We start from the raw sequence: 57,671 nt of genomic DNA, 5'->3' as shown, positions 1-57,671 counted from the left end.
ACCATCGTCGTCCACCGACAACTCGCGAATCTCCACGGACGGCGTCGGCGGCGGGAAGGGGCCACGGCGCACATGGTTGCCTTCTTCACGCCACAGGCCGCGGCGCAGGCATTCGGCCTTCATGTCATCCAGCGCTGAGGTCTTGTGCAAGGGCCAGTTGGTGTTGACCGCCGCATTGCGCTTGAAGTCAGACCAAAGTACGGCCTTGGTGTCCGCGCTGCCGAACAATCTGGCTTCGGCCCGCAAGCGAAATGCGTCGTCATCGATCTTGTGGGTGAACTTCTGCGCACCTTCCAGCGTCTGGCGAATGATGGCTTCGCCGCTACGATTGCCGGCAAAGGCGAGATCCACACCTGTTGCACGCAATGCGCTGCTGATGCTGGGGTAAACGATCTGGTCGAAGGCCTCTTTGAGTGCAGCGCTGAACTGCAGCGCGATACGGTCCCTCAGGCCATCGAGCGCACGCCACTGCGGGTCATCGGCTGGCGTCTGCTCCGAGCGCAAGTCGTCTTCGATGCTCTGCAGCGCACGGGTCTGCCGAGCCGCATCGATCACCTTCTGGAAAGTGTCACGCGAACCGGTGAGGAAGAGCACGCGGTTCTTGTACTGCTGCTGTCCCCACCACGCCTGCCAGTCCGAAGAGATAGGCAACTGATTGGCTTGCCCGCCCGGGCGAACGACCACGAGCGTGGTCTTCTCCTGCTCTACCTGCACTTCGTCCAGCGGCGGCAGCACCTTCACGACTTGATAGCAGTCGCGCAGGTTCGCGGTGAAGTGCTGGTCGAGGTGTTCACGCAGCATGCGATCGACCGTCTCGGCATGCAGTGACTGCGCCGTGGCACGCAGCTTGGCCGCCAGGTTCTGCTGGTTCTTGAAGTAGAGGCGACCATCGGCCGAGCTATGCAGGTACCAGGCCCGGGTGGCCAGCTTGTCCAGCACATTGGCCTTGAAGGTGGACAAGTCGCGACCCGGGCGCTGCAGGCAGTCCACCAGTTGGTATTCGCGCAGGCCATGGATGGCACCGGGTGTGGTGGAAAGTGATGCGATCAGCACCAGGCGAGCCGCTTCGGACGCGTCGGTGTTGCCGTTCGCAGCGTCGATCTGCTCCACCTCGGCATCTCCGGCGTGGGCGATGTCGTGCGCTATGGCTTCGCTGAGCGACGGGTTGATGGTGCGGATCTCGGAGGCAAGTTCATCAACGTTGAGATCGATGTCGTAGGGATGGATCAGGTCCGACTTCTTGGACTTGTCCGATTTCCACAGATCCGCCACCACCATCTGCATCAACCGGATGACGCCACGGGTCTGCTGGAAGCCCTCGTTTTCCTTGAACTTGCCGACGAGTTCGCGCAGGTCGGGGTGAAAGGGGTAGGCATCCAAGACACGCGAGTAGATGGTCTCTGGCGCAGTGGTGGTGAGGTTCATGCGCGAGGCCTCGCGCAAGGCGTCGCGGTAAGCCCCTGCCACACGCTCCACTTCAATTTGCGGTGCCACGGAGGCAAACAGGCGCTTGCGCAGGATGTGGTAAAGCTCGTCGCCGTTCGGGTTGACCGGCGTGATGGGCACGGCGATGCGCCTAGCCTCACTACCTATACCCTGAAGCGAACGGCTGAAGGCCGCTTGCAGATTGGCCTGACCGATGCTGAAGTTGGTGCCCGCCAAGTCCGAAAGCACGAGGCAAACGTTGTCCATCTCGGCCACGGCCACGAACAGATTGGCTAGCGCGGTGGTGGTGACGACACCCAGATCCGCATTGCCGACGGGTACCGCCACGGCATATTCAAGGTAGGGCGGTAGTTCGTCTAGGAACAGCACGAGCGGATCACCGCCGAGGAGCTGCTTCCAAGCTTCTGGTCCGGGCGCGCTGAGTAGCGGGGACACATAGCGGGCGAACTGGTCCGCCTTGCCTAACTGATCGGCGATGGAGCCCCAGATGCCGCCAGGGGCGTCGGTGCTGCGGCCATTGAAGCCGACGACGCGGCAACGACCGAGCTTGGGTGCGGGATCCTTGTCCCCCAGCACATGGCGGCGAAGTTCCGGATCCTTGGCCAGCAGGCCCAAGCCGATCATGCTGTGTGTCTTGCCGCCTCCCATTGCTTGGGAGAGCAAGAAGACCGACGACCCTGCGTTGCTGCCGGACAGATGTCGCAAAGCGCGGTCCACGAGCGTCAACATGCCCGTGGTGAAGTAGTTTTCGTCGAAGAAGTCCCTCCCGTGAACCTTCCCCTTGAGGAACGTGTCGAGGCTCAGAACCGTAGCTCTACGGTCGGCTGCAAACACTGACGGCCGAGGGTTGCAGTTGGCATGAAGGCTCATAAGAAGTGTGGATGGTTGCTCGCTCAGGTGACGTCACTCGCGACGTACCTGGGCCAATCAAGAGGGATGACCGCTGTCGCTCGGTCTCAAGGTAGATTGCGCGTCATGCGCGTGGTTGCGCAGCGCTCGGAGCGTGCGCTATGTGCTCAGGCGCTCGCTGAGAGACTGAAGTTGCGCTTTCCGGCACGAGGATGATGTCCTGAAATAGTAAAAAACCATGATACGACATGCGTTGGCGCATTTAGTTGCTTGAGCCAATCTGAAGTCGAGGTGGGCGCGGTAGTAGTACTCACTGGTTGATAACGGCTGGTTGCTGCCGTTTTGTCGCGCGGTGCTGAACCACTATCAGTGGTTCGACGGGTACTGACAGGCTACGCCTACCTACCTGACTCAATCAAGGCAACCGGCCTCCACGCGGTAATGCCAACTTGTTGACCGAGGCAGGATGATGCCGGTCGGCCTGCAAGAATTGCGGGCATGATGCACACCCCGAGGAAGTCACCTAGCGCCACAGACAAGCCGATCGCGTACGCGGTATTCCTTTCCCCTCTGAGGTGATCAGCGACGCGATTTGGCTGTACTTTCGCTTCCCGTTGAGCTGCGCATGGTCGAGGAGCTGCTGGCCGCGCGGGGCATCGAAGTGACCTACGAGACAGTTCGACGTCGGGCGTTGAAGTTCGGAACCGCTATTGGCCGGCGCATTCGCTCGAATGCGCCAGAGTGCAGCGCTGGCTGATCCGCCTGCTCCACCGACCCGCCGGCTGCCAGGTCTGCGGCCGGTCGCTGGCGCGCTGTGCCTACGACGGCCGACATCCGGAACTCTGACCTCGAAGAGCGCCAGGGCGGATCAGACCTCGCCGCGTGCAGACAGACCTTGTCTTGACACCCATGTCCTGAGCGCAGGGGCATTCTGGATTACGCTCGACGACCAAACTAAAAAATCCGCCCGCTGCCTGAACCCCCAGGCACCGCACGGCGCGGTCATGTCATGTTCGAGATCCCTCCTGCGGACCAGGGCTGCGCGCCGCCGGTCCAACCTGCTTCACCGGCGTCACCTGAACCCGCCTCGCCTGCCCCCACGGCCTCACCCGCACCGCTGTCAGGCCTGACCGTCCTGTGCGTCGACGTCGAGACCCTGCCGGCCGAGGACAACCGGATCTTCAAACTCGGCGCCCTGCGCAGCGACCACCCGAGCGACCACCCACAGAGGCTGCTCACCGACCTCCACCCCACCTCGATCCCTCAGACCGCCCAGGTCATCGATCAGCTCAACCAGCTCGCCCACGGCGTCGACGTCATCGCCGGTCACCACCTGCGCCGACATGACCTGCCCGCGCTAACGGCCCAGCTCGCCGGGCTGAACTGGCTGGACCGGCCGATCCTCGACACGCTGGAGCTGTCGACCCTGGTCTTCCCCCAGCAGTCCTCGCACCGCCTCTTCAAGGACTACAAGGTCGTCTCGGACACCCGCAACGACCCCTTGAGCGACGCGCGGGTGAGCCTGGACCTGCTTGCCGAGGAGATCGAGGCCTTGCGCCAGTTGAACCTCCAGCATCCGCGCTGGACCGGCGTGCTGCACTTCCTGCTGCAGGACGACCCCGGCATTCACCTGCTGATGACACGCCTGCGCTCGCGCCCGGCCCCGTCGCTCGACTTCGTGTCCACGGTGCTGCCCCGCCTGCTGGGGGACGTGTGCTGTACCACCCGCCTGATGCCCGTGGTGCAGGCGCTGCTCACCGCACCACTCGACCAGCGCTGGGCACTGGCGCAGACCCTGAGCTGGCTGCGGGTGGCCGCCGGCACCTCGGTCCTGCCCCACTGGGTGCGCGCCACCTGGCCCCAGGCCGGCGCCCTCATCCACGAGCTGCGGGCCCTCGACTGTGGTGACCACGGTCACTGTGGCCACTGCGCCCGGCACCACCACCCCGAAGCGTTGCTGCAACAGCATTTCGGGCTGCCCGGCTTCCGGGCCGTGCCCGCCAGCCCCCGGGGCGGATCGCTGCAGCGCGAGATCGTCGTCGCCGGCCTCGACAAGACCAGCCTGCTGGCCATCCTGCCCACCGGGGGCGGCAAGTCGATCTGCTACCAGGTGCCGGCACTGGCGCACTACGCGCGCACCGGCCAGCTCACCGTCATCGTCTCGCCGCTGCAGTCGCTGATGAAGGACCAGGTCGACAACCTCGTCAGGCAGGGTGTCCAGTGCACGGTCACCCTCAACGGCATGCTCACGCCGCCCGAGCGGCGCGCGGCCCTCGACAAGATTCGCCTGGGCGAAGCCGGCATCGTGCTGGTCTCCCCCGAACAGTTCCGCAACCGCGCCTTCGCCGAGGCCCTGCGCCTGCGACAGATCGCCACCTGGGTGTTCGACGAGGCGCACTGCCTGTCGCGCTGGGGTCAGGACTTCCGCACCGACTACCTCTACGTCGCGCGCTTCATCCGCGAGCACTTCCCCGGCGTGGCCGCCACAGTCGCCTGCTTCACCGCCACGGCCCGACAGGAGGTCATCAGCGACCTCACCCAGCACTTCCGGGAAGAACTCGGCATCGAGCTGCGCTGCTTTCTCGGCGGGCACGAACGCACCAACCTGAACTACCGCGTGATCACCGCCAGCCGGGCCGAGAAGGGCCAACACCTGGTCGAGCTGCTCACCCGGGGCCTGCGCGACGGGGGTGCCGCCGTGGTGTTCTGCGCCACCCGCAAGGCCACCCAGCTTCACGCTGAACTTCTCCGGCAGGCGGGCCTGCGCTGCGCCGCCTTCCACGGCGGCTTGCCCGTGAACGTCAAGAAGGACATCCAGCAGCAGTTCCTGGCCGGAGAGTTCCAGGTCATCACCGCCACCAACGCCTTCGGCATGGGCGTGGACAAGCCCGACATCCGGCTGGTCGTGCATGCCGACATCCCCGGATCGCTGGAAAACTACCTGCAGGAAGCCGGGCGTGCCGGCCGCGACGGCCAGCCGGCGAGCTGCGTGCTGCTGTTCGACGAACTCGACGTCGAGGCCCAGTTCCGCATGGCCGCCGGCGCTCGGCTGGACGGGCGAGATTTTCAGGGGCTGCTCAAGGCGATCCGCAGCCGGGCGGAGCGCTTCCACCGCCGCGAGGTGGTCGTCTCGGCCAAGGAGCTGCTGATCGAATCCGAGGGCGTCGACATCGAGGTCGATGCGCCCGACGCCAGCACCAAGGTCACCACGGCGGTGGCCTGGCTGGAGCGCCGGGACTTCGTGCGCCGCCACGACAACCGCAGCCAGGTGTTCCCGACCAGCCTGCGGGCGGCCTCGCTGGACGAGGCGCTGCGGGCGATCCGGCAAGCCGGTCTCAAGACCGTGCAGCGCGAACGCTACGAGGCGGTCACCCGCAGCCTGTTCCACGAGGTCTCTCCCCAGGGGATCAGCACCGACGAGCTGATGCTCGCCGCCGGCGTGTCGCCCGAGGAGTGCTTCCGGATCCTGCACGGGCTTGAACAACTCGGCGTGGTGGCCAACGACCTGGGCCTGACCGCGGCGGTGAGCAAGGGCGTGCGGGGCGCGTCCGACAGCACCTTCCTGCACCTGCAGCACCTGGAGGTCCAACTGCTCGGCCTGATGCAGGAGCTGGCCCCCGAGACCGGTCCCGACGACACGCTGACGCTGAACATGCGGCCGATGTGTACCGAGCTGCGCCGTCGCCTGAACCTGGCCGAGGGCGATGTGACCGTGAACCCCGACCGGCTGCTGCGCTGCCTGCGCTCGATGGCCGAGCGCTTCGGCCATGAGCCTGCGCAGCGCAGCATGCTGCAGGTCAAGCGCCTCGGGGGCGACAGCCTGGAGGTTCGGCTCAACCGGTCCTGGGTGCAGATCCGCACCCTGTGCATGCGCCGCCGCGCGGTGGCCCAGGTGGTGCTCGACACCCTGCTGGCCCGGGTGCCAGCCCACACCAAGGGTGCTCACCTGGTGGTCGAGTGCCAGGTCAAGGAACTGGTCGAGCGGATCGAAGCGGACCTGGTCCTGTTCAGCGAACTGCGGGACGTGGCCATGGCCCTGGAGCAGGCCTTGCTGTACCTGCACGAGACCGGCATCCTCCAGCTCGACAAGGGCCGGTCGGTGTTTCGTGCGGCCATGACGATCGAACTCCTCGGCGAGGCGGACAAACGGCGCTGGCGCAAGGAGGACCTGGAGAGCCTGCAGGCGCACTACCTGGAGCGCAACCTGCAGATCCATGTCATGCACGAGTACGCCCGACTCGGGGTGCAGGACATCGACGCCGCCCAGGACTTCGTGGCCGCCTACTTCTCCTGGCCACGCGGCAAGTTCCTGCGCAAGTACTTTGGCGGTCGCACGGAGCTGCTCAGGCAGGCCACCACGGATGATTCGTACCGCCGCATCATCCAGGCCCTCCAGCATCCCGGACAGGAAGCGCTGGTGACCAAGCCCGGTCCCGGCAACCGGCTCGTGCTGGCCGGACCGGGCTCAGGCAAGACCCGGGTGATCGTGCACCGCATTGCCGCCCTGCTGCGCGTGCACCGGGTGGCCGGCTCCCGCATCCTCGCGCTGGCTTTCAACCGCAGCGCGGCGATCGAGTTGCGGCGGCGTCTGCACGCCCTGGTCGGCGAGGACGCACGGTCGGTCACGGTGCTGACCTACCACGCGATGGCGCTGCGACTGACCGGCACCAGCCTGGCCGGCACGGGTGGGGTCACCGGCGCCAACAGCGGGCAGCTCGGTGAGCGGTACGGCGAGCGGCCTGCACAGGAAGTGGATTTCAGGAAACTGCTCAAGGACGCGGTGGACCTGCTGGAAGGCCGCAGCGAAGCCTTTGCCGACGCGGGCGAGGCGCGGGACCGGCTGCTGCAAGGCCACGAGTACATCTTCGTCGACGAGTACCAGGACATCAACGCGCAGCAGTACGCCCTGGTCAGTGCGCTGGCGGGACGGCGCTTGCCCGAAGCCGAAGGCCGGCTCAGCATCATGGCGGTCGGGGACGACGACCAGAACATCTACGGCTTCACGGGCGCGAACGTCGAGTTCATCCAGCACTTCCAGCAGGACTACGCGCCGGTCGAGGTGTCGTACCTGGTCGAGAACTTCCGCTCGACACCCCACATCCTCCAGGTCGCCCACCAGGTCATCAGCGGCGCCCAGCAGCGCATGAAGGCCGAGCACCCGATCCGCCCGGACGCGCGGCGCCGCGACAGCCGGCCCGGTGGTCGCTGGACCCGCCTGGATCCGGACAGCCAAGGCCGGGTGCGCCTGATCGTGGCCCCGACCGACGTGAACCAGCAGGCCCAGATGGTGTTCGAGGAGATCTCCCGGCTGCGGCGGCTGGACCCCCAGCTCGCGCTTGGCGACATCGCGGTGCTGGCCCGCACCCACCAGTGCCTGGTGCCGCTGCGGGTGCTGTGCGAGTTGGCCGACTGGCGCTACACGCTGGTCCTGCCGCGCGACGCACGCAGCACCCTGCTGACGGTGATGCACTCGCGCGAAGGCCAGCAGGTGCGCCGTGCGGTGATGAACAGCGGCCGGGCGCTGCGCTCGACGGCGGCGCTGGCGCGCTGGGTGAAAGCGCTCGGCCGGCAGCAGCCGACCAATCCGTACTGGCAGGACCTGCGCAGCATCACCGAAGACCTGGCGCTGTCCAGTCCGGGCGGCAAGTTGCCACCGCGCGAGATCATCGAGCTGCTCCACGAACACGCCGACGAGGTCGGCAGGGACGGCAGCCCCGAAGCATTGAGGCTGACGACGGTGCACGGGGCCAAGGGACTGGAGTTCCGCCATGTCCTCGTGATGGACGGCGGCGACTGGGGCGCCGGGCACGGCGATGACCGGCGGTTGCTCTATGTGGCGATCACCCGCGCGTGCGAGACCCTGGCGCTGTTTCGAGGGGAGCAAGGGGGCAACCGGTTGCTGCAGGGGCTGGACGGATTGGACGGGGTTCATGTTCAGGCGAGTCAGCCGGTGCCGGCGTGGCGACCGGAACTGCAGCGGCAGTACCTGTCACTGGGGCCGGCCGACGTCGATCTGGGCTTTGCGGGACGGGCCGGGCCTGCCGACGCGCTGCACCAGCGACTGGCCAAACTGGGCTGGGGCAGCCGGGTGCAGGTCGTCGATCGACAGATCCTGAACCAGCAGGGTGAACTGGTGGGCCGGCTCGCCCAGAGGACGCCCCCACCCGGGCGTCCGGGTCAGGTGCTGGAGGCCAAGGTCACTGGAATGATGGTGCGCCGACGCGAGCAGACCCACGTCGAGTACCTGGACAAGGTGCGTGTTGACCGTTGGGAGGTGCCGCTGGTCGAGGTGGTGTTGCCGGCAGAGATGCCGCAGGCCGCAGGGGTGTGACAGATCCACGGGCTGAACAAGATCAGCGCCCACCCGTCAACGGCAGCCTCGACGACGGACTCACACCGGCACGCTCCGCAGGTCAGCCGGGCAAGGCTCGTGTTCTGCAAAATTGCAGAAAATCCGCGATTTTGCAAAATCTCTGCAATATTGCAGAACTCCAAGCTCTACTTGATCAGACAAGCACAATCCATACCTTGCAAAATTGCAAAAAATTTGCAATTTTGCAGAGATTGCCGCGGTCCTGCACAGTCTCAAGCGCCGCAGGTCGGCTGAGCGAGGCTGATGTTCTGCAATTTTGCAAAAAATCTGCAAAATTGCAGAACTCCGGGCTCCACTTGGTCAGACAAGCACGATCCATACCTTGCAAAATTGCAGAAAATTTGCAATTTTGCAGAGATTGCCGCGGACTTGCACAGTCTCAAGCTCCGCAGGTCGGTTGAGCGAGGCTCATGTTCTGCAATTTTGCAAAAAATCTGCAAAATTGCAGAACTCACCAAGTCACCCGAGCAATGACTCTCGGGACCGATCCTTGAAGAAGTCAGGAATGTGCGGGCCTGATCAACTCGATCGCCGCAGGTGTCACGAAGGACACCCATGGTCGCCGCCATACGGCCGAGAATCATTTCATTCAGCCAGAATGACCCGCAGATTCACTTCGGACGCAAGACCTTATCCTCCCCGTCCTCCCCGTCCTCCCCGTCCTCTGCGTCCTCTGCGTCCTCTTCGGGTAGCAGAACCCCGCCAGCCGCTTCAAATGCCTTGCAGGCAAGCCGATAGGACTCGAAGGCAGCCGGCAGGGCTTTCGCATCCGCGCTCAGCGATGCCAGCACAGCAGGGTCTGAAGGCAAGCCCAGGCGCATCAGTAATTTTCGCTTGAAATCCAAGAATATCGGACGCCCCCGCTCGGGAACGCGCTGATACTGTGTCTCAATATCTGCCGGTGCTGGCAAGCGGACAATGATTGATCGAGCATGATCGCACTCGATCAAACGCAAGCGCGCCGCATCCATGGCTTTCTCAAGCTCGATCAGGTCAGGTTCGAACTCGACAGGCCCCCCCACGATCTGCAGCGCTTCGCGCGTACGCTCCACGGCTTCTGTCAGACCTTCAAGGCAACCCGCCACGTCATATGGTAATTCATTGCCTGCGGATTTGATGCCGGCGGCCAAGCGTTGGGCTTCCAGAAGCGCCAATTCCTCTTGCACAAGCTGCTGCTCGATGATGAGCCGGCGCTCTTCGAGCGACAGGCGCTTCAATTGACTGGTAGGAACGTGTGATTTTGGAATCCGCGCCAAGCCACGCCGTTCAAAACTTCGGTGGTCAAACCGATGTCGATGGAGAAATTTTTCAAGGTACTTGTTCAGGATTCTGCAGACCTTGGTCCGCACCGCTTCCACGTATGCTGACTTTTCGCTCCGGTTCATCGTCGCACGCACTTTTCGGCAGCCGCCTGAAGAAGGCGGTTTCCCCTTCGGGGCGGCTCGTCCAAAATATTGCTGAGGATCGCGCTGAACACGATCATCTGCACGTTCAGACCACATCAAGTGCATGCCCAAGTGGGCCTGACCTGTCAGGTCGCTCTGCTTGAAATGAAGCGCCCAGGTGTAGCCATGCTGCGTTCCGCAGATGCTTGAAGCAACCTCCTGTGCAACCAGGATGCACTGCGCAAATGAGAGTTCGTTCGGGAGATTTATTTCGACTTCACTATAGGGTGTGCCATTTTTCCGCTCAAACAAATCAGCACAATCCCAGAAAATTGTGAAGTCATGCCGTGCCCACACGGGCATGTTGCCGAATGCTGTGGCCACCAGCTTTTCCACGCGCAATCGGGACGCATAGCGGTCCAAGCGGGCGATATAGCGTGCATGTGCACCTGCATGACCGGTTTCCCCTGCTTTGTAGTGACAGTGAAACTCACCAGCCATGCTGCCACTCCTGGTTGTCTTGACAATAGCCTGGGGCGCGGTGATCGGCTGCATGCACACCTGTTTCTCCGGGCACCGGAGAAACAGACAAGTGGGCATTCACGTGCGCACACACCCGAGACCTCCTCCGATTGGTGTCCACCCTTTCTGCTGTCGGCCCCCCTCGTTGCCTGATACCTGCGCGCAAGACACCCGGTACCGCGACCAACGCGCACAGACAAGTCGATGCCACATCATGCGCACGCGAAAACGAACTTCTCAAGCAAAGTGTGATGAATTCCATGACTGAAAACCTGAAGTTTTAAAGCTCACTGAACGCCTGGTCATCAGTATACTTTGCCCATGACTGAAAAAACTGTTAAACCTAAGCCCTGCCTTGTCCAGTTCGAAGCACGTCACCTCCCCTTTGTTCGTGCACTGAAGAACCTGACCCCCAACCAATCCAGAATGATTGCACTGGCCTACGGACCGCGGCGCAGATCCGAAGACCTGGAATACTGGCAGTTGATAAGGATCGAAAATTTGTTGCATCGGGCAGGCAAGATTAATATCGGCATTCATACTCGGCAAGCAGGCCATCAAAAAGAGATGGCTAAAAATGAAGCGAAAGAGGCTGAGAAAATTCGGACGCACGATCTGGTCCAGTGGGGCCTTGCCATCAAAGCCTTGGAAATGGCTCCTTGGGTCACGCCTGACATTTTTTTGGGCTATATTAAAAAGCTGCATCAAAAGTCACCAGAGCCATGGCTATGGCTAACAAACAAGCCTGAGCTTGCCGAACAATTTGGGGAATTAGGTCGATCGATCAAGTCACCCAAAAAATCTCGGTGATCCTGTTTCTGAGAGAAGTGGCCGGAGCAAAAATGGTTCGATGGTTCTGGATGAATTCGCAAAATCATTTTTGCTTTGGCGCACGGAAGTCGTGACTTGGGTTTCACGCAAACCTGACAACGACGGTCATGCACTCCTGTTGCGGCCGCTCAGGATGGTGTCAATCCACGAGGATCACGCCAAATTTGGGCGACAATTGCCCTACATTCAGACCGCTTTTATCAATTCTGACGGACATACCCGTTGCTGATCAGGTCCGATCTACCCTGCGCTTCACCCATCTAGCCCCCGGCTTTCGGACGCGTCTCAGTCACTCCATCCGCTATTTGGCAGGACCGAACGTCGTGAAGTTGCGAATCGATCCAGAACATTGTTTTTAGAAAAAATCTTGGCTGACCTTCATAGCAGTTGGACTGAACCAAACCATCGCTGACCTTGGCCGGAGTCATTCTCTAATTCGAAAATCAGTGTGAAATACACTAACGCGCCATGAATAGAAGCTGAGTGTCTTCTGAATTCACGATTTAGAGAAGCAATCTCGAACGTTAGTATATTTATATACCCGGCACCCTGTAAGCACGCCCAACATGACGGCGCACCCATTCGGTCGCACCTCGATTTCGCACACCGACGACAGCGCCCCGGCCTTGATGCACCGCTGCGCGTCAGTCAACGTGCCCATGCATCAGGATCTGCCCTGCCCGCGTTCTCGCGCAGTTGCAACCCAGAACGCCATCCGCCTTGGTTCCGCCGGTCCGCGTGCGCCATCAGAGCCACACCCGAGGTCTTCTTCGCTTGGCTGTCCGCTCAGGTGCATCGGCAACGCGGTGGTGGCGTCATCAAGGTCGTCCGCCACGTAGGCTAAGCGCTCGTTCTATGCACATCAGACCTCTGGCCATCGTGACTCGATGTCGAATCCTGAACCAGTTGTCAGAAAATCATTTATATTTCCTGACATGACGGCTTCCCTCACCACCGCCGCGCAGATCCGCCAGCACATCGAACGCCTGCCGCTCGGTGAGCCGTTCACACCCGCCGTGCTTCTGGCGTGTGGCACCCGAGCGACCGTCGATCAGACGCTCTCTCGACTGGTGAAGTCTGGTTTCATCGCGAGGGTCGCCCGCGGTGTCTTCGTGCGCCCGGAGATGAACCGCTTCGTCGGCCGGGTAATGCCCGACCCGATGGCGGTTGCAGAGACCCTCGCCAAGACCACCGGAGCCACCCTGCAGATGCACGGTGCCGAGGCCGCACGCCGGCTTCAACTGACCACCCAGGTGCCGACACAACCGGTGTTCTCTACCTCGGGGCCGTCACGGCGCATCCGTGTCGGCTCCATGGAAATTCGCTTGCAGCATGTCAGCCAACGCAAGCTCGCGTTGGCGGGCCGCCCCGCCGGGATGGCACTGGCCGCGATGTGGTACCTCGGCCAGAAGGTGGTGACCCCCGCATTGATCGAGAAGATCCGGTGTCAGTTGCCCTCGGTCGAGTTCGAGGCGCTGACCGCCGCGACCGGCGCCATGCCAGCCTGGATGAGCGACGCCGTCTTCCGCCACCAGCGGCAGCAATCCCATGGCTGAAACTTTCCTTCAGCTCACGCCCCAGGAGCGTTCGGAGATCTACCGGGCGCTTGCACCCCAGCTCGGCCGGGCGCCCGTGGTGCTGGAAAAGGATGTCTGGGTGTGCTGGGTGCTGCAGGCACTGTTCACCCACGCAGGACGGCTGCCGATGGCGTTCAAGGGCGGCACCTCGCTGTCCAAGGTCTACCGCGCCATTGACCGCTTTTCCGAAGACGTGGACATCACCCTCGATTACCGGGGTCTGGACAACACGGTCGATCCATTCGCCGCAGGACTGTCGAAGACGAAACTGAAGCAGTTCAGCGAGGGCCTCAAGTCCTTCGTGCGTGACCACGTTCACCATGTTCTGGTCCCTTTTCTGGAGACGCAGCTTCTGGCCGACTGCGGCTCGGGCGGTGCCCGCATCGAGGCGAGCGACGACGGTGAATGCGTCCGCGTGCATTACCCGAGTGCCTTGGGCAACGCCGTGGGGGGCTACATCAGCGACAACGTGCTGATCGAGTTCGGGGGTCGCAACATCACCGAGCCCAACGAGTCGCACTTCATCCAGCCAGACATTGCCGCACAACTTCCCGAACTCGCCTTTCCCGGCGCACGGGTGAGCGTGCTGTCCCCTGCGCGCACGTTCTGGGAAAAGGCCACGCTGATGCACGTCGCTTGTCAGCGCGGCGAATTCGGCACCCAGGCCGAGCGGCTGTCCCGCCACTGGTATGACCTGGCACGGCTGGCGGCGCTGCCACACGGGAACACTGCACTGGCAGATCGCCACTTGCTGGCCGATGTCGTCCGGCACAAGAAGGTGTTCTACAGCACCGGATACGCCCGGTACGACGACTGCCTGGTGGGTCAGTTGCGTCTGATTCCCGACGGTGCGGCCTTGGTGGCGCTGCAAGCTGACTTTCAGCACATGGTGGACGCAGGAATGTTCATCGGGGAGCCTCCATCGTTCGGTGCGATCGTCGATCGACTGCGGGAACTGGAAGTGCAGATCAACAACGCATCCGTGGCTCCGCTTTAGTCGGACATCCTCAGCCCGGGGCTGCCCCTCTGTCTCGCTCGGATTGCGCAGATAGAACTCACACATGGCCTCCGTATGGATCCGCTGCCAGCGTAGCCTGCGCCCTGAATGCCAGGCTGTCGATGCCGCAGCGCATGTCCGTGGCACCGGCAGCCAGCCACACCCGGGTGCCCGCACGCGGGCCGATCATGTGCTCTGGCGCAGCGCGCGCAGGACGCTGCACAGGCTGGCCTCGTCGACCGGGCCGCGCAGGCGCAACTGCGCACCTGCGATGTCGAGTTCAATGACACCGCCGCGCACGGTACGGTGGGCCGGCATGGCTGGCTAGGCCGATGCCGGTGGCGACTCCACTGCGGCGAGTCCCCGTCATCGCCACCCGGGGCAACATGCACCGGCAGCAACACGGTCGACGCTGGCGCAGCGCTGCTCGCCATGCTGGCACGCAGGTGATCCCGACGCCACTTGAACCGCAAGTTCGCATTGACCCCGCCGGCCAAGGCAATGGCCGATACCGAGGCTCCAGGCTCTGCCTGACCAGTTCCGCCTTGAACGACCGCTCGGGTACTGTCAACTTGCTACGGCGAGGTCGAGAGGCGGCCGCCGACGCCACGTCGACCAACATCACACGCCTGTGACGCCGAACGTCTGGGCGCCACTGGCCCGACCCAAGGCATGGCTGCGAGCCGCCCGCTTGGCGGCCGCATCTCGGTTGTAACGACTCTGGATGAACAGGTTGGCCACTTGGTTATGGGTGGACGCAAAGCGCTGCAGGTGCCGTGCAGATTTGAACTCCCGCATCACCTTCTCTCTGACCCGGGTCGGCTGGTGCGAATTCTCCGCCCGGTTGTTCAGCCCCTTGTGCTGCCGGTGGTCCAGGTCGAGCCCCAGATCCCGGTTCGCGGCCGCGTAGCTCCGGAGCTTGTCGGTGACGAGCACGCGCGGTACGCGACCGTGCTTCTTCAGGAGCTTGCGCATCAGCCGCCGGGCGGCGTGTCGGTCACGCCGGCTCTGCACCAGCACGTCCAGCGTGGCGCCATGCTGGTCGACCGCGCGCCACAGCCAGTGCTTGTGGCCGTTGATCGTCACCACGACCTCGTCGAGATGCCACTTGTCGCCACACGCTGGCGCGTTCGAGCGAATGCGCTGGGCGATGGCGCCCCCGAACTTCAATGCCCAGCGTCGAACCGTCTCGTAGGTCGCTTCGATGCCCCGTGCCGCCAGCATCTCCTCGACCATGCGCAGGCTCAGCGGACAGCGGAAGTACAGCCAGACCGCGTAGCTGATCACCTCCGGCGGAAATCGGTATCCCGCATACGAGATCGGCTTGTCTGCAGGGCACTTCTAGAAACCGGCCCTGACCTTCACCTGAGCCGCACGCTGCAGCAAGATGCCGCCCCATGATCACTTTCCGCATCAAGCCATCGAGGTTCTTCCCCGACGAGGCCGCGGACGACCTGATCGACTTCGCGGCGATGGCCGCGGCGGTGGACAAGGCTTGCCCTCGCACAGACTGCAGCAAGAGCGGACGTACCCCGTACCCGACCGAGGTGCTGATGCGCATGGTGTTCCTGCAGGGGCTGTACAACCTGTCGGACGAGCAGTGCGAGCACCAGGTGCTCGACCGGCTGAGCTTCCAGCGGTTTTGCCGGCTGGAGGGTGCGCTGAACATCCCGGACGCACGCACGCTGTGGAACTTCCGGCAGCGGCTGGCCGAAGGCGGGCTGGGCGGCCGGGCGATCTTCGAGAGCTTGAGCCAGCAGTTGCAGCGGCACGGCTTCATCCCGAGGGGCGGGCAGATCGTGGACGCCAGCATCGTGCAGGCGCCGATCACGCAGGCCAACGCACGGGAGCGCGAGGCGCTGAACAAGGGGGAAGCGCCCGAGGGCTGGAGCAAGAAGCGCCTGGCGCACACCGACCGTGATGCACGCTGGACGATCAAGCACGGCAAGTCGTACTACGGCTACAAGCTGCAAGGCAACGTGGACGCGCGCTACAAGCTGATCCGACAGATGAAGATCACGGCGGCCAACGCGGACGATGGACAGCAACTGCCCGACATGCTGCAGGTGGCGAATACGCGCAAGCGGCTGCTGGCTGACCGGGGCTACGACAGCGCCGCCAACCGCCAGACGCTGCAGCAGCACGGATTGGCCGACGGCATCGCGCGCCGCGCCAAGCCTGGGCAGACGGCCAAGGTTCGACTCAAGCAGCGCAACAAGACGATCAACCGCACGCGGGCACGGGTCGAGCATGTGTTCGCGGCGCTGAGTCAGCAAGGCGGCAAGTGCGTGCGGGCGATGACGCTGGCGCGCAATGCGCTGGCGATCACGCTGCAGTGCGCGGCCTACAACGCGCGCAGACTGGTGTGGCTGGTCAAGAGCGCAGGTGCGTCTGCGCGGCCCGTGTGAGAGGCAAAGCCCCGTCGCGGGGCACCGCGACGGCGGGGGCAGCGGCTGGCAGCCGGCATCAACTGCTTGCCCGCGCTGGATTTGTGCAGGCGTAGGCCGGGTTCAGGGCTGCAGGGGCGGTTTCTGGAAGCGCCCTGCAGCGTCGGGCGACTTCCTCGGGGTGGATTTCATGCCTGCAATTCTTGCAGACCGACCAGCGCTGCCCTGACACGGCCAACAAGTTGACCTTGTCGGCGCAAGGTCAGTAGCGAAGAACTGGATCACGCGCACGTACTCGGACAGCTTGAAGTCCCCGCCGAACAGGTCGGCTTCCGTTCGTCGAGTTGGTGATTCGTGTGCGCACACAATTCATTTTTCCGGGTAAAACCTGGACATTGAATCCAAATTTCGTATGCCGAGCATTTCAGCGTTGGCAGTGGAGAGGGGGTGGAACGGTTCCACCCTCTTGAAATTAAGACGTCGCACTGCTTCTCAGTACTGCAACGATGGCATTCTTGAGTGATTGCAGCACCTCGGCGGAGACAGGCATAGCTCCGGCTTCAATCGAAACATCGACACGCCCATCTTGCTGCACGACTACTGAGGCGACGTCCCGACCGCCGAATGTGATCAAATCGCGTACGGGGGAGTGGAACGGTTCCACCCCCCTCTCTTGACGTGCTGATTGGACGGCTGATAAACGAGAGAAGACCTCCCGGGCCGATAGTTTTTCAGTTTGACTGGACAGCGCCTTGGCTTCTGCACGTATCCGATCAGGATCAGAAGCAATTGCGTCTGACAGAGGTTTAGCCCATCGAAACTGCAACGTCAGTGGTGACGGAAAGGCTTGGACTACAAACTCCGGCAGATTAGCCAGAGCCAAGGCTTTACCTAATGCACTGAGATCAACGCCAATCGCTTCTGACAGTTTGCGGTTCGAAGGGAACAAACCCATGTCTAAGGCACGCCGGTACATCGTGCCTTGCTCCCACGCCGAAAGATCTTTTCGCGCCCGGTTTTCCCGTTCCATCTCCACGAACAGCGCCTGATCGTCTAAGTTGTCAATCAAGCTAAGCACAGGCAAGCCGAGTTCCTGACAAGCTTTAAGACGTCGATGGCCGAAAACAACTTCATAACGTTCGGAAACTTCATTCTTAGCCCCACGGATAGGCCGCACCTTGATTGGCTGAACATTCCCGCCCGCATCCTGAATTTCCGTCTTGAGCTTGAGATAGTCGCTTCCCTCGAAACTGGCAGGATGCCGATTCGCATAGCGGCTTGGATGTACCAAATTAGGGTCGAGCAAACGTGCTGCCTTGGCACCATCCCACTGCTGCAAATCACTCAGAGCATCATCCAGTCGGCTGCGTAACACCTCCGAGTCTTGCGCGCGAACGCGCAAAGTCTCGTTTTCCTTGAGAAGTTCGGAACGGGTATCGTTGGCAAAAGCCATCAATGCCCCAGGAGCAGTTTTAGGTTTTGGGACAAAGCTTGAAGGAGAAATGGTATTGCCATCCTCTGCGGCAGGAACCGTTCTGGGCAGATTGCTGAAATCTAGTCGGGCTGCTTTGTCCAGTAACTTGTTGCTTTTCATCTCACACCTCCATCTGTTCAATCTGAGCTGCCCACACCGCCACGATCTGCTGTTCGATCAGTTCACACATACGATCGAATGCATCACGAGCTCGACCAAATGTCTTCGAATTTACGGCTCCACGAGGGAGGTCATAGACAGTACCGAATTCGGCCGAAGCTGTGGCCGCAACCGACGTCTTTGGAATCTCGATCGGCAACACCTTGTCTGTATAGGCCTCAAGCACCCATTGCCGAACAACCGAACTGGCCGCATCTGACGATTCGACTCGTGACAGCAGAACATCGATGAACTCGAAAGTCTTGTCTTGCCCTCGACTGCGAATCAGTTGATTGCATAGATCACTGAATAGATCCCAGAACTGTGCAGAAGAAGCGAAGTCCAGCGCTGACGGCGGTAGAGGCATGATGACCCCGTCAGCAGCCATTAGTGCGTTGATCGTCACATACGACAACGCCGGAGGGGTGTCGATCAAGATGACGTCATAGTCTGTTCGAGCTTGATCGAGCCCACGGTCGAGACAGCGCCAGAACTCGAATCCAGGATCTCTGGTCTGCCGAGCTGGCAAAGCAAACTCGGCACCGAAGAGTAGCGGAGCTGCACAAACAAGATCCACACCTGGCCAGTAGCTCGGCCGGATCGCATAGCTCAAATCCTCTTGTTCGCCAGAAAACAGCAGCATCGCAGTGTGCTCTGGTTCTACCTCCGCGCCCGGGAGAACCCCAAACAAAGTCGTAGCTGAACCTTGTGGATCAAGATCCACCACAAGCACACGGTGACCGCGCATTGCAAGACCCTGGGCCAATGTGACAGCGGAAGTGGTTTTAGCCACGCCCCCCTTGAAGTTGGCTACGGTAATGGTCGTTCCTGCAGCTTGTGATGGGCGCATGTGCTCTTGCCGAAAGTCCCGGACCACTGTTCGAGCATCCGACATAGCCCATTCGCGTCGGTTCCCGACCATAGTGCCTTGTGGCAGATCCCCACGCGTAAGCCGATACGCGATCTTGCTTTTATCAACTCCACAAAGTTCCGCGAGCTGTGCAGCGCTCACCACAGGCGCGTGCTTGACAGATGCCGGTGGCAGCATTGCCGCACGGATCTGTTCCATCATGGCTGCGATACGTGCTGCTTGGGCTTCGATGTCAGCTAGCGACTGTCTGCGGATCGGAGCTCGGTGGATGAGTAGGCTCTCTCCAGACGGAACATGTTTGATGTTCATGATGTCAGCGTTCTTGTTGCAGAGTCTGCGATTGTCCGCGGAGTTTTCAAAAATTCAAGGACCAGCACATGCTGGCTGTCCTTTTGTGTCTAGCCCAAGCGACACGGAGTCTTGGGCTGTTGTTTTGACTTGAAAAAGTCTCTATCGGGGGGTTTAAAAGAATCAAATTTCTTAAAGAGATTAAGCTGACTTGGAAGTTAAAAAAACCTTTTAAAATCAACAGCTTACAAAGATTTTTTCAGAAATTTGTCCAACTTCTACCCGGATTCGTCCAGACTTTTCCCGGTTGCGTACTGCTTCTACCCGGACTTGTCCGCGTTCTACCCGGCATTCCTTGATATGAAAAATCGTTGATTTTTTGTACTTTGAATCGATCGGTCAGTGGCTAATTTGTGCAAGTGTCCAGGTTTTACCCGGATTTTTTCGTGCTGTGCATGCACCAATGTCCAGGCCTTACCCGGAAGAGAGTGTGTGCTTGGGACGGGTCTCATCCTCCAAAGTGTCCAGGTTTTACCCGGGATAGGTGCGTTCTGCTGTCGCCATCTGCTCTTTTCCGGATTTGTGTCCAAGATGCGTTGGACATATCATTGCGACACACTTCACATCGTTGCCCATGAACACCCTTGAATGCCGGGACGCTGCTTCCGATGGCCCGGAACTTCGCAAGCCGCACGAGATGATCGTCATGATTCCTCGATCGCGGCGGGTAACCTTAACGGGGCGACGCCTCTACAACGCAATGCTTCAGGTTGCTCAATCTCGGCTAGTGGCTATGGACTCTATGCCCAAGGCTGACTACATGTTTGAAGCTCCCCTGCCTGCACTGCTGAGAACGACTGGCTCATCCGGCGAGGATCGGACGGCAGCCAAACGTTACTTACGGGAAATGCGTGGCCTAGAAGTTGACTGGGAGTCGACCGCGCCAGGAGACAGTGTCAAGTGGAGGGGGTTTTCGATGCTGTCTGAGGTAGCGATCGAAGTACGCAACGGCGAGAACTGGGTTGCGTGGTCCTATCCCCCGTCCATCATGGGGGTGTTGCGTGAGCCGCTGCGCTGGGCCAGTCTCGATTTGGATGTGTTAGCGCGGTTAGGAACGTACACGGCCATGGCACTCTACGAGATATGCGCCCGCTACCGGGACAATCCATCAGGTGTGACAAGTCGTAAGCCAATTGACTGGTGGACGGATGCATTGAACCAAGCACCTGGAGGCTCGGAGCGGCGCGAATGGCGCAAGTTCAAGTCCGAGCGCGTAAAACCAGCACTTGACGAAATTAATCGGGAAACTGACATTGAGATCGAACTGATCGAACATCGCCAAGGACGTACAGTTACCGAGGTACAGTTCGCCGTCCGTCGCAAACGCGCCCCACTTAGGGGGGGGACTGTCACCGCCAGTCCGGTAGATGCGAACTTGGTGCTGCGAGCCGAATCTCTTGGCATTCGAGAGATCAAGTTGGACGGGTTGCTGACCGAGTTTGATGATGCTGCCGTTCGAGTCAAGCTCGACGTGTTGGAACGGCGCATCGCCAACAACCGCCTGTTACCCGTTGACGATGCTTATTCATATCTGCGTACGCTACTGCGTACTGATGCTGCAGCCGTTGTTGAGCCATCCGTTTCAGTAAATCCGGTGACAATTGCCGCAGCAGTCAAGCCTGCTCTCATAAAAAATCCAGTTATGCCGCGCCAAGAAGTCGATGCGCGGGTTCAAGCTGATTGGATGAATGCCAAGATTGCCGAAGTGCGTCAGGAGCTTATGGCGCTGCCAGTTTCCGAGCGTAAGGTCTGGGTCGATCAAGCGATCAAGGAACTGTCATCTAAAGGTACCCTCAGTGCCGTGATCGTTCGTCGCGCAGCTCAAGGTGACGTGTTGCACGGACTGCTCGGCTCGGTGATCGTGAGGCTGTATGCTACAGCTGTACATGGTGAGTCATGGAACCGCTATCCCAGTACAGATAGGAGTTCTGGGCAAGAACTGAATGAATAGCCATGCGATGGCAGCGCTGCCGAAACGCAGCCATTCAGGTCAGAAGCTGCCATGCTTGTCGATGCACGGAAAGCGGTTGGGTGACCGTTCGCAGTACGCCGCGCGACCCCTGATCATCCGGTTGAATGTTGTCCACCGTCTCGGTGGATAACCCTGTGAACAAGCGGTGTGTGCCGAGCGCAAGTCCTTGTCACGCCTCGGTTCGGCTTTCAGTGCCTAATTTTTAGGCATGTTCGACCGGATGTATGGGTACGCAGTCCCATACCGACCTCAAAGTGGCTCACATTTCCCTGTGGGACCCTGGCGTGGCGCAGTTGCTGCAAGTGGCTGCTCCCAGAGCGGGACGTCGCCGGTGTTGCTGATGGACCTTGTGTCCAACAAGGTTGATGGCGGTTCGCCAAACAAACAGGCCCTGGTCAGGGCCTGCCGGAATGCGCGCAGTGGCGCCTGGGGCTCCCGTGCGTATCCTGTTCAAGGGAACCCGAGCGCGCGTGCATCTGCACTACAGGGGCGTGGGTCTGTGATGGAGGCAGGGCAGCCCTGCCTCCCACGGTCACACCACCACGGCCTGCGCCAGATAGTGCGCGTCACAGCGCGTGATGCGCGCCGGATCCCGCCGCGCCGACGCGATCAAGATAGGCGGCTCCGGTGGCGCATGCCGATCCTGCCGCCCCGGCCGTACTGGATGCACGACCATCGTCAGTGCCACGTCTCGGCTCAGCCCGAGGTCCTGCGGCCCACGCAGCAAATCCTGCGCATACCGCGCAAACTCCACCGCCAACTGCGCGACCGACCAGTCCACGACCGCCCGGCGCCTGTCGGCTCCCCACTCCTGCCCGACCCGGTCCAGCCAGCGCTCGCGAAGCGCGCGTTTTGGTACTGCAGTCAGCCGCGTCAGGCTGAGCAGCCCGGTTTCCTGAATCTGCTGGACCGACATCGTCTGATGGATATCCGTCGCGCCCGGCATGCAGTAGAACAACCGCAAAGGGATCGACACTTGGTGATGCCGATCCGCGAACCGGCTGCTCAGTGCCTGCCCACGCCGATGCGAAGACCAGCCCCACGTCCCCCAGATCAGGTCGGGTCGCGGCGTCAGGCCGTCGAAGACAAACGCATGCTCCATGAAATGAAGCACCGCTGGCAGTGGCGCCGTGAGTGCGCCCGCTTGTACGCCCGCGGGTGACCGCGCGAGCAGCGCATACGCCTCCAGCGCCATGTGGTCCTTCAGGTGATGCTGCTGAAGTTGGGCATGGGCGTGAGGTTGGGTGTCCGAGGGCGTGCCCGAGTGCGTGTGCCTTTGAACCGCCGTGTTCATGACTGGTCCCCGCAAAGGTTCGTCAGGCGAACCCTGGGTGAGCGACCGCAGCGCACCCGACTGACCGACTCGATGGTCGGCAGCGGCGCGATCAACTCCAGATCCAGTCCGCGCACTGCATAAGACCTCGCCGCAATCGCCTCCAGCACCTCGCGAGGTGAAGCCAGCTCTATGAGCTTGCCCAGCACCCGCCGCACCGGCAAGCTGTGACCCTGGTTGCCGTCGAACCACGACAGGCCACGTGCCGCCGAGCGACCCATGATCGCTGTGAAGCGTCGGTACAGCATCACCCGTGCCTTCGCCTGGTGAGCCGGCAGCTCGAAGCTGCGCAACAGTGGGCCGTAGCATTCACCGAACGCCTCCCCCAGCGTCCAACTCTGCCACGCAGCCGGACCCGGACTGACGAAGTACAGCCGCAGCAGGATTTCCCGGTCCAGCGCCAAGGCGCGGGTGTCTTGGACAGTGGATCGGTACTGGTTCGGCATGAGCGCCATGGCCATCGCGAACTCAGCGCGTGACAGACCGACAGACGCCCGAAAGCTCTCGATGTCGTGGCCACACAGCGGCCGCTGATCGACATCGCGGGTGAAATCAACCACCACCGCACGACGTGCAGCGGACCCCATCGGGGAGGACAGATTCAGATCAGAAACAGACATGGCAGAACTCCAGGAACAAGCAGCAAACGGCGAACTCAGGAAGGGCAGGCGATGCATCACGCATGACCAAGCCCCAGCGCACGCAGCAGTTCGGGTTCAAGGAAGTGTTCCGCGTCCGTGCGGCGCAGTGGCGTGCTCGGATCGGCTTGCCGGGCACCGACATCGCAGCGCCAGGCGCTGACGGCGAGCAGATCGCCAAGGACCGCGTGGACCGATGGATCCCCAGGCTCCGCACGGGAGATCAACTCGCGCAGGTTGTCGAGGTCGAGGGCAACGTTGCTCAGCAGCAAAGCCAAGCCGCGGCGCAGGGCGTCCACGGGCAGCGGATGTCCGTTGGGACGATGGAGGTCAGGGTCCGAGGGGATCGAGGTCGCGGCCGAAGGGCGCGCGGGTGCATTTCCGGCGGGCGTGCCGGAATCGAGGGTGTCAGCCATGACGGCTCCTTCCAAACAGGTTTGAACCTGCCTCCTCCCTGCCAAGAGAGGGTGGCAGACCATGCGGGGTTGGCAGACCGGGGAAGGACCGGCAGGGGTTGCTGTCCTGGTCTAATGATTTCGCACACACCGATAGGTGGAAATCACCTGGACAACGAACGTGACGAACACGAAACGAAGAGTCTTTGACGCGAGCTTCAAGCTGCAGATCGTGCAGATGATCCGGTCGCAGGGCCTGGGCATTGGCGAGGTCTGCCGGGACATGAAGCTGGGCGAGACGGCGGTGCGGCGCTGGCTGGCACAGGCCGATGCGGAACAGCTGGGGCAGCCTGGCATCGGCAAGCCGTTGACGGCGGAGCACCAGCGCATCCGCCAGCTCGAAGCCGAGAACAAGCAACTCCGGGGCGACGTAGAAGTTTTAAAAAAAGCATCGGCCTTCTTTGCCCGGGAACTGCGATGAGCTTCAAGCTCGTCGGGCAACTGCAAGAGAAGGCCGCGGTGGTGGAGCAGGTTTGCCGGGTGCTGGGCATCAGCCGCTCGGGCTACTACGCGGCCCGCAGGCGCAGCCGAATGCAGCCGGCGGTGTGCGAGGCCAGCGTGCAACTGAAGGCGGCATTTGCGGCCAGCGGCGGGGCGTACGGCAGCCGACGGCTGCGCACGGCGGTGGCCTCGCGTGGCATCGTCATGGGGATCTACCGCGTGCGCCGTTTGATGTGCCAGCATGGTCTGCGCTCGACGTGGAAGCGCAAGTTCGTGCACACGACCGACAGCAAACACGCGCTGCCGATCTCGCCCAATGTGCTGGCCCGACAGTTCAACCCGACGCGGCCCGATCAGGCCTGGGTCGCCGACATCACCTACATCCGCACGCGCAGCGGCTGGCTGTATCTGGCGGTGGTGCTGGACTTGTTTGCGCGCAAGGTGGTGGGCTGGGCGATGGCCCCGGACATGCAGGCCGGGCTGGTGTGCCGGGCGTTGCAACTGGCCATCGTGCAGCGCCAACCTGCGCCGGGCTTGATCGTCCACACGGATCGCGGCAGCCAGTACGCCAGCGCGGCGCATCAGGCGCTGCTGGCCAGACACGGCCTGGTCGGCAGCATGAGCCGCAAGGGCAACTGCTGGGACAACGCGGTGATGGAGCGCTTCTTCCTGAACCTCAAGATGGAGCGCGTCTGGCAGCGCGATTACGCCAACCATGCCGAGGCCACGAGCGACATCGCCGACTACATCGTCAGCTTCTACAACAGCGTGCGTCTGCACTCCACACTGGGCAACTTGCCACCCAATGCCTTCGAGCATCAATCGGCAATCACACAACCTATCGGGCTGTGCGAAATAACTTGACCAGGACACCATGTGCTCGATGGCTGATGCCAATGTCCACCACATCTTGCCGATCGAGATCGACTGGAAGAGCCAGAAGCCAGACGAACAGAACTTCGTTCATCGCCTTCAGAGTGCGCTCTTGGATGTGTTCATGGCCCATTCGGGCGTCGTTCTGGGCACGCAAGCCTTTGCCGCATCCCGCCTGCCGGCGCCCTTGCCCCATGCCATCTACGGGATCCAGGTCGTGCGGTCGCGGGCCAAGAACTTCACCAGCGAATCGTCGGTGAGTTTTCTGCTCTTCACCAGACTGGTGATTGCGACGGGCACGACCGAAGTCCAGTTCGCCTATCGAACTGCGAACAAGACAGTGCGCAAAGCCTGGGTTCCCCTCAATGAAGGCCTCCGCTGGCTCGGATCACAGCGCCAGATCACCAGCGACGAGGTGTGGGTCAAAGAGAACTTTGCCGGCCAGGTGAAATCGGTGCTGGGCGAGCTCGCTCAATCCGATCCCCGCGCCGTCGTCTTGATCGACTGGTCCACCGTCGGTGGACTGTGGTCTGGCATCAACGACAGCAATCTCGTCGCAGGGAATGCCCCTCGCGTGATGCTCGATGGCGTCAACTTGGCGTCGGCCTGCCCGAAGATGACCTTCGTTCGCCTGCGCTCCAACCGCGACGCCACGATGTCGCTTCGCAAGCGCTCGACCATGCTCTACGAGGCCTGGAAAAACGAGCCTGCGCTGGCGCCGACGGGCGATGTGGTCGAGGAAACCTATACCACGACGCTGAAGTCGATCGTTGAGATCAACGCATCAGAAGCCGAAGGGAGTGCGGCGAAGGCAGGGGTGGGCCCTCACCACTACCTGATGGTCATGGGATACCGAAAGACCGTTCAGATCCTACGCGGCATGTCTTGTTATCGGACGCGGCGCCGTATGAAACCCCTCGACACGGACGGCACAGACGACAAGGAAGGCAAGCGCTTCGACTGGGAAACAGTGTCACCTTCGAAGGACGACGCGGCACTGCCAGCGTCGCTTGAGGTCACTGTGCTCGCATGTCCCAACGATGCAGTGTCGGACGACATCGCCAGGCTGGTGATGGGACTGCGCCTCGGCTATGCCCACTACGACGAATGGACTGCGTCGCCGGCGCCCTTGTTCTTCGCGGCCAAAGTGCAGGACTACATCATCCGGTACCCGGACCATGCGCCCGAGGCACCGGAACCCGACGACACCGATCCAACGCCCGACGAGGATGGTGAGACGAAGACGCGGTTGGTCGACACCTACCTGGGTGACGTCGAAAAGACTGTTTTGGGCGAAGCGGCCGCGACTTCGGACGGCAGCGGTGAGGCCATGCAGGACAAGCAAACCTTTCAAGGAGACGTGTCCCAGACTGCGACCGTTGTCTTCGATGCTGCACGGCAGGACGACGGGGACGAATTGAAGCCCAGCGACGCGCGTCTGGCGCGCGCATGGTATTCATCGCGCGCAGTGTCAAAAGTGTATTCGAGGCGCTCTGGGCCGGTCTGCAGAAGGCTTTACGAGGACATGCTCTGCGGGAACGTCCGCGTCATCGTGGATCTTCCATGGTTCGTCACCCGAAAAACGGTCGTTCCAGAAAGTGCTTGGCCGGACAGCCGCGCCATCAAGCGGTTCTGGCAAACGCAGGGTGACCTTGGTTTTCGGAAGACGAAGGGCACCGCGCCGTCCACCGCCGGGTTCCCGGACTGGTTGATGAATCGCTTGCGAATTCCGCAGTCGTTGTACTCCGTCGATACCGCTGGACTCTTTCCAGCCAACTCACGCGTCTTCTATCGGTCGACTGAGTTCTTCCTGCAGTACGTTGCAGAGCTCGAGAAAGAGGAGAAGACTTTCCCGGAGATCGAAGCAGTCACCAGCAAAGACTGCGAGCCGATGGCGCGTTGGATGGTTGACAACGGCAGCGACGAAGACATCGCTTGGACTTTGGTGATGCTCGCCCACTACCCCTTCAGGGTTCAGTCTGAAACCCTGCTCGTGGCCATGAACACCAACGCGCTGGGCCCAATGTCATTGGCAGCCTTGCAGTTCTTTACGGACTGCAATGAAGCGGTCATCCAAGCGCTCGAACTTCGCCAAAAGGGCATCAAGAAGATGCCGGATATGGTTCGCCGCGCGTTACCTGCCCCCGAAAGTCCCATTGAGGTGATGTCTGAGGGACCACGCACCGAACTCGGCGCCCTGGGCGCAGGCGAATCGCCTGCCCGATCGGGGCCTGCGGGATCCGAAGTTTTTTCACCCGCGCCAATCCATGCCCTCGTCGTCGCCCCAACACATTCGCGTGACCACGTACACACCCCGCCGACCGAATCGGAGCCACCCATGCCGAGGCACGCAGTTGTTCAAGCCATTTCCAGCCTGAAGGGGAGTCCCGCGAATCGCACTTCCGCTGCGGTGATAACACCCGCAGAAGCTGGGGACGCGGCAGGCGAGCAGGGTGAACTCGCCAAGCTGCTTCGCTTGGCGGGGTTGCTGATGCCTGGTCAAGCCGACTTTGAGGGCGTCCGGGTATCGATCGAGAAAGAACTCGATCGGCTTGCAGCGCTCCACGCGGAAAAGCTCCAAGCCATTCACGCCGCACAGCAACTGGAGCTGTTCCGTTTGCAGCTGATCGATCGCCTGTCCCAGATCGTCGTGCGTGCCCGCACCGCCCTGGAACGGATTACCCCAGAGTGCTTGCCGGAACGCTCTGGGGCATTCGCGGTGGTGACGCCTGCGGAAGCCCTCACTTCCGTCGACGACGCTTCGTTAGCGTCACTCGATTCGACCATCGGCAACGTCGAGGTCGCTGTCGACGCGGCACTTCAAGCACTCACCCGCATTGAAGATGTGGAATCGTCACGTGTTCCTGAACTACAGGGATTGTCAGGAATGGATCGCACGCGGCGCAAATCCGCGCTGATGATTTCGGCCATCGCCGAACTTGATGAGCTGCAGAAGCGCCTCCACGATCGGCTCTGTGCATGCCCGATCCTTTGTCAATCACGTCCGCTGATCGACTCGTCCGAGGGTACCGGATTGGAGGCGGTGCCGTCTGCCGATCCCGTCGCGGCGCCACAGGCGCCAGAGGCCTCGACCGCGAACATCAGCGTGCTCGTGCCCGTTCCCGTTTCCGTTCAAGTTTCAGCGCAGCCGGTCCCCTTGGTCAGCGTTGATCTGCAAGCGGTCGTCGAGCACACGGATGACCGAGAAGGAACTGATCCAGGCACGGGTGCTTCTGGCAAGGCTGTCGTTGAATGTCCCGCGCCCTCATCAACAGACGCTACAGAAACGGCCACAGTCGAGGCAGAGGTTCAGGCAGATGAACCGCCCATCACCGGGCCGTCGCATGTAGATGCTGCAGGCAACGCCAGCACGATCGGCGAGATGCCGGTCGAAGACTCGAGTTCGCCCCAATCCGCCGACGCCATCCACCCTCTCGAGCCAGACTCGTACGCCGAGTCGGACGAAGCACCAGTCGAGGACGTCGACGTCGACACCACGGCAGAGCGTCCCAACCCGCAAGACTTGTTGACGACCCTGGCCAGGACCGTCCAGGCACGACACTGGGCCCTGTCACAAGCAAGTATTCAGGGCTTGCAGGCGCTGATCCCTGGTGAAGAGCTGGCGATTCACACGATCGCATGGTCGTCCATGCTCACGGTGCTGTCTGGCTTGTCGTCACGTGCCGCTGTGGAGCCTCGACTGTCGACCGCTTTGCAGGCCTATTTGGATGCAGGCGGCACCGCAGAGTCGACTCTGGCTTCACAGAGCGCGCCGTGCTCCGCATTGGCGAGCACGATCGGGATTATCGGAGCCGGCCTGATCGCGATGCTCTTCGAAGGGCATGAAGGTACAGCGAGATGGGCGATCCTGGTTCAGGTCAGGCCCCGACTCAGCGAGCACAAGCCTCTGCTGAACTTGGTCGAGCGCTTGGCCTCGCTCAACAGCACGAGCCTGATGCTGAGTCGGGAGACGATGTCTGCCGTGCGCGTTGGCGTCACCGAGTCACTGAATGCCGAGGTCATGCGACAACGCGAACGGGCTGCAAATTGGCCCAGCGATGCATCGATCTACACCCACTGGACTGCATTCGACTACGTCGAGATGCACCGGGCGATGTTCGACGATCGACATGGACTGGTGCTGGGCAAGTGCTTGGGGTTCATCGCAAGAGGTGCGGATGAACAGGCCCGCAAGCTGCTCCCAGAGGTGCGCAAGTACGTTGAAAAGCTGGCCGGCACCTTGAGTGACCTGCGCAATCGCACTGGACGTCGCCGTGCCTTTGAAGGGCCGGCGCGCGACTACCTGGCGACGAATCTGGAGATCACGGTCAAGTTCATCCAGGACTTCTTCAACCTAGTCGATCGCAGCCAGCGGGAATCGAACTCGGACCTGCCGAAGAACCTGGTGGAGTTCCTCGTTCACCTTTACAAGGACCTTCAAGCGGCCCTGGACTATGTGCAGGACCTGTCGTTCTCCCACACGGTGGAGCAGATCCACCGCGACCTCGCGAGAGATGTCTTGGCTGGCGCATTGCGCATGATGGACGACAAGGCGCTTCCAGCGGCGCTGTCAGACGAGGAGCAACTGCTCCTGCTTCAGCTGCCGCTGGACTCCGAATTCCGACCTTCTTTGGCGGTTCGTCTCGATGCCGACGATGACGCATCCACTCCCTTGATCGACCCATGGGCGATCTTCCCTGAGGTGGATGCGATCGAGGACGAGCTTGCTGAACGCCGGGCCACCCCCGGTTCCAAAGCATTGACCGAACTCCTTGAGCGGGCGGCACAAGGGCATCGCGACAACGGCCGACTCCTTCCTGCGCGCGCGATCGAGCTCCGGTTGCCGCGGGCTGTCGCGGGGTCCGTGCACACCGCGAACGAAGCGGCCCAGCGCAAGCAGCGAAGTCAGTTCGCCGATGATCTGACCGATGCTCGGCAACGGACGATGAACGCTATGTCGCTCGGCGCCCTTGCCGAGGTGGAAGCCAGCCGCATGCTCAAGGCGATCGAAGCACTGACGCGTGCTAACGTCGCTCAGGAGATTGGCAGCATCTCAGCTGTGCCGACACCGTACACGGACTACCCGCACACCCGTGCATTGCTGCGGCACCACGTTCTTGAGCCGCTCGCGGGTCGCATCCAGCAGAGCCGTGAGCGCCTCGAGGACGACATCAACAGCTTCAGCGAGAAGGCGGCGAAGGAGAATCCGGACCCTCAGACCCACGCCCGTCTGCTGGAGAAGATCCAACGCATTCGTCAGATGCTGCAGGACGGTAGCCCGTCCGGCATTCGTGTGGCTCACAACGCGTTCGCGCTGCTCCGGGAGGACAGGCTTCCGCTCCTGCGGCTCGAGGCAGTCAATACGGCGCACGACTACGAGGAGTTCCAGGCGTCCCTCAAGGCTTCCGGTGCAGGTCACCGCCCATTCGAACACCTTGCAGATGTTCTTCGACAGCCCTCCAGTCCGATGGACATGGAATGGGTGTCTCGCCTCAGCACCGAACAGCGCGAGGATGCGGCTGCCTTCATTGTCAACTGGATCTCGCTGTGTGCCGCTCGTCAGGTCACCGAACTGGACGCTCCTCTGACCGCATTCTTCCGGGGATTGGGGACGGCGGAAGCGCCGACGCCGATGCACGGTCCTGCACAGGCGGGGCGCCTGGCCTTCTTCTTGCCGACGAAAACCTTCTTGGGAAGCGATCGCTCCGGCAATGGCATGTTCATTCCGCCCAGCCTGGGGTCGGCGGCAAACCACCTCCAAGGCTTCGTGTTGAAGCACCAACCGTCGACAGAAGCGTTCGGTCAGGTCATCACAGAGTGCGCGCAGTCCACGCCGACGTTCGTTCTCGCCCGCACCAGCTTGTCGTTGGCCAAGCGGTCGGCCATCAGCCGAGACCACCCTGTTATCCTAATCGACGACGATCTGGTGGCTTACCTGGCGGTTCACCCCGGTGAGAGGGTGAGCAAGCTGATGGAAGTCGGCTTACTGACCTTCAACAACAACCCGTACGACGACTACGGCGGTCGGCCTGTGCCTCCCGAGATGTGTCCTGGTCAAGTTATTTCGCACAGCCCGATAGGTTGTGTGATTGCCGATTGATGCTCGAAGGCATTGGGTGGCAAGTTGCCCAGTGTGGAGTGCAGACGCACGCTGTTGTAGAAGCTGACGATGTAGTCGGCGATGTCGCTCGTGGCCTCGGCATGGTTGGCGTAATCGCGCTGCCAGACGCGCTCCATCTTGAGGTTCAGGAAGAAGCGCTCCATCACCGCGTTGTCCCAGCAGTTGCCCTTGCGGCTCATGCTGCCGACCAGGCCGTGTCTGGCCAGCAGCGCCTGATGCGCCGCGCTGGCGTACTGGCTGCCGCGATCCGTGTGGACGATCAAGCCCGGCGCAGGTTGGCGCTGCACGATGGCCAGTTGCAACGCCCGGCACACCAGCCCGGCCTGCATGTCCGGGGCCATCGCCCAGCCCACCACCTTGCGCGCAAACAAGTCCAGCACCACCGCCAGATACAGCCAGCCGCTGCGCGTGCGGATGTAGGTGATGTCGGCGACCCAGGCCTGATCGGGCCGCGTCGGGTTGAACTGTCGGGCCAGCACATTGGGCGAGATCGGCAGCGCGTGTTTGCTGTCGGTCGTGTGCACGAACTTGCGCTTCCACGTCGAGCGCAGACCATGCTGGCACATCAAACGGCGCACGCGGTAGATCCCCATGACGATGCCACGCGAGGCCACCGCCGTGCGCAGCCGTCGGCTGCCGTACGCCCCGCCGCTGGCCGCAAATGCCGCCTTCAGTTGCACGCTGGCCTCGCACACCGCCGGCTGCATTCGGCTGCGCCTGCGGGCCGCGTAGTAGCCCGAGCGGCTGATGCCCAGCACCCGGCAAACCTGCTCCACCACCGCGGCCTTCTCTTGCAGTTGCCCGACGAGCTTGAAGCTCATCGCAGTTCCCGGGCAAAGAAGGCCGATGCTTTTTTTAAAACTTCTACGTCGCCCCGGAGTTGCTTGTTCTCGGCTTCGAGCTGGCGGATGCGCTGGTGCTCCGCCGTCAACGGCTTGCCGATGCCAGGCTGCCCCAGCTGTTCCGCATCGGCCTGTGCCAGCCAGCGCCGCACCGCCGTCTCGCCCAGCTTCATGTCCCGGCAGACCTCGCCAATGCCCAGGCCCTGCGACCGGATCATCTGCACGATCTGCAGCTTGAAGCTCGCGTCAAAGACTCTTCGTTTCGTGTTCGTCACGTTCGTTGTCCAGGTGATTTCCACCTATCGGTGTGTGCGAAATCATTAGACCAGGACAATGTTCTTCGGGCGCAAGGCTGAACTGAAGCTGCTGCGCGGCGTCAAGAGCGCCGCTGTGCTCTATGGTGGCCGGCGGTTGGGCAAGTCATCCTTGCTGGACCAGATCCAGAACGACTCCCGGCAGCAATTGGAGATGAGCGGTGCCCACGGGCAGGGCGAGATGGCCATCTACATTCCGCTGGAAACGCGCCTGGACACGGCCTCTTTCGGCGAGAACCACCGCCTGTTTGCTTGGAGGACCATCTACAACGGATTGGTCAAGGCCAAGTTCATTGACGGCGCCAAGGGGGACCTGAACAGCCCCGAGGCCATTCGAGACTGGATCAGCTCCGAAGTCGTGAGTGGGCGCGCGGCCACCAACGCGTGCTACTTGCTCATCGACGAGGCCGACGAGGTCATGCGGGAGGATTTGAACGGCGAGGCATTGTTCATCACGGGGCTTCAAGCGCTGTGCGACCAGGTCCGCACGCATTGCCAAATGCGGTACGTCATCGCTGGCCTGCACAACCTGACCCGCATGACGACGGATGGCAACTCCGTGCTCGGAAAAGCTGAATCGATCGCGCTTCAACCGTTCTCGACGAACGTCGACATCCTCAACGGGATCGAACTCATCACTCGACCGCTTGGCGCCTTGGGCTTCTACTTCCCCAAGGGGTCGGAGAACCTGCCGCTGCGCATTGTCCTGGTCTAATGATTTCGCACACACCGATAGGTGGAAATCACCTGGACAACGAACGTGACGAACACGAAACGAAGAGTCTTTGACGCGAGCTTCAAGCTGCAGATCGTGCAGATGATCCGGTCGCAGGGCCTGGGCATTGGCGAGGTCTGCCGGGACATGAAGCTGGGCGAGACGGCGGTGCGGCGCTGGCTGGCACAGGCCGATGCGGAACAGCTGGGGCAGCCTGGCATCGGCAAGCCGTTGACGGCGGAGCACCAGCGCATCCGCCAGCTCGAAGCCGAGAACAAGCAACTCCGGGGCGACGTAGAAGTTTTAAAAAAAGCATCGGCCTTCTTTGCCCGGGAACTGCGATGAGCTTCAAGCTCGTCGGGCAACTGCAAGAGAAGGCCGCGGTGGTGGAGCAGGTTTGCCGGGTGCTGGGCATCAGCCGCTCGGGCTACTACGCGGCCCGCAGGCGCAGCCGAATGCAGCCGGCGGTGTGCGAGGCCAGCGTGCAACTGAAGGCGGCATTTGCGGCCAGCGGCGGGGCGTACGGCAGCCGACGGCTGCGCACGGCGGTGGCCTCGCGTGGCATCGTCATGGGGATCTACCGCGTGCGCCGTTTGATGTGCCAGCATGGTCTGCGCTCGACGTGGAAGCGCAAGTTCGTGCACACGACCGACAGCAAACACGCGCTGCCGATCTCGCCCAATGTGCTGGCCCGACAGTTCAACCCGACGCGGCCCGATCAGGCCTGGGTCGCCGACATCACCTACATCCGCACGCGCAGCGGCTGGCTGTATCTGGCGGTGGTGCTGGACTTGTTTGCGCGCAAGGTGGTGGGCTGGGCGATGGCCCCGGACATGCAGGCCGGGCTGGTGTGCCGGGCGTTGCAACTGGCCATCGTGCAGCGCCAACCTGCGCCGGGCTTGATCGTCCACACGGATCGCGGCAGCCAGTACGCCAGCGCGGCGCATCAGGCGCTGCTGGCCAGACACGGCCTGGTCGGCAGCATGAGCCGCAAGGGCAACTGCTGGGACAACGCGGTGATGGAGCGCTTCTTCCTGAACCTCAAGATGGAGCGCGTCTGGCAGCGCGATTACGCCAACCATGCCGAGGCCACGAGCGACATCGCCGACTACATCGTCAGCTTCTACAACAGCGTGCGTCTGCACTCCACACTGGGCAACTTGCCACCCAATGCCTTCGAGCATCAATCGGCAATCACACAACCTATCGGGCTGTGCGAAATAACTTGACCAGGACACATCATGGCGCTGTGCAACTTCTACCCCGCCTTCATTCAGCTGTACTGCAAGAACCTGGTGACCCGGCTGTACAACAAGCGGGGCACGGCCGCACCCCCGACGGTGGTCGAAGCCGTCGATTTGGATGCGGTCGAGCGAGACGATGAGTTCTTGCGTGAGATCCAGAAGAAGTTCGAACTGAACCTCGACCTCGACAAGCGCTACAAGGCGATTGCCCTCATCCTGGCCGACGTCTATTACGAGAACTCTGGACATGGCGTCTCGTTGGGCTTGACCACGACCGAGATCCGCGACCATTGCCAAGCGTACACCCCAGAGCACTTTCAACAAACCAACGGCGCGGCCTACGAGGCGCTGCTCGAGGAAATGGAAAAGCTCACGGTGCTGGAGCGCAACGGCAATCGATTCCGTCTGCGCACACCCCACATCGCCACGATGCTCGGGACCCGTGACCGGGTTCTGCGCAAGATCGAGGAACTGGCAAGCGAGAAGCCGACGGAGAACCGCATCCCAGGAGAAAGTCGTCTCATCATCCGGCAGGGCCGCGATGAGAAGGTCTTCCCGATGCCGAGTGCCTGGGTGCGTAGTCTGCTGCGGGGGGCCGACACCGATCTCATCGTTTGGGTAGGGAATCAGCTCTCGGGCCTTTACACCATCGACAAGCTCCAGAAGGAGTGGGAGTTGGGCCAGGACGCGGTGTACGAGGTCAAGCTCTTTTCCAGCCCGGACAACGCCCGGACACACCTGCAACGCGCGCGCCGGTTGACGGACAACGCCCCGACACGTCGCTTGGTGGCATTGCCGCCCCGATCATGGCGTTCAGCCGAAGTCGATGGCTACGCGGTCCTGGCGGGCTCTTTGTCGAACAAAGCTGCGTCGCCGGACCCCACCCAGCGCCAGCGGTTGGCGACGATTCGTCTCGCCTTGATCGCCAGCCCGGACCTGGCTTGGGAGCTCGCGCAGCGCCTCTATGGGCCACAGTCGACGAGCTCGCCGCCCAAGGGATGGCGGATCGAGCCGGTGCCGATCTGGGGCGACGACGCGGTCTACTACAGGTTCGAGCAGAAGCAGAATGTGTCTCTTCGCGACAGCGGCCCGGCCCGGCAGGCATTGCTCGATGCCACCTGCGGGTTCGGCGGTGAACTGGACCGCCTGTGCACGGGCGGCTTGTCGGTCGAATTGGCACTGAAGTCTGCGGAAGAGGCTCAGCGTCATTTGGCGCCGAGCCTCGCGGCGTTCTACGCCAACGTAGGTTTGCCGCAGGCCTTTGCCTCGGCCGATCTGCGAGAGATCGAGCAGCTGCTCCTTCTGATCGACGGCGAGCGTCGTTCCGAAGATGGCGTGGAAGAGGCGATCAGGACCTCGATCGTCGGCAAGGCCGAGTTCGAGTTCTTCCAGTGGATGGGGCTGCTTCAGGTGCGGTCCGATGGCACCTGGCACGTTCCCACTCTGTACAAACGGCTGATCGGGTGATGTGACATGGAAGATCGATTTCAAGCTCCCATCGCCGCATCCATCTACTGGATGCTCCCCGGCCCGCAGGGCTTCATCGACTCGGTCAGCCACGCCATTGCCCACAGCCGTGCACTCGTCGTCGGTGCGCAAGGGCGGGCCGTGACGGGCTTCGGGTACGCGTTCGAGCACGCGTTGCGGGCGTCGCACGCCGACACCGATCAGCCAGTTCGCTTGAACGTTGAGGATGGATCGCACATCGAATCTGATGTGGGCCACCACATGGGGATGGCGACCATGAGTCCCAGCCAGCTGGCACGCCATGCCAGTGGCAAGCGTCATACGATCGTCCTGGCGCCCAAAACGCCACGTGCTGTGGACAAGTGCAGGCAGTACCTGATGGACTTCGCCGAGGCCTCGCAAGGCGCCTCGGCACGCGGCGCCGTGACTTTGGTGGTCGTGCGAACCGATATGGGCGCATCTTGGCCAAAGACGGCCGGGTTGTCGCAAGTGCAATTCAGTGGCGCACTCAGCCCAGAGGAGATGAAGGCCTACGTGGGCATGCGGATGATCGGTCGCCGGGGACCTGGAAGCACTGCGCTAACCCAGCACCTTGTTGCCGAGTTCGCGGGCTTCGATGCCGGTTTCGCGGAAGAGCTCATGCGCCTGGACGAACACGACCTGTTGGATCTACCTCAATCCTTATCACTTGTCGCCCATCGGATGTCGACCACTGACGCCATCTGGCGCGAGTCTCGGTTCGACACCGGCAGCGTCGCCGAGATCAATGGTGACGTGCAGGCACATGTGCTGCACGAGTGGCATCTGGCCAGCCACGAAGGGCCGATGCAGGAAGCCGCAGTTCGCTCCATCGCATCGAGGTACTGGCGCGCTGCGCTTCACGCTCTGATGCCTTGGCTGGAAGAAAGACGACACCGCATCGTGACGATCCTGACGCCAGCACTGGAGGTCTATCTTGCGCCAACTGGCGGGGTGAGGCGCAAGACGTCCCGAGGCGACCGGGTCATCGAGACCGCGATCCCTGACCTCGAGTGCAACGACATCGTTCACATGCAGCTGGATCAGCAGAACAAACTGGTGGTTTTCGATCCCCACCAACGGGCTGCAGCCGACATCTGCTTCAAGGTCACGAGGGTCCGCAACGACCTGGCGCACATGAAGTGTCCAGACCCCGGCGCGATCATTGCCTTAGTTCAGGCCATGGATGAACTGTTTCGAGATGCGCCCTGATGCTTGTCCCTTGGTGAGCCCTGCAGCGAGAACGAATCAGCATGCGTATTCGGGGTCCGATGTCCAACGGAACAGCCAACCGTGTTAAGAGGCCAAGTGAAGTAGCCAAGAATGCTGAGCAGCCTCAGGCTGACCTGTCCGCCGGAGCGTGACCTGGCGGCATAGGAGGCCGGCCAGGGGCCGGCGAGTCGTCTTTCTGGTCAGGTTGGTCGCTGGCCGGTTGGTCTGGCCACCCCCTGCTGCTTTACTATTGATAAAATAGGTTATCAAGAGCACAGCAGACGGAGAGCGACATGGCGGACGAACAGGGGTCAGAGGGCGCGCAGCGCGGTGGACCGAGCAGCGAACTGGCGGTGCGGCCGGGTGATGGCCGTCGCGCCGGCGGCGCGCTGCTGACCCAGGCCGCCTTCCAGCGCCTGGCCGAGGTGCCACCCGAAGTGGAGTGGTTCGCCAACCTGGCCAGTCCCGCCACGCGCCGTGCCTATGAAACCGCGCTGCAGGACTTTCAAAGCTTTGTCGGGCTGCAGCGGGTCGAGGAGTTCCGCGTGGTCACCCGCGCGCATGTGATCGCCTGGCGCGACGACCTGGTGGGCCGGACCTTGAGCGGGGCGACGGTGCGCCACCGGCTCGCCGCCCTGTCCTCGCTGTTCGAGTACCTGTGCGACCGCAACGCCGTGACCCACAACCCTGTGAAAGGCGTGCGCCGGCCGCCGATCGAGACCTACGAAGGCAAGACCCCGGCGCTTGGCGACCACCAGGCGCGCCAGTTGCTCGATGCGCCGGGCCGTGTGGCCAGCACTGCCGACGGTGCAAGCAGTACCGCCCTCAAGGACCAACGAGACAAAGCCCTCCTCGCGACGCTGCTCTACCACGGGCTGCGTCGCGAGGAACTATGCCGTCTGTCGGTGAAGGATGCCCAGCAGATGCGCCGCGGCGTGATGCACCTGCGTGTGCAGGGCAAAGGCGGCAAGACCCGTTACGTGCCGCTGCACCCGGCCGCCGGCATGCTGATCGCCGAGTACCTGGAGGGGGCCGGACACGGGGCGGATGGGTCGGGCGCGCTGTTCCGGGCGCTGCGCGGCCGGCGCGATCAGGCCCCGGGCCTCACGCCCGATGCGGTCTACAAGATCGTGCGGGGCCACACCGCCGCGCTCGGCTTCGAGGTCGGCGCCCACGCTCTCAGGGCCACGGCCGCCACCAACGCCCTCGATCACCAGGCCGACATCGCCAAGGTACAGGAGTGGCTCGGCCACGCCAACATCTCCACCACCCGCCTCTACGACCGTCGGCAGTCGCGGTCCCAGGACTCGCCGACCTTCAAGGTTCATTACTGATCGTTGCAGCCTGGATAGCATCGACGGTTCATACTCCGCAACTCCTCATGCTCCCGCTTCAGATCAAAAACGCCACTTCACCGCCGAATACGCGCGTTTCCTGACCGCCGTTCACAAGGGGTTCACTCCAGCGTCTCCCCGATCGAGGCGGGACAGCCCCTCGCTCAGCGCGAAACGCGTCAGTTGCACCACATTGCGCAACTGGAGCTTTTCAAGCACGTTCTCGCGGTGGCTGGCCACGGTCTTGGTGCTCAGGAAAAGCCGGTCGGCTACCTCTTGGGTGCTGTGCCCTTCCGAGATCAACTGCGTGATCTGACGCTCACGGGGGGTCAGGCAATCGACCCGCGATCTCGGGTGCGACGTTGCCTTGGTGCTTTGCTGCTGCACAGCGCTCATCAGTTCGCTGCTGTAGTACGGCATGTTGGCGTGCAGGCGACGCACGGCGTGGATCAATTCCTCGCCCGAGTTCTGCTTGAGTAACACCCCTTTGGCGCCCGCCTCGATGGCGGCCACCACCTCACCAGTCTCGCCGTGCGCAGACAGGCACAGCATCTTGGCGCGCAGCGACTCGGCACGCAGACGCCGCATAGCCTCTAGCCCGGTCATGTTGGGCATCAACAGGTCGATCACCAGCACCTTCGGGTCGTGTTCCTTGGCCAGGCGCATCAACTCCAGCCCGTCGCGCGCCTGTGCCACCACGGCCATGTCCGGCTCGCGGGCCAGAACAGCGACCATACCTTCCCGAACAAGATGGTGGCTGTCCGCCACGATCAGACTGATTTTCATTGCCCCCCCTAATAGCTCGACTCTTGTTTTGCTTTGCATCTATAGATGCCATTTTTTGCCTGGATAAGTTTGAGGCAATTTGGGGGATTTTAATATTTGTAACAGCTTTAATCCAAAATGTTTCAAATAAACACTGACTTGGTATCAAGTGTCGGTGCTGTCAAGGTGCCTCCTGATTAGCAACGATCCTCAGCATTCCCCCGAACGACCCGCTGAGCCCGAGGCTTGCACCGCGCGACATCGATGATGAGCCGAGCCACCAGCCCGCGCAGGTCGAACCGGCGGTTGAAGCGGTAGGCGAACGCTGCCAGATAGCTGCTGGCGTACTTGGGGTACTTGAACGCATGGAACGCACCCGACAACGTCGTCTTCAGGTTGCCCAGCACCGTATTGACCCAGGTGAACTCGGGCAGCTCGCGCGGCTTGCGCTGGCCCACCACGATCGGCGTGTGCAGGCAGCCCGCGCTGGTGACCGCGGCGAAGCACCCCAGCCCGTCGCTGACCACCCGCGTTCCCGGCATCAGCGCCGCCTGCGCCCACTGGCCCACCGCCTCCAGCGTGAAGCCGCTCACCGGCGCGAGCTTGACGTACTGCGGATGCCCCTGGTCATCGACCGAGACCGCCGCCACGAACGGCACCTTGTTCTCCGAACCCCGGCCCGCCTTGCCGCCGCTGCGCTCTCCGCCAAGGTAGGCATCGTCGAGCTGCACCGTGCCGTCGAGTCGGTACTGGTCCACCCGCTCGGCCATCGCGTGCATGATCTTCTGGTGCATCAGCCACGCCGTCGGGTAGCTCACGCCCACCTGCCGCTTGAGCGCCAGCGCCGACAGTCCCGTCTTGGCCTGGCTGAGCAGGTAGATCGCCAGGAACCACGTCTTCAGTGGCAGCTTGGTGCTGGCGAACAGGCTGCCCGCGGTCAGCGATGTCTGGTGGCGGCAGCCGTTGCACTGGAACAGCTTGCGCGCCCCGTGGCCCACCACGTAGTGCGCCGCACTGCCGCAGCGCGGGCACTCGAAGCCCTGCGGCCAGCGCGCCTGCTTGACCGCCTCGGCGCATTGCTCTTCCGTGCCGAAGCTGGCCATGAACTCTGGCAGCGACATCCCCTGCTGGAACTGGATTCGGTTCATCGGCATGTGCTCGCTCCTGCGCTTGGTCTGTCTTCTACGCTACGCCTGATCGTCAGTTGGCACCTTGCTGAGAATCATTGCTAATCAGGTCACCGATTGTGTGTAACGACTCCTGCCATTCTCTGGCCATTTCGACGAGAAGATCCGCAGGGAGCGATTGGACAAAAAACACAGATGGGGCATGTGACATGTAGAACCTCCAAGAGATAAATTTCTGTCTATACGCGTGGGTTGAGTGGGAAGAATGCCTGAACCGAATGCCTCATGGCCCCGCGTCGGCCGGCTTCCTGTTCTAAATGCACCTGGAAGTCCCGGTCATAGATCAACGCGGCGGTGCCTGCATACTGAATCTTGACAGTCAGGATTATGTAGGGCTCGAACAGTCCACCTGGGAATGGCGTCGCCTGCTTGTAATAGTAATCTTCTCCGAGTCTACGCCACACACACGCAATGTGATTTTCTACGGTCTGCCTAACTGCGCCCAAATTGCCTTTTACGGTTGCTGCCTGAAAAGGGCTTGTAATCTCTACATGGACTTCAGCACCTGAATATCCTTTCCGCTTGGATAGTTGCTCAATTGCTTCATGCAGCATTCCATCCAGCCCATTTTCTTTCGTCGTTCGCTTAACCTCGACTGCTTTTTTCGTGCCACCCCCCTGTACCACACTCACATCCGGATCGGTCGCATTGCTAATCCCGCCGTGCGCGCCTTGTTGGTTCACGATGCTTCCGATGCTTCTTGCGACATTCATCCCCGCCTTGACTTCCTGCTGGTAGTAATAGCCACCCGCGTGGGAATCGATTTCCGCGATATCATGAAGCAGGCCCGATACGCTGTTGCGCAAAAACGAGTTTGCATTATCGGCGCCCGCGTCGTTGCGTCCCCCGTTGGCCGGCAACGCATAGTGGTTATATGCATCTTGCAATGCCGTGATATCGGCCTGAACGTGCCCATCGACAACACCGTGTTTCGCGCTATAGCCGTTCCAGATATTTTTCGCGTTGGTTAGCTCGGCCTGCGTCAATTGCGCAACCGGAGCCGGTTGGTTAGTGGCACGCTGTAATGAATTAGGAGTCACGCCCGAATTAGGAGCCAGGTCTTGCCTTTTGCCATCCCCGATTAACTGCACCAACCCACTCTCAGCCTTCTCCCCCATCGCATCCGCCTCCTCCTCCAACCCCACATCGTCATTCACCCCCACCCCCGCCATCTGCACCGTGGCCTGCACCCGGCCCTGCCGCTGCTGCACCACATGCCAGGCCTCATGCGGCAGGTGGTGCTCCTGCCCCGGCCCCAGGTGAATCTCATTTCCTTGCGCATAGGCCAGCGCATTCAACTGCGCCGGCTTGTCCGAATTGCGGTGTACCCGCACATCCGACATGTCCATGCCCGACAGCGCTTCGACACCCGACTTCAATTGATTCGGCATGCCGGTGAGGTTCGCCTCGGCGGGCACTTCTGTTTGCGCCTGAACGGTGTCGATCGAGCCTGACCCGACCTGCTTGGCCTGCAACGCAAGCGCCTTGCCCTGCACAGGCAGCTCTTCCTCCAGACCCTGCGGCTCGCGTTGTGCCACCGGCCCGAAAGCTGCGCCCAGTAACTGCCGTTGCGCCACCATGCGTGGGCTGTGATTCACATGGTGATCGACGGCGGCAGGCCCGGCCTGCGCGAGTCGAGCGGCAGCGTCGCCATGCTCAGCCTGGTGCGCCACTGCTCGGCGTTGTGCCGCGTGCGCGTTGTCGTGGGCATGCGTCTTCATGGTTCATTTCCTTCCACCTGGGGCGTCAACGTTCTGCTCATGGCTGATCCGTGCGTGACCGCAAGCTGTAATACATGCCCGTCGCCACCGTGACGACCAGCAACACGACCAGCGGGCCATTGCCGCGGCGCACGTGCGCCAACTGCGGGTCGCATCTCAACAGCAAGAGACCCACGGCCACGGTGACCACGCCGCCCAGCCACAGGAAGGCGATGTAGGGCCGGCCGAGGCCCCGCACCGAGCACACCCCGTAGTACAGGCCGAAAGCCACGACGCCGATGACGAGCAGCCCCATGAAAAGCAGCCGCATCGCACTGCGGTTGGGGCAGACCCATTGGCACATACCGTCGATTGCCCCCGGGAACTTGGGCGAGAAATTCTTGGCCAGCAGCGAGTAGACCGCCGGCCCGACCACCGTGTCGTGCAGTGGCATGGGCCACAGAGCCATGCCGCGGAACTGCGATTTGAAATAGGCGAGGTCGTCGTCGAACTGTTGTTCGTTGATGCGCATGCCTGCCAGGCCGGTGTTGCCGGCCGCGTGGAACAACACCGGCGCGATGGACTTCAGCACGGCCACGCGGCTGTGGCCATGGATCACCTCGGTGGCATCGGCGCCAGCGCGCAGTTCTTTCTCGGCCTGGCGCGTGGGCTCTGCCAGCAAAGCGAGCACCGTCACGGTGATGTCGGTCGTGCCCTTGTAGTCTTTCTCTTCTGCCCCGGCGAGTGCATTGGCTTCGGTGAGCATCTGCGCTTGCTGGATGTAGCCCCAGAGATGGCTGTAGTGGTAGGCGCCATCCTTTCCGATCTCGGTCGCCGGGGCAACGATGTTCAGCGCGTAGGACCGCTTGGTCTTTTGCATTTCAGCGATGAGGCTGTGCACGAAGCTCGTGTAGAAGGCCTCGAATTTCTTCTTGCCTTCTGCATCGGTGGGAGCGTTGTCGAAGAAGAGGGTCACGCCGTCGAACATATGCACCGGCTCATCCCAGCCCGGCAGCAGGTAGCGTTTCGCGGTGGTGAATCCATCGGTCATGCGGGTGTCGACGAGCTTGACGATGTCAGTCACGGCGCGCTGGATGAGTTCGGTCTGGTAAGGCTGGCTCAGCAGATTGCTCCACTCGCTGCGGTGAACGATCAGGTCCACACGGGTGCCGAACCGGTGTGCCGTTCGAGTGAAGCCGTCATGGGCTGAATCGAAGGGAATGGCCTTCACCAACCCGCCGTTGTCGCTGAGTTGTGCGCCGAGGTAGCCGATGCGGCTGAAGAGGCTGAAGTCGATCTTTTGCGGCTCGGCGTCTTGCCCCTGCCAGAACGGGTAGATGCCGTAGCTCCAGTCATCGGTGATCGGCGGGGCGCAGCCGCAACCATTGTCGACCCAGGCCGGTGGCTTGGCATTGCCGTCGAGCGGGTGCTGCCACTGGGCCTGTGCAATCAGGTCGGTCTTGAGGATCTCGGGCAGCAGGTCAGCGTAAAGCGTGGGTGAAACACCGGGCACACCCGAGCTGGGTGGCTGGCTGGAAGCACCGGCCTGGGCGGCCGGAGCAACGGCTTGGCATTTCAGGTCGGCCGGCGTGGCCACCCTCCCGGCCGCAACCGCTGCCTGGTTCACCACGCTTCGGAAGTAGGCGCAGCGGCGCGCTTCGAGTGCCTGGGCCAACAAGCCGGCCGTAGGGAAGTCCACGTGAATCAGTGGGCCGAGCATGGCCTGCATCTTGTCGGCAAATGCAGTGGGAAAGGCTGCCGGCCTCAAGCGCAAGCGCTTGCGTGGCGCACTCGCGGCGGCCTCTGGCCCCGAAGCGGAAGCAGTTGCGGTTTTGGGCTTGGGGAACATGTCGTCGAGGTCTTCCTGCAGCAGCATGTAGCTGGTGACCTGGGCCGGCCCGGGGGGAATCACAACGGGGGCTACTGGAACTGGCACCACGACCGAGTTGGCCGACGCGTCGCTCGCTGCCTTGCGAGGTGGAGCGAGCTTCTCGACGCGCAAGACGTAGGCCTGCCGCACCGAGAGGGGTGGCGCGGAGGCATCGGTGACATGCACGGTGAAGGTGTAGGCGCGCACCGGACCCACGGGCAGGCCGGCCAGCGAGCCGTCTGGGGTGAAATCCAGCCCCTCGGGTTTGCTGCCATTGATGACATCGACCCGGTAGGGCGCCACACCACCGGCCACCATGCGCCGCGGCTTGTAGGCGACGCCCAGGCGGGCGCTTGGCAAGGCGATGGGTGTCAGCGACAGTTGCTGCCCCGGCTGACAGGCAGCGACCTGGTCGCTCGGGCGCAGGCAGGCCGCGGTGCTGGCGACAGGGGCTGTGACGGGCACCGAAGCGGCGTTCACCGCGGGTGGAGCCAGGCGCTCGGCCGCCCCGAGAGAGAGGCAGGCGCTGACCAAGGCCAGCAGCAGCAATGTCCTCGCCACGCAGTTTGCAGACAGGCGCGGTTTCATGCGGTGCGGCCTTCCTTGCGGAGTTCTTTCACGATGCCTTTGCGCAGATCCTTGGCCTGGATCAGCGTGCGGCCACCTTGCAGCGCGTTGATGGCACCGAAGCGCACCACGTTGGCAATGGCGCCGCCAGCCAGTTCATGGTCTTCGGCCAGTTGCTCGAGGTTCACGTCGTCGGCCAGGCGGCCGGTGTGTTCGACCATGCCTTCCCACAGGCGCAGCCGCTGATCGGCATCGGGCATGGGGAAATGCACCATCGACTGGAAGCGGCGCGCGAACGCGTCGTCGATGTTGGCCTTGAGGTTGGTCGCCAGGATCACGGTGCCCGGAAAATCTTCGACCCGCTGCAGCAGGTACGAAACCTCCTGGTTGGCGTGGCGGTCGTTCGAGCTCGACGTGGCGGTGCGCTTGCCGAACAAGGCATCGGCCTCGTCGAAGAACAGGATCCAGTTGCGCGTTTGCGCCTGGTCGAACACCTGGGCCAGGTTCTTCTCGGTCTCGCCGATGTACTTCGAGACGACCATCGAGAGGTCGATGCGGTACACGTCGGCCCGTGCGGCCTGGCCGATCAGCGTGGCGGTGAGCGTCTTGCCGGTGCCCGGCGGCCCGAAGAAAAGCGCGCGGTAGCCGGGCTTGATGGCCTTGTCGAGCTGCCAGTCGTGCAGCAGGGTGGCCGAGTGGCGGATCCAGGTGGTGATGGCGTCGATTTCTTCCAGCACCTCGCGTCCTAGCACCAGGTCGCTCCAATCGAGCACGGTGGTGATGAGCTTGGCCGGGAAGGAGCTGCTGAAATCGGGCTTGTGGCGCTCGCCGGTGGTGATCCAGGTGATGTGTTCGCCACCCACCAGCAGCGGTGCGCTCAAGAAGGGCTCGCCCGGTGCGTCATGCTCGATGCGCAACACGCCGGTGCGACGCAGTGGGTGCGTTTCGTCGAAGAGCCGCATTACTTGCAGGCGCTCGCCCAGGTCGTCGCCCGCCACGATGAAGGCCGCCGTTTCGCACGTGGGCAAGAAGCCGCCGTGGGCGCGGCCCTTCCAGCCGCCGAATTCGGTGAAACCCCGGTCGAAGTTCTTGTTGCGCACAAAGAGTGTGTCGAGCAACGCCGGGCGCAGGTGCGGCAGCAGCGCGAGCACCAACACCACCCGCTCGGCGAAATACAGGTTCATTTCGCGCACGAGCTGGGCGTAGGGCGAGTCGTCGCCCGCCAGATCGGGCGGGGAGATGTCGCTCACCTGCGAGTGCGGGCTGGGTTGGCCGAAGTGCAGGGCGATGCGTGTTTGCAGCACCTGGTCAAACCACGCCAGCTCGCGTTCCAGCGTGGCAGGGTTGACCTGCATCCGCCGCGGGATCAGGCGTGTGGGATCAGCGCCAGTCGACATGGAGCGGCCTTTCCATCCAAGGGAACTTGAGCAAGTGAAAACCCCAGGGCAGGTGGTCGAGCAGCATGTCGAAGGCACGCGGCTCAACCAGCAACTGCCAGCCTTCGTCGTCTTGCGACAACTGGCCTTCGCGCATCAGGAATGACTCACGCAGGCCCGCCACCGAGGTCTGGCCGATGATCTTCCAGTGGGCAATCATGGCTTTGAGCAAGCCGTCGATGGCCTGGGCCTCGGTCGGCAACACCTCGATCTCACGCAGCACCGGCATCGACAGCGGCACACCGCACAGCAGTTTGTTGAGCGCGAGTTGCGACTCGGGGGCGCTGTTTTCACCGCTCACGAGGTACTGCAAGAGCATCACGGCACGTTCACGGGCGGCGTCTGACACAAAGGCCTCGTTGTTGGCGAGGCCCAGCATGCCAAAGAGCCGCTGCATGTAGCCGCCCGCCAGCACCAAGCCGGCGTTGGCGATGTAGATCGATTCACCGGGTGGGTGTTGCGCGGGGGTGTTGGATGGGCTCCAGGGCTGGGGCTCGCTGGGTGGGCGGCGCGCTTCGGCCGCCAGCGTTTCGGCCATCAACTCGGTGTGGCGGCGGGCCACGTCGGTGGGCACTTGGTGAGGGGGCGGCTGCTGGGCTGCTGCCGCTTGGGTGAGGGCTTGGCCGACCATCGTGTCGCCTGCGTCGACAACAGCCCGGCCCAGCGAGGCGAACCAAGTCGCGGGTTGGGGGGGGCGCAGGGTGTCGGCCAGGTGGTGCACCATGCGCAGCGCAAAGCCCGAAGGCTCGAATCGCCGGCCTTCTTCGAACAACTCACGCAGCACAAAGCGCCATTGCAGCGTCGCGATGGGCTGCAGGTGGAGGCTGGGGCCCACACGTTCGCAGGCATCGTGCAGCAGCGCGAGGCTGTGGTGAACGGCAGCGCTGTCGTGCGGTTTGAGCCAGTCGAGCACACGGGTCAGCACGCGGAGCGGGGCGAGGCGAAGCAAACACTCGGCCGCACGCGGGGTTTCGAGGATGCGGAGCCAGGCTTGGCGTGCCGGGGCGCTGGGGGCGTGCAACAAAGGTTCGAGCGTGTGCATGCAGGCCGATGGTCCAGAGGCGTTGTCGGGGCTCAGCAGCACCTGGGCGAGGGCGGCGAGGGGGTCTTCATCGCTGCGCGACAAAGGGGCGGGAGCGCTCGACACACGTTGCGCAGTGTGGGTGTGACCATGGTGCTGGGCCGCACGTTCGTGCAGGCCACGCACGTAGGCATCGGCATTGAAGAAGGTACCAGGGGTCAGGCGCAGCAGGTGTTCGAGCAGGTCTTCCCAGAGGTGCAGGGCGGGTGGGTGGTCGTCGCCGGCCAGGGCGGCGAAGGCGGGGTTGTGCACGGCGGCGACGATGGCGGCGCAGTCGGGTGCGGGCAACCACAGGCCGATCAACTGGGCGCGGGCCACGCCACTCCATTCGCGGGCGATGCGTCGGCGCAGGCGCGGGCTGCCCATCGACGTGCGCACCTGGGTTTGCAGCCAGGGGGCGTCGTCGCTCAGGGCTTCGAACCAAGCGTCTTCAACGCCCAGCAGCAGGCCATGTTGCAGGGCTTGTTCGATCTGTGCGCGGCGCGTGGTGGTGCGGGTGGCTCGGATGGCGCCGGGGGCGGGGGCATGGCGCTTCAGCCAGGTTTGCACGAGGGCCAACGCAGGGGCGGCGTCGTGCTGCGGGCGTGGGCTGTTGCGCCAGGCATGGACCACCGCCTGGCGCAGGGCGGGCAGCGATTGGTTTTCGCTCTCGCTGCGCTGCAAGAGCATGGCGTCGAGGTACTCGCTGCTGTTGAACAGGCTGGGTGCTGGGTGCAGCAGCACGTAACCGAGCGTCCTCTCCCAGCGCTGGGCGGGGTCGAGTGCACCGGGTGGCGGGCCCCAGAACGCATCGCTGGGCACCACGGCTTGCAGCAGGTCTTGTTCGGCCGGGGCGAGCCACAGCGCCATCAAAGCCTGCAAGGTGGCGGCCGGCAGTGTTTGTGCCATGCGGCGGCGTGCGGCCACGCTGCGGCCGAGTTGCAGCAGGGTCTGGCGTGCCCACGAACGTTCGGCATGCAGCAGCTCGTGCCACGGGTCGGGGTTGCTGTCACCCAGCGGCGGGTGGGCCTGCGGCCCTTGCGGGTCGAGCCAGGTGTGCAGGCGGGTGTGCAAGCGGGTGAGTTCGTCGCTGCGTGAGCGGCCGCCGGCCAGCGGGTCGGCCTGCGTGCCATCGGGGTGCCCCAGGCCGGGCAGGTGCGCGGCGAGGCAAGCGCGCAGCACGTCGTCGCGCAGCGCGGGGGCGGGCGGCATGCCGTCGAGGGCGCGGCGGGCCACGGTTTGCAACGCGCGCCAGATGGCGGCTTGTTCGGCGACCGAGGGCGCGAGCGACTGCACCATCGACTGCAAAGGCTCACTGCGGTCAGCCGCACCTGCACGCATCAACAAGGCGTTGAGCAGGCCTTGCCAGACGAGGTGGGACGCAGGGGCACCGGGCAGTTCGCTGTGTCGCCACAGCATGGCAAAGCCGGCGATCCAGGCTTCGGCTTCGCGGCCCCAGCCCGAGGCCACACCGGCCCCCAGTGCTCGTGCCATCTCGGCGGCCAGCAAGGCGAGTGAGCCGCTTGAGAACTGGCGTGCGGCACGTTGGGCCATCAACAGCGCGGGACCGGGGTCGCGGATGGCCGCTACCAGGGCTTGGGGCTTGTCGCGCAGCACGTCGAGAAAGAGCGCATCGAGCGCCGCCGACGAGCGGCCATTGCCCACGGCATGCCAGGGCAGGTGACCATGACGCAGAAAGTGCAGCAGCGTGGCCAGTTGGGCTTGGGGGCGGCTTTGGGCAACGACCGAGGTCTGCTGCTGGGTGCCTTGCGCCCCGTCGTTTGGTGTGTCGATGTGAGGCGGCTGCGCCAGGGCCTGGCCCCTCGCGACAGCGCGGCAGGTCTCCAGAGTCTCGGCCAGGCGCTCGCGCAGGCGTTGTTCCCACTGGGTTTCAAGTTCGTCGGCGTCGATCCCGCCGAGGTCGATCTCGAGGGTGTCGAGTCGCCAGACTTCGCCGGCTTGGGTGTGTGCGTCGAACACCTCTTCGATGATCGTGGGCACCCGCGCACGGGCGAAGGCCGCCGTGCGCTCTTGCGCGTCGAAGGCCTGCTCGGCCGATTCGAAATCGACCTCGAAGTGCAGGTTCTCGATGCAGTGCTCAGGCATCGTGTTCAGGCTCGGTGGGCCAGACCTCACGCAGCGTCTCGATCACGGCGCAGGCCGCCTGGTTGAGGCGCTCGGCGGCGGCGGGGTCGGCGTTGGCTTCGTCGCGTGCCGACGCGGTGGCGGTGCAGAAATCGAGCTTGGCCGACAGCCACTGGGCATAGGCCGCCTCGAAATGCTGCATGGCGTTGAAGTCGAGCCACAGGCAGCGAGGGGCGAGGTGTGCGGGGCAGTTTATGCGAACGGTCTCGTCGGCAAAACGGCGGAAGTTCTCTTGCGCGGTGCGGGTCGTCCACCTCGGGAAGACCGCCGTCAAACGCAGCGAATAGAAGTTGGTCGGCAGCCCCGACAGCGCGTCGTGCGCGGGGCTCGTACCCACCGGGCGCAGCAGCACGTGTTCAACCACATGCAGGCCTTCGCTCTCAACGTTGATGTGCAGTAAAAAGCGCCGCAGGCTTTCGATGGCGCACGAAGCGATCTCAGGGCTGTCGAACTCACCCAGCGGCCACCAGCGGTCGTTCTCATCAGGGCCGAGCAGCAGGCGCTGGGGGCCGATTGGAGCGGCGGCGTTGGCATGGTCGCGTGCTGCACCGGCCAGTCGGTAACGGTCCCGGTGGGCGCCGCAACGCAGCAAGGCTTCGTTGAGTTGTGGGCGGCGCAGGGGCGGCATGCGGGCGAGGTCGGCATGCAAGTCGTCGTGTGTGAGGGGCTGGGTATGGCGGGGGGCGGGGGCGGTGTCGCCGACATCCGGCAGGCTGTCGTCGTGACCTGCCACCAGTACACACTGTTGTTGGTGCACTGCGTGGGTGAGCGGGTGGCTGTGCACATGGCGAAAGCCGAGCAGGTGGCCCACACGGCGCTGCCAACCCGAGCCACCTTCTGGCAGACCCCACGAGGCTTGTGCGTAGTCGAGCCCGCCCGCACGGTCGCGGCTGATGCGAACGATGTCGTTCAAGAACGCAGCCTTGTTGTCGAGCAAGGTCGCATCGAGTTCGTCAGGGCTCAGGTGGTTGAAGAACTGCCGCAAGGTGTTTTGCGACAGGGTTTCGCCATGCAAGGCGAGCAGGTGGTCGAGTGCTCGCGAACGGCGGTCGACCTGTGGGTCGCGAGCGGCGTACACATCGCTCAGCACCCGCGCACGAATCGCCTCGGTGGACCACGTGGCTGGGTCCTCGCCTTCGGGTGGCAGGTACATGGCGTTCACGCCGGGCACGGTGGGGTCGTCCAGCAGTTGCCACCAGTAGCTCGGGCCTTTGGCGTCGCGCGCTGAAAAGAGGTCACGCAGGTGTTCTATCTGCGCGCTGCTGTTGGCCATGACCTGCTCGAAGAGTTGCAGGTAGGTTTGCAATTGCAGCGCCTGCGCCTGTTGTTGCAGCGTGGCCGAAGCGGGCATGCGACGGCGGCCCAGGCCGTAGACGGCTGGGAAGCCGTCTTGCACCGAGCTGTAGGTTTGCAGGTCGCGGTACACCCCATGCGGAAGGCCTTCGGTGGGGCCGCGTGCCTGACCGTGGCGGCGTGTGCGGGCGCCCACGTAAAGGTTGGCCATGCGGTTGATCAGGTCGCGGGGTGACACCTTCACACGGCTACCGGCACGGCGCACCTGAACCTCGCCGTCGAGCAGGGCCTGCACGGATTGGGCGTCGAGCAGGCCGGGGGTGACCCCAGGCACCCGCAACCGCAAGGCCCAGTCTTCGCCGCGCCAGCGCAACGCGCTGGTGGTGGTGCTGCGGGTGGCGTTGTTGTCAGGGGCGTCGCGGCGCAAGGCCAGTGCGCGCACCTCGCGCACCCCTTCAACGCCCCGGGCAAGAAGGGTCAGGTCGTTGACGAACAACAACTCGGCACGTGCGGGGTCGCCGTCGCGTTCAAAACCCAGCTCGGTGACGGGGCCGGTGTAGATCTGCTCCAGCGAGAGCCCGCGTGCCACCAGGTCTTCAAAGCTGTGAAAGTGCAGGCCTTGAGCAATGTGCCGCGCGCACAGGTCGTACACATCGGCCAGCACATCGACCGCATCGCGTGGTCCGCTGATTTCGATGTCGAGTTGCAGGTCGCAGTGGGCGTCGCTGATCAGTTTGACTTCGCTGTCGATGTCTTCGCACAGGGTGCGCCGTGCGCGGTAGGCGGCGCGGGCTTGCGCCACTCGCCGTTCGTCGTCGGGGGCGATGCCTTGTGAGAGCTTGAGCCTCAGTTGGTAGATGCCTTGGTCGCTTGCGACCTGCACGCTGTCGACTTCGCTGTCGGGGGTGGCGAGCACGGCGTCGTCGAGCCCAGGCACTTGGTCGAGCAAGGCGCGGCGGTAGTCGCTGGCGTTGGTGGCTCGGCTCGGGAAGGCATCGGCCGGCGGGTGCAGCGACAGGCCGGCGTAGTCGATCTCTTCTTCGCCGGGCGCGAGCAGGTGGTCGGCCACGGGGAAGTCGGCGCGGTAGACCAGATCGGTGAGCGCGTAGCAGAGCTGCTCAAGGATGGTGACCCCGGGGTCGTGCAGGTTGTAGTCGGTCCAGGTGTGGCCCGAGAGCGCCTGCGTCAGCCGCATGCCCTGGGCGCGCAGGCTCTCGAAGCTGGTCTCGGCATCGGCAGCACCCCCCCGCCCAGCGCGCCGTTTGCGGGCGATGGTGGTCTTCATGCTTCGGGGCCCTGCGTGGTTTCGTCGAACCACAGTTGAGTGAGAAAGACCTTGATGCGCACCTTGCTGCCGTCGGAGGTGTTGCCGTAATCGCAGCCAGTGCGTATCTGCAAGCGATACGAGGCGTTTTTGCCACTGCTGCCCGACCAGCGCAACTGCATCTTGTCGCAGCGGCGACCGTAGTGGGCGTGGGTCGGGGTGATGCGTTTCTTGCGCGAGAAGATGTCGAACCAACCGGTCGTGGGGTTGTAGGTGTTGAGTGCGATGGCGTGCATCAGCGCAAAGCGGCCCTGGCCGGGCGCACCCGAGCCGGCCATCACCTCGAAGGCTTGGCACCCGCTCAAGGGATCGGTGAGGTCGTGCCACTCGCCGTCGGCCAACACGGGCACAGGGTGCTCACGCTGGTAGGTGCCACGCCGCCCGCGAGATCCCACGGTGCCGGCCACATCGAGTGTGTGTTGTGGGGTGGCAGTGTTGATGCCCACCCGGGCTTGTTTGTCGAGCGCCAGCACCGGGGGATTGCTGCGTGTGGCGGCCACTCCGCCGGCCTGCACATGCAGCATGCCCTGGCCACCGCCATATCCGATCGACCAGACCGCCGACTTCGGGCGCTGGTCTTGGTAGAAGCTGATGAGTGCCTCGTGCCCGACCGGGGTCGAGACTTCGACGCCGTTTTCGGCCGTCTTGCGAAAGCCCTCGTCGCTCATGTTGAGCATCGAGTCGATGAGGTCGCCGAAATGCTGCCGGGTCGGCAACTTGCCGTCGCCGAAGTAGTTGCGCAGGGTCTCGCGGTTGCGGCTGGTCATCGGGCTGCCCCGCCAATGATGAAGGTGCTGCCCACGCCCAGTTGGGCAATACCGATGGGCTCGGGCCGGTCGTCGGTGGTGGTGTCGACGGTTCGCACCATGTGTTCGTGCATGGGCAACGCAATGCTCCAGGGTGAGCGGGGCCGTGCGCGGCTGGCTTGGTCGGTCTGGCCGCGTGCGGTGTCGCTCAAGGTGTAGATGCGGTCGTCGCTGCGGGCCACGTGCAGCAGCGAGAGCTGGGTCACGAAGTCAACACAGTCGAGCGTGCGGATGTGGGCTTCGACGTCTGCGCAGCGGATCGTCCAGTCAAAACTCGGCTGATACCCCCCACTGCGCCAAGGCGAGATGTGGTCGGTGATGGCCTGGTTGATGCGTCGCAGCGCATGGCCGGCCTGCACGCCGCGCGCGAGCTTGACGGTGCAGCTCACCTGAATGCGTTCGTACACCGCATTGCGTACCTGAATGCGCGCAAACGGCGAAGCCAGCCCCTTGAGGTAAGCCTGGATGCGGGCCAACTCGACCGCGTTGAGGTGCGGTTCGGCAGCGGCGGCTTCGCTGAGCGGCGAGGGCACCACCACCACCACCACCTCGCCCGGGCTCACGCCCGCCACGCGGGAGGTGAGGTGCGGAAAACACTTCACCTTCAACACCGAAGGGAAGTGCTCCAACACCAGGCGTTCGTAATCCCACGGCGTGCTGGCACGCTGTTTGTGGCGCAGTCGTTCGCCGACGCGGGTGCGCATCTGCTGGCGGTCTTCGGCGGCGCGCATGCCGAATGAAGGGCCGATCTGCGCGAGCGAAGCCAAGCCGTACAACGTGGCTCCGGGCTCTTTGACGCTGCCGGCTGGCAGAGCCTTCATCACCCCGCTTGCGCCGGCAGGCAACACCCGCGTGGCCCGCAGCGCCTGGGTGCGTACGCCGTACAGGGCCGCGAAGGTTTCGAAGCCGCCATCGACCGACAGGCGCAACCAATGGCAATCGGCCGGCAAGAGGGTGTTGTTGCGGTCGATCTGCGATGGCAGATCGAGCGTGACGATGCCCGAGGTGAGAAAGCCGCAGGTGGTGTCACTCACCACTTGCGAAGCGCTGAGTGGTCGCCATTGGTTGGACGCGAGGTAGGCCCAGTGTGTTTTGGGGCGTGGTTCGCCGTTGAAGGTCTCGACCGCGGCTTCGTCGCGCAGGTGAAAGTGCAAGGTGAGGTGACCACCGAGTTCAACGTCCCCCTCGTCGGGCAACGACAGGCCGATGTAGAGGTTGCCGTCGTGCGCGATGCGTGGCCACAGCGTGGGGTGTGCCTCGGCCGCGCCCGGGTAGATAGAGACTTGGCCGAAGGGGTGCAGGTGCAGCACACGCTCGATCTTGCTGGCGGCTTCGGCATCGAGTGGGGCCGACTCGCGGCCAAAGACCAAGGTGCTTTGAGCCGCGTAGTCGAGCGTGATGTCTTCGACCAACGGCGTGTACGGCGGAGGCGGCAGCGGCTGGGGCCGCTTGCCCTTGCGCAAGGTGTTGGCCGATACCACTTCGGTCAAGAGTCCGGAATATTGCGCATGGCCGAAACCCGAGCCTGGGCTGGCGAGTTGCAGCCGGTAGAAACCGCCGAGTGCACCGGGTTTGAATTCGAGCACTTCGCCATGGCCCCAGGCATGGGCGAGCAAGGCGGTTTCGTTGAACACCAGCCGTGCGCCGGGGCCCAGGCGGCCACTGCGGTCGGCGGTGTGAAAGAGCGGCAGGCTGCCAGGGGCGCCGGCGGCTTGCCAGATTCCGTCGCGCAAGATGCTGCCGGTGACGGTGAACGAGGCGTTGCGCAGCGGCGGGGTGGGCGGTAGCTCGCTGGGATAGGCTGCGTAATACTTGGCAAAACCGCCTTCATCAACGGGCAGTCCCGACCAGCGCAGGTTCACCGCCAGGTGGGTGACGTTTTTGCGCGCCATCTCGGGCGAGCCGAACACGAGATACGAGGCGGTGGTGGGCAGCGGTCCGAAAGGCATGAAGGGTTTGCTGGCATCAAGCCGGCCGAGGTTGTTGTCGAGCAGCAACTTGCGCACCCCGCGCACCTGAACAGCCAGTTGCGCTTCGTTGAGCAACATCTCTTCGAGCAGCGAATAGGGGTACAGCCGCCCGTCCGAGCGCAGGCGCAGTTGCAGCACCGGCAAGGTGGTGGCCCAGGACGTCCCATGCACAGTTTCGATGCAACCGACGACCGCAGGGTCGGAACTGCGCAGGCGCAAGACCACGTCGATGGTGGTGAATGGGCTGGTGGGCGCCTGTGTTTCGGCCCCCGAGGTCACGTAGAAGTCACTCACGCTCAGCCAGCCGCTGGCCGTCGAGAGACTGAACTCGAAGAGGCTGTTGAAAATCTGCCCGAAGATCAGCGCCCGCTCGGGTCGGTTCGGCCCTTGGATCAAACAGCGGGGGTCGCCCGCCGTGGGGGCAGGGCGGTCGCAGGCATCGAGCAGGCGTGTGGCGGCTTCGCGCAAGGCGTCGAGTTGCAGGTCGCTCAACCAGTCGTCGTGCGACATCAACCAGTACGCAAAGAGTTTGCCCAGCCGCGCGAAGAAGAGGGGGTGGGTGGGGGCGCTGGCCGTCCACTCGACCAGATAACGTTCGTAGCAGCCGACCAGCGGGCCGTCGGTGACCGGCGCTCGGGCCAGCACTTGGCCCGCCAAACGCACGGCGGTGCCGTTGATGTCAGCCCGCTCAGCGGGGCTCGACAACTCAGGCGTCAACAGCAGGTACTGCTTCACCAGCAACTGCAAAAAGCGCCGTGCTCTCACGCCTGAGGCGGCGGCCACACGCGAAGACAATGCCTGGGTGCGAGCGTCGGTTTTGACGGGGTGTCCCAAGGTGAGTTTGAGCGAGATCTCGCGTTCGCCCTCCTGCAAAAACAGCAGGGGTGACGCGAAGGCCAAGCCAATGCGCGCTTGTTGTGAGCCACCCGGCAGATGGCTGCTGCCGCTGAACATGGGCCAATAAGGCGGTGCGGTATCGGCGGCGAGGGCTTTGCGGGGGGGCCAAGGCAGGCATGCCGACTCGGCCCGGGTGGCGTAGCCGAACTCACGCTCGGGCGAGATCAGCGGGTCGCGGTTCAGGCACAGCGTCAGCAGGGCGCTCACCCGCGCGTCGGTGACGTGCAGCGACTCGTCGGCCAAGAACTTGATGGGCTGGCCGTTGGCATCCTTGCCAGCCACAAATGGTGTCCCGCGTGCGATGAGCAACTCGCGGGTGGCACGCGGGTCGCGCTCAAGCACGAGGTGCACCGAGTCGGGCACTGCCGGCAAGGGCTGCATGCACAGCACTTCGTCATAGTAAAAATCGGCATGCCGGCGGGTGAACTGGTTGATGCGGCGCTGCGCAACCTCGTGCAACTGCAAGAAGGCCATCAAGAGGCTGGCCGCCGGCGCATGGGCTTGGCTCACCAGTGACTGCGGCAACAGCTTGCGCGCCAGGGCCTGCAACTGGCTCGCCGCACTGAGCAACGAGAAGAAGCGCCCGCGCAACACCTCGCGATCGCTGCGCTGGCCGTGCACCGCACGCATGGGTCGGCGTGTCAACCAGAGTGGGTCGAAGCGCTTGCGCAGCGCGACCATTGGCGCGGCCTCGCCGAAGCGATCGAAGATCCACTTCAGGTCATCGCCCAGCATCTGCGTAACCAGGTGCTCGATGCGCGCTCGCAGGCTGCGTGACGCGGCCTCTTCGCTCATCGACAAGGCCTTGAGCCAGTGGTCGATCTGCCGGGCCAACTCGACCACCTGCTCGGCCAACACCGCCGGCGGCGCGCTGTCGGCATCGTGCATAAAGCGCGCTTGGGCGAAGGCGAGGTCGGTGGCGATGATGCGAGCCATCACCAGCGCTTCGTCGGTATCGAAGAGTTCACCCCAGGTGCCGACCGCGCGCTGCTGGTCGTCAACAAAACGCAGCCGCGAGCCCAGGTCCGCGCTCATCGCCACGAGGGTCTCGAAGCTGGTTTCGACCGGCCGAAAGTACCCCTCGCTCAAAGCCGCAGGGAGGCGCTTGCGCTGTTCGCACCCGTCGGTCATGACAGCCCCTCGGTCCGACGCAACACATTGCTCATTCGGGCTGCCTCACGTGCGTGCCTTCACGCAGGTACAGCGGGTACACCAGGTTGGTGCGTGTGTTGGTCGTGCGCACGGTGTAGTCGAGCTTCAGGCGCAACACACCCAACTGGTCGAAGTCGCTGAGGTCGATGTCGATTTCGTGCAGCGTGATGCGCACCTCGAAGAACAGAATCGCCTTCGAGATGATGTCCTTGATCTCGGTGATGCTGCTGTCGTTGACGGTCTCGAACACCATGCGTTTGATGCCGCAGCCATAACTCGGCTGCATGACACGCTCCCCCGGCACGGTCGACAACAAGATGTGCAGGCTTTGTTCGATGTCATCGACCTGCGACACCAGCACGGCCTCCTTGCTGCGCCAGTCGAAGCTGGGCGGGAAGGCCCAGCCCGTGCCGAGGAGTTGGCTTTCTTTGACCACGGACTTCAGCCGCCAATCATCACGGTGGGAAAGCCCATCACGACGCTGCCGCCGTGGGCCGTGGTGTCGCCCAGGCGCGCGGCCGGCTTGCCGCCGATCATCACCGTGGCCGAGCCTTTGACGATGGCGTCGGGCGGGCCCACACACACCGCGATGTCGCCTAGCACCGCAGCCGGCAGTTTGCCGATCAACACCGTCGGAATGCCCGGCCCGATGACCGGCCCCCCCACGTGCGGAATGGGCGGCAAGCCCGGTGTGAGCATCGGGCAGGTGTGCATGTCGGTGAGGCGGGCGGCGGGCGGCATGGGGGGTCTCGCGTCAGTTGATCATGACCATCGCACCCTTGACGGTCGTCTGCCCTGCGGCCGACAACTCGGCACTCGCATTGCCCTTGGCGGTCAGACCCACCTGCGCTTCGCAGGCGACGTTGAGTCCGCTCACCTTCACATCGGCCTTCGAGGTGATGCTGATCGCGTTGACCGCATCAAGCGTGATGCCACCTTTGGCGGTGATCTTGATGTCTTTGGGGCTGTCGAGCGTGATGCCGCTGCTGTTGAGTTCGATCTTGTTGCTGTTCTGGTCTTGCAGCAGGATCGACTTGCCGTCGTCGCTGATGACGATCTTGTTGGTGCCCGGTGTGGTGATGGTGATCACCTTCTTGTCTTCGTCGAACTCGATCTTCGACTTGCAGCGGGTGACGATGGCCTTGGTGTTGTTCTCGGCCGCCAAGGTGTAGGGCGGCACCTGTTTGCTGCTGTACAGGCTGCCCAGGATGACCGGGTGCGAGGGGTCGTTGTTGAAGTAGCCCAGCACCACCTCGTCGCCGACTTCGGGCACAAAAAACGAGCCAAAACCGTTGGAGCCA

Annotated in this window: 36 protein-coding genes and 1 pseudogene (1 of these 37 running past the window's edge); 14 read left to right on the top strand and 23 right to left on the bottom strand. The window is 63.1% G+C overall.

Annotation, left to right across the window (positions count from 1 at the left end):
* Window positions 1–2,280, bottom strand: partial view of a DUF499 domain-containing protein gene (locus BDD16_RS22275; protein ID WP_179636328.1) — the 5' portion only. It extends 822 nt beyond the left edge of the window; 2,280 of the gene's 3,102 nt are visible here — the first part of the coding sequence; it begins with the start codon at window positions 2,278–2,280; its stop codon lies beyond the left edge, outside the window.
* 572 nt (window positions 2,281–2,852) lie between these two features.
* Here BDD16_RS22275 and BDD16_RS22270 point away from each other — a divergent pair.
* Window positions 2,853–3,034 (top strand): annotated as a pseudogene (locus tag BDD16_RS22270) (IS6 family transposase); the annotation flags it as partial.
* A gap of 270 nt (window positions 3,035–3,304) precedes the next feature.
* Entirely contained in the window at window positions 3,305–8,626 is a 5,322-nt protein-coding gene (locus tag BDD16_RS22265) for a RecQ family ATP-dependent DNA helicase (RefSeq protein ID WP_179636327.1), read from the top strand.
* A gap of 653 nt (window positions 8,627–9,279) precedes the next feature.
* Here BDD16_RS22265 and BDD16_RS22260 read toward each other — a convergent pair.
* Complete coding sequence (locus tag BDD16_RS22260) at window positions 9,280–10,554, bottom strand: MobA/MobL family protein (RefSeq protein ID WP_179636326.1); 1,275 nt, start codon at window positions 10,552–10,554, stop codon at window positions 9,280–9,282.
* Between the two features lie 342 nt (window positions 10,555–10,896).
* Here BDD16_RS22260 and BDD16_RS22255 point away from each other — a divergent pair, with 342 nt between their 5' ends.
* The 3 genes from BDD16_RS22255 (at window position 10,897) to BDD16_RS22245 (ending at window position 13,980) form a co-directional block, all read left to right on the top strand.
* The gene (locus BDD16_RS22255; protein WP_179636325.1) at window positions 10,897–11,385 is read left to right on the top strand and encodes a hypothetical protein; all 489 of its coding nucleotides are present in this window, start codon (window positions 10,897–10,899) and stop codon (window positions 11,383–11,385) included.
* Window positions 11,386–12,341: 956 nt separating this feature from the next.
* Window positions 12,342–12,962: a DUF6088 family protein gene (locus BDD16_RS22250; RefSeq protein ID WP_179636324.1), complete on the top strand. Its 621-nt coding sequence runs from the start codon at window positions 12,342–12,344 to the stop codon at window positions 12,960–12,962.
* Window positions 12,955–13,980 carry a nucleotidyl transferase AbiEii/AbiGii toxin family protein gene (locus BDD16_RS22245; protein WP_179636323.1) on the top strand — a complete coding sequence of 342 codons (1,026 nt, stop codon included), beginning with the start codon at window positions 12,955–12,957 and terminating at the stop codon, window positions 13,978–13,980. The genes BDD16_RS22250 and BDD16_RS22245 overlap by 8 nt, the downstream gene beginning before the upstream one ends.
* Window positions 13,981–14,038: 58 nt before the next feature.
* On the opposite strand, the gene tnpB is transcribed toward BDD16_RS22245, so the two are convergent.
* The 3 genes from tnpB to BDD16_RS22235 form a co-directional block, all read right to left on the bottom strand.
* Window positions 14,039–14,170, bottom strand: a complete 132-nt coding sequence (gene tnpB / locus BDD16_RS23440) for an IS66 family insertion sequence element accessory protein TnpB (protein ID WP_179636322.1) — start codon at window positions 14,168–14,170, stop codon at window positions 14,039–14,041.
* Entirely contained in the window at window positions 14,167–14,298 is a 132-nt protein-coding gene (locus BDD16_RS23235; RefSeq protein WP_259375454.1) for a hypothetical protein, read from the bottom strand. The genes tnpB and BDD16_RS23235 overlap by 4 nt, the downstream gene beginning before the upstream one ends.
* A gap of 303 nt (window positions 14,299–14,601) precedes the next feature.
* Window positions 14,602–15,300 (bottom strand): IS6 family transposase, encoded by a 699-nt coding sequence (locus tag BDD16_RS22235; protein ID WP_179636408.1) that lies wholly within the window; start codon window positions 15,298–15,300, stop codon window positions 14,602–14,604.
* Window positions 15,301–15,377: 77 nt separating this feature from the next.
* Here BDD16_RS22235 and BDD16_RS22230 point away from each other — a divergent pair, with 77 nt between their 5' ends.
* Window positions 15,378–16,388 carry an IS5 family transposase gene (locus BDD16_RS22230; RefSeq protein WP_179636321.1) on the top strand — a complete coding sequence of 337 codons (1,011 nt, stop codon included), beginning with the start codon at window positions 15,378–15,380 and terminating at the stop codon, window positions 16,386–16,388.
* A gap of 451 nt (window positions 16,389–16,839) precedes the next feature.
* Here the strand turns inward: BDD16_RS22230 and BDD16_RS22225 are convergent, their stop codons facing one another.
* Window positions 16,840–17,961 carry a ParB/RepB/Spo0J family partition protein gene (locus BDD16_RS22225; protein WP_179636320.1) on the bottom strand — a complete coding sequence of 374 codons (1,122 nt, stop codon included), beginning with the start codon at window positions 17,959–17,961 and terminating at the stop codon, window positions 16,840–16,842.
* 1 nt (window position 17,962) lies between these two features.
* On the bottom strand, window positions 17,963–19,180 hold the full coding sequence (locus BDD16_RS22220; RefSeq protein ID WP_218898220.1) for an AAA family ATPase: 1,218 nt from the start codon (window positions 19,178–19,180) through the stop codon (window positions 17,963–17,965).
* Window positions 19,181–19,793: 613 nt separating this feature from the next.
* Between BDD16_RS22220 and BDD16_RS22215 the strand changes: the two genes are divergently transcribed.
* Window positions 19,794–21,170, top strand: coding sequence for a replication initiation protein (locus BDD16_RS22215; protein WP_179636319.1), 1,377 nt, complete (start codon window positions 19,794–19,796; stop codon window positions 21,168–21,170).
* Between the two features lie 553 nt (window positions 21,171–21,723).
* On the opposite strand, the gene BDD16_RS22210 is transcribed toward BDD16_RS22215, so the two are convergent.
* The 3 genes from BDD16_RS22210 to BDD16_RS22200 are packed head-to-tail and all read right to left on the bottom strand — an operon-like array spanning window position 21,724 to window position 23,578.
* Window positions 21,724–22,485 (bottom strand): hypothetical protein, encoded by a 762-nt coding sequence (locus tag BDD16_RS22210; RefSeq protein ID WP_179636318.1) that lies wholly within the window; start codon window positions 22,483–22,485, stop codon window positions 21,724–21,726.
* Complete coding sequence (locus BDD16_RS22205; protein WP_179636317.1) at window positions 22,482–23,144, bottom strand: hypothetical protein; 663 nt, start codon at window positions 23,142–23,144, stop codon at window positions 22,482–22,484. The genes BDD16_RS22210 and BDD16_RS22205 overlap by 4 nt, the downstream gene beginning before the upstream one ends.
* A gap of 56 nt (window positions 23,145–23,200) precedes the next feature.
* A complete protein-coding gene (locus tag BDD16_RS22200) occupies window positions 23,201–23,578 on the bottom strand; it encodes a hypothetical protein (protein WP_179636316.1) in 378 nt (125 codons plus the stop codon).
* 142 nt (window positions 23,579–23,720) lie between these two features.
* Here BDD16_RS22200 and BDD16_RS22195 point away from each other — a divergent pair.
* Both BDD16_RS22195 and BDD16_RS22190 read left to right on the top strand, forming a co-directional pair.
* Window positions 23,721–24,922, top strand: a protein-coding gene (locus BDD16_RS22195) for an IS3 family transposase (RefSeq protein ID WP_375139092.1) whose coding sequence is annotated in 2 segments (ribosomal slippage) — window positions 23,721–24,009 and window positions 24,009–24,922 — 1,203 coding nt in all. Because the reading frame shifts where the segments join, the coding sequence is not laid out codon by codon here.
* Between the two features lie 19 nt (window positions 24,923–24,941).
* Complete coding sequence (locus BDD16_RS22190) at window positions 24,942–31,031, top strand: RNaseH domain-containing protein (RefSeq protein WP_179636315.1); 6,090 nt, start codon at window positions 24,942–24,944, stop codon at window positions 31,029–31,031.
* Here the strand turns inward: BDD16_RS22190 and BDD16_RS22185 are convergent.
* A protein-coding gene (locus tag BDD16_RS22185) for an IS3 family transposase (protein ID WP_375139092.1) occupies window positions 30,986–32,187 on the bottom strand; the annotation gives its coding sequence in 2 pieces (ribosomal slippage) (window positions 30,986–31,899 and window positions 31,899–32,187; 1,203 coding nt in all). The genes BDD16_RS22190 and BDD16_RS22185 overlap by 46 nt on opposite strands.
* Window positions 32,188–32,227: 40 nt before the next feature.
* Between BDD16_RS22185 and BDD16_RS22180 the strand changes: the two genes are divergently transcribed.
* The 5 genes from BDD16_RS22180 (at window position 32,228) to BDD16_RS22160 (ending at window position 38,198) form a co-directional block, all read left to right on the top strand.
* Window positions 32,228–32,923 (top strand): ATP-binding protein, encoded by a 696-nt coding sequence (locus tag BDD16_RS22180; RefSeq protein WP_179636314.1) that lies wholly within the window; start codon window positions 32,228–32,230, stop codon window positions 32,921–32,923.
* Between the two features lie 27 nt (window positions 32,924–32,950).
* Window positions 32,951–34,152 (top strand): IS3 family transposase gene (locus tag BDD16_RS22175; protein ID WP_375139092.1). Its coding sequence is split into 2 segments (ribosomal slippage): window positions 32,951–33,239 and window positions 33,239–34,152, totalling 1,203 coding nucleotides; the frame shifts between segments, so codons are not numbered across the junction.
* Between the two features lie 12 nt (window positions 34,153–34,164).
* Entirely contained in the window at window positions 34,165–35,634 is a 1,470-nt protein-coding gene (locus BDD16_RS22170) for a hypothetical protein (RefSeq protein WP_179636313.1), read from the top strand.
* 6 nt (window positions 35,635–35,640) lie between these two features.
* Window positions 35,641–36,864, top strand: a complete 1,224-nt coding sequence (locus BDD16_RS22165; RefSeq protein WP_179636312.1) for a hypothetical protein — start codon at window positions 35,641–35,643, stop codon at window positions 36,862–36,864.
* Window positions 36,865–37,157: 293 nt separating this feature from the next.
* The gene (locus BDD16_RS22160; RefSeq protein ID WP_179636311.1) at window positions 37,158–38,198 is read left to right on the top strand and encodes a tyrosine-type recombinase/integrase; all 1,041 of its coding nucleotides are present in this window, start codon (window positions 37,158–37,160) and stop codon (window positions 38,196–38,198) included.
* Window positions 38,199–38,309: 111 nt separating this feature from the next.
* Here the strand turns inward: BDD16_RS22160 and BDD16_RS22155 are convergent, their stop codons facing one another.
* From BDD16_RS22155 to BDD16_RS22100, 12 genes are all read right to left on the bottom strand, one after another.
* Window positions 38,310–38,984: a response regulator transcription factor gene (locus BDD16_RS22155; RefSeq protein WP_179636310.1), complete on the bottom strand. Its 675-nt coding sequence runs from the start codon at window positions 38,982–38,984 to the stop codon at window positions 38,310–38,312.
* A 176-nt stretch (window positions 38,985–39,160) separates the two neighbouring features.
* Complete coding sequence (locus BDD16_RS22150; protein WP_179632313.1) at window positions 39,161–40,117, bottom strand: IS1595 family transposase; 957 nt, start codon at window positions 40,115–40,117, stop codon at window positions 39,161–39,163.
* A gap of 212 nt (window positions 40,118–40,329) precedes the next feature.
* On the bottom strand, window positions 40,330–41,871 hold the full coding sequence (locus BDD16_RS22145; protein WP_218898219.1) for an eCIS core domain-containing protein: 1,542 nt from the start codon (window positions 41,869–41,871) through the stop codon (window positions 40,330–40,332).
* 37 nt (window positions 41,872–41,908) lie between these two features.
* On the bottom strand, window positions 41,909–44,308 hold the full coding sequence (locus BDD16_RS22140) for a putative Ig domain-containing protein (RefSeq protein WP_179636309.1): 2,400 nt from the start codon (window positions 44,306–44,308) through the stop codon (window positions 41,909–41,911).
* Complete coding sequence (locus tag BDD16_RS22135; RefSeq protein ID WP_218898218.1) at window positions 44,305–45,684, bottom strand: ATP-binding protein; 1,380 nt, start codon at window positions 45,682–45,684, stop codon at window positions 44,305–44,307. Before BDD16_RS22135 ends, BDD16_RS22140 begins: the two co-directional genes overlap by 4 nt.
* Window positions 45,668–48,889 carry a contractile injection system tape measure protein gene (locus BDD16_RS22130; RefSeq protein WP_179636308.1) on the bottom strand — a complete coding sequence of 1,074 codons (3,222 nt, stop codon included), beginning with the start codon at window positions 48,887–48,889 and terminating at the stop codon, window positions 45,668–45,670. The genes BDD16_RS22135 and BDD16_RS22130 overlap by 17 nt, the downstream gene beginning before the upstream one ends.
* Window positions 48,882–51,506 carry a hypothetical protein gene (locus BDD16_RS22125; RefSeq protein WP_179636307.1) on the bottom strand — a complete coding sequence of 875 codons (2,625 nt, stop codon included), beginning with the start codon at window positions 51,504–51,506 and terminating at the stop codon, window positions 48,882–48,884. Before BDD16_RS22125 ends, BDD16_RS22130 begins: the two co-directional genes overlap by 8 nt.
* Entirely contained in the window at window positions 51,503–52,312 is an 810-nt protein-coding gene (locus tag BDD16_RS22120; protein ID WP_179636306.1) for a hypothetical protein, read from the bottom strand. The genes BDD16_RS22125 and BDD16_RS22120 overlap by 4 nt, the downstream gene beginning before the upstream one ends.
* The gene (locus BDD16_RS22115) at window positions 52,309–56,349 is read right to left on the bottom strand and encodes a baseplate J/gp47 family protein (protein WP_179636305.1); all 4,041 of its coding nucleotides are present in this window, start codon (window positions 56,347–56,349) and stop codon (window positions 52,309–52,311) included. The genes BDD16_RS22120 and BDD16_RS22115 overlap by 4 nt, the downstream gene beginning before the upstream one ends.
* A gap of 31 nt (window positions 56,350–56,380) precedes the next feature.
* Complete coding sequence (locus BDD16_RS22110; protein ID WP_179636304.1) at window positions 56,381–56,806, bottom strand: GPW/gp25 family protein; 426 nt, start codon at window positions 56,804–56,806, stop codon at window positions 56,381–56,383.
* A gap of 5 nt (window positions 56,807–56,811) precedes the next feature.
* Window positions 56,812–57,111, bottom strand: coding sequence for a PAAR domain-containing protein (locus BDD16_RS22105; protein WP_179636303.1), 300 nt, complete (start codon window positions 57,109–57,111; stop codon window positions 56,812–56,814).
* A gap of 13 nt (window positions 57,112–57,124) precedes the next feature.
* Window positions 57,125–57,671: phage baseplate assembly protein V (locus tag BDD16_RS22100; RefSeq protein ID WP_246332861.1), on the bottom strand; the 547-nt coding region annotated here is incomplete at its 5' end.

The sequence above is a fragment of the Sphaerotilus montanus genome, assembly GCF_013410775.1.
Taxonomy (GTDB): domain Bacteria; phylum Pseudomonadota; class Gammaproteobacteria; order Burkholderiales; family Burkholderiaceae_C; genus Sphaerotilus; species Sphaerotilus montanus.
The sequence above is the reverse complement of the archived record's forward strand: the minus strand, read 5'-3'. Positions and strand labels throughout refer to the sequence as shown.

What these genes read in the sequence shown, in the direction of transcription:
- BDD16_RS22165 (WP_179636312.1), top strand. Translation starts at nt 35,641, where the DNA reads ATGGAAGATCGATTTCAAGCTCCCATCGCCGCATCCATCTACTGGATG.
- BDD16_RS22140 (WP_179636309.1), bottom strand. Translation starts at nt 44,308, where the DNA reads ATGAAACCGCGCCTGTCTGCAAACTGCGTGGCGAGGACATTGCTGCTG.
- BDD16_RS22205 (WP_179636317.1), bottom strand. Translation starts at nt 23,144, where the DNA reads ATGTCTGTTTCTGATCTGAATCTGTCCTCCCCGATGGGGTCCGCTGCA.
- BDD16_RS22120 (WP_179636306.1), bottom strand. Translation starts at nt 52,312, where the DNA reads ATGACCAGCCGCAACCGCGAGACCCTGCGCAACTACTTCGGCGACGGC.
- BDD16_RS22215 (WP_179636319.1), top strand. Translation starts at nt 19,794, where the DNA reads ATGAACACCCTTGAATGCCGGGACGCTGCTTCCGATGGCCCGGAACTT.
- BDD16_RS22200 (WP_179636316.1), bottom strand. Translation starts at nt 23,578, where the DNA reads ATGGCTGACACCCTCGATTCCGGCACGCCCGCCGGAAATGCACCCGCG.
- BDD16_RS22260 (WP_179636326.1), bottom strand. Translation starts at nt 10,554, where the DNA reads ATGGCTGGTGAGTTTCACTGTCACTACAAAGCAGGGGAAACCGGTCAT.
- BDD16_RS22125 (WP_179636307.1), bottom strand. Translation starts at nt 51,506, where the DNA reads ATGAAGACCACCATCGCCCGCAAACGGCGCGCTGGGCGGGGGGGTGCT.
- BDD16_RS22150 (WP_179632313.1), bottom strand. Translation starts at nt 40,117, where the DNA reads ATGCCGATGAACCGAATCCAGTTCCAGCAGGGGATGTCGCTGCCAGAG.
- BDD16_RS22225 (WP_179636320.1), bottom strand. Translation starts at nt 17,961, where the DNA reads ATGAAAAGCAACAAGTTACTGGACAAAGCAGCCCGACTAGATTTCAGC.
- BDD16_RS22115 (WP_179636305.1), bottom strand. Translation starts at nt 56,349, where the DNA reads ATGACCGACGGGTGCGAACAGCGCAAGCGCCTCCCTGCGGCTTTGAGC.
- BDD16_RS22255 (WP_179636325.1), top strand. Translation starts at nt 10,897, where the DNA reads ATGACTGAAAAAACTGTTAAACCTAAGCCCTGCCTTGTCCAGTTCGAA.
- BDD16_RS22265 (WP_179636327.1), top strand. Translation starts at nt 3,305, where the DNA reads ATGTTCGAGATCCCTCCTGCGGACCAGGGCTGCGCGCCGCCGGTCCAA.
- BDD16_RS22170 (WP_179636313.1), top strand. Translation starts at nt 34,165, where the DNA reads ATGGCGCTGTGCAACTTCTACCCCGCCTTCATTCAGCTGTACTGCAAG.
- BDD16_RS22210 (WP_179636318.1), bottom strand. Translation starts at nt 22,485, where the DNA reads ATGAACACGGCGGTTCAAAGGCACACGCACTCGGGCACGCCCTCGGAC.
- BDD16_RS22230 (WP_179636321.1), top strand. Translation starts at nt 15,378, where the DNA reads ATGATCACTTTCCGCATCAAGCCATCGAGGTTCTTCCCCGACGAGGCC.
- BDD16_RS22130 (WP_179636308.1), bottom strand. Translation starts at nt 48,889, where the DNA reads ATGCCTGAGCACTGCATCGAGAACCTGCACTTCGAGGTCGATTTCGAA.
- BDD16_RS22160 (WP_179636311.1), top strand. Translation starts at nt 37,158, where the DNA reads ATGGCGGACGAACAGGGGTCAGAGGGCGCGCAGCGCGGTGGACCGAGC.
- BDD16_RS22245 (WP_179636323.1), top strand. Translation starts at nt 12,955, where the DNA reads ATGGCTGAAACTTTCCTTCAGCTCACGCCCCAGGAGCGTTCGGAGATC.
- BDD16_RS22105 (WP_179636303.1), bottom strand. Translation starts at nt 57,111, where the DNA reads ATGCCGCCCGCCGCCCGCCTCACCGACATGCACACCTGCCCGATGCTC.
- BDD16_RS22220 (WP_218898220.1), bottom strand. Translation starts at nt 19,180, where the DNA reads ATGAACATCAAACATGTTCCGTCTGGAGAGAGCCTACTCATCCACCGA.
- tnpB (WP_179636322.1), bottom strand. Translation starts at nt 14,170, where the DNA reads ATGATCGGCCCGCGTGCGGGCACCCGGGTGTGGCTGGCTGCCGGTGCC.
- BDD16_RS22145 (WP_218898219.1), bottom strand. Translation starts at nt 41,871, where the DNA reads ATGAAGACGCATGCCCACGACAACGCGCACGCGGCACAACGCCGAGCA.
- BDD16_RS22155 (WP_179636310.1), bottom strand. Translation starts at nt 38,984, where the DNA reads ATGAAAATCAGTCTGATCGTGGCGGACAGCCACCATCTTGTTCGGGAA.
- BDD16_RS22190 (WP_179636315.1), top strand. Translation starts at nt 24,942, where the DNA reads ATGGCTGATGCCAATGTCCACCACATCTTGCCGATCGAGATCGACTGG.
- BDD16_RS22250 (WP_179636324.1), top strand. Translation starts at nt 12,342, where the DNA reads ATGACGGCTTCCCTCACCACCGCCGCGCAGATCCGCCAGCACATCGAA.
- BDD16_RS22135 (WP_218898218.1), bottom strand. Translation starts at nt 45,684, where the DNA reads ATGTCGACTGGCGCTGATCCCACACGCCTGATCCCGCGGCGGATGCAG.
- BDD16_RS22180 (WP_179636314.1), top strand. Translation starts at nt 32,228, where the DNA reads ATGTTCTTCGGGCGCAAGGCTGAACTGAAGCTGCTGCGCGGCGTCAAG.
- BDD16_RS23235 (WP_259375454.1), bottom strand. Translation starts at nt 14,298, where the DNA reads ATGCCGGCCCACCGTACCGTGCGCGGCGGTGTCATTGAACTCGACATC.